The 57,671-nt window shown below is 52.9% G+C and carries 47 protein-coding genes and 3 tRNA genes (1 of these 50 running past the window's edge); 32 read left to right on the top strand and 18 right to left on the bottom strand.

What is annotated here, in order from left to right; all coding sequences use genetic code 11:
• Positions 1–360 carry the 3' end of a hypothetical protein gene (locus BS640_RS11755; RefSeq protein WP_017492020.1) on the top strand. The gene continues 606 nt to the left of window position 1, outside the view, so the window shows 360 of its 966 coding nt (coding positions 607–966); its start codon lies beyond the left edge, outside the window; it ends in the stop codon at positions 358–360.
• Here BS640_RS11755 and BS640_RS11750 read toward each other — a convergent pair.
• Both BS640_RS11750 and BS640_RS11745 read right to left on the bottom strand, forming a co-directional pair.
• Entirely contained in the window at positions 338–1,072 is a 735-nt protein-coding gene (locus tag BS640_RS11750) for a GntR family transcriptional regulator (protein WP_017492021.1), read from the bottom strand. The genes BS640_RS11755 and BS640_RS11750 overlap by 23 nt on opposite strands.
• Positions 1,073–1,277: 205 nt before the next feature.
• A complete protein-coding gene (locus BS640_RS11745; protein ID WP_084912622.1) occupies positions 1,278–3,032 on the bottom strand; it encodes an ABC transporter ATP-binding protein/permease in 1,755 nt (584 codons plus the stop codon).
• Positions 3,033–3,193: 161 nt separating this feature from the next.
• Between BS640_RS11745 and BS640_RS11740 the strand changes: the two genes are divergently transcribed.
• The gene (locus BS640_RS11740; RefSeq protein WP_017492023.1) at positions 3,194–3,910 is read left to right on the top strand and encodes a tetratricopeptide repeat protein; all 717 of its coding nucleotides are present in this window, start codon (positions 3,194–3,196) and stop codon (positions 3,908–3,910) included.
• Between the two features lie 100 nt (positions 3,911–4,010).
• On the opposite strand, the gene BS640_RS11735 is transcribed toward BS640_RS11740, so the two are convergent.
• Positions 4,011–4,892: an MBL fold metallo-hydrolase gene (locus BS640_RS11735; protein ID WP_017492024.1), complete on the bottom strand. Its 882-nt coding sequence runs from the start codon at positions 4,890–4,892 to the stop codon at positions 4,011–4,013.
• Positions 4,893–5,009: 117 nt separating this feature from the next.
• Between BS640_RS11735 and BS640_RS11730 the strand changes: the two genes are divergently transcribed.
• Entirely contained in the window at positions 5,010–5,930 is a 921-nt protein-coding gene (locus BS640_RS11730) for a LysR family transcriptional regulator (RefSeq protein WP_084912621.1), read from the top strand.
• Between the two features lies 1 nt (position 5,931).
• On the opposite strand, the gene BS640_RS11725 is transcribed toward BS640_RS11730, so the two are convergent.
• Positions 5,932–6,873, bottom strand: coding sequence for a LysR family transcriptional regulator (locus BS640_RS11725; protein ID WP_017492026.1), 942 nt, complete (start codon positions 6,871–6,873; stop codon positions 5,932–5,934).
• Positions 6,874–7,038: 165 nt separating this feature from the next.
• Here BS640_RS11725 and lysA point away from each other — a divergent pair, with 165 nt between their 5' ends.
• Positions 7,039–8,310: a diaminopimelate decarboxylase gene (gene lysA, locus BS640_RS11720; protein ID WP_084912620.1), complete on the top strand. Its 1,272-nt coding sequence runs from the start codon at positions 7,039–7,041 to the stop codon at positions 8,308–8,310.
• A 64-nt stretch (positions 8,311–8,374) separates the two neighbouring features.
• On the opposite strand, the gene BS640_RS11715 is transcribed toward lysA, so the two are convergent.
• Positions 8,375–8,710 (bottom strand): PTS lactose/cellobiose transporter subunit IIA, encoded by a 336-nt coding sequence (locus tag BS640_RS11715; RefSeq protein WP_017492028.1) that lies wholly within the window; start codon positions 8,708–8,710, stop codon positions 8,375–8,377.
• Between the two features lie 192 nt (positions 8,711–8,902).
• On the opposite strand from BS640_RS11715, the gene BS640_RS11710 reads away from it, so the two are divergent.
• The 5 genes from BS640_RS11710 to BS640_RS11690 all read left to right on the top strand — a co-directional run bounded on the left by BS640_RS11710 (position 8,903) and on the right by BS640_RS11690 (position 13,363).
• On the top strand, positions 8,903–10,249 hold the full coding sequence (locus BS640_RS11710) for a PTS sugar transporter subunit IIC (protein WP_017492029.1): 1,347 nt from the start codon (positions 8,903–8,905) through the stop codon (positions 10,247–10,249).
• A gap of 20 nt (positions 10,250–10,269) precedes the next feature.
• Positions 10,270–11,706 carry a glycoside hydrolase family 1 protein gene (locus BS640_RS11705; RefSeq protein WP_084912619.1) on the top strand — a complete coding sequence of 479 codons (1,437 nt, stop codon included), beginning with the start codon at positions 10,270–10,272 and terminating at the stop codon, positions 11,704–11,706.
• A 14-nt stretch (positions 11,707–11,720) separates the two neighbouring features.
• The gene (locus tag BS640_RS11700; protein ID WP_084912618.1) at positions 11,721–12,038 is read left to right on the top strand and encodes a PTS sugar transporter subunit IIB; all 318 of its coding nucleotides are present in this window, start codon (positions 11,721–11,723) and stop codon (positions 12,036–12,038) included.
• Positions 12,039–12,121: 83 nt separating this feature from the next.
• Entirely contained in the window at positions 12,122–12,895 is a 774-nt protein-coding gene (locus BS640_RS11695) for an FCD domain-containing protein (RefSeq protein ID WP_017492032.1), read from the top strand.
• Between the two features lie 3 nt (positions 12,896–12,898).
• On the top strand, positions 12,899–13,363 hold the full coding sequence (locus BS640_RS11690; RefSeq protein WP_017492033.1) for a GNAT family N-acetyltransferase: 465 nt from the start codon (positions 12,899–12,901) through the stop codon (positions 13,361–13,363).
• On the opposite strand, the gene galR is transcribed toward BS640_RS11690, so the two are convergent.
• Positions 13,360–14,364, bottom strand: a complete 1,005-nt coding sequence (gene galR, locus BS640_RS11685) for an HTH-type transcriptional regulator GalR (protein WP_017492034.1) — start codon at positions 14,362–14,364, stop codon at positions 13,360–13,362. The two genes, BS640_RS11690 and galR, sit on opposite strands and share 4 nt — an antisense overlap.
• A gap of 338 nt (positions 14,365–14,702) precedes the next feature.
• Between galR and BS640_RS11680 the strand changes: the two genes are divergently transcribed.
• From BS640_RS11680 to lplT, 3 genes are all read left to right on the top strand, one after another.
• Positions 14,703–16,961 carry a molybdopterin guanine dinucleotide-containing S/N-oxide reductase gene (locus BS640_RS11680; protein WP_084912617.1) on the top strand — a complete coding sequence of 753 codons (2,259 nt, stop codon included), beginning with the start codon at positions 14,703–14,705 and terminating at the stop codon, positions 16,959–16,961.
• Between the two features lie 547 nt (positions 16,962–17,508).
• Positions 17,509–19,680, top strand: a complete 2,172-nt coding sequence (gene aas / locus BS640_RS11675; protein ID WP_084912616.1) for a bifunctional acyl-ACP--phospholipid O-acyltransferase/long-chain-fatty-acid--ACP ligase — start codon at positions 17,509–17,511, stop codon at positions 19,678–19,680.
• Positions 19,673–20,878, top strand: coding sequence for a lysophospholipid transporter LplT (gene lplT, locus BS640_RS11670; RefSeq protein WP_017493609.1), 1,206 nt, complete (start codon positions 19,673–19,675; stop codon positions 20,876–20,878). The genes aas and lplT overlap by 8 nt, the downstream gene beginning before the upstream one ends.
• A 45-nt stretch (positions 20,879–20,923) precedes the next feature.
• On the opposite strand, the gene BS640_RS11665 is transcribed toward lplT, so the two are convergent.
• The 3 genes from BS640_RS11665 to mutH form a co-directional block, all read right to left on the bottom strand.
• Positions 20,924–21,964 carry an NADP(H)-dependent aldo-keto reductase gene (locus BS640_RS11665; RefSeq protein ID WP_017493610.1) on the bottom strand — a complete coding sequence of 347 codons (1,041 nt, stop codon included), beginning with the start codon at positions 21,962–21,964 and terminating at the stop codon, positions 20,924–20,926.
• Between the two features lie 379 nt (positions 21,965–22,343).
• The gene (locus tag BS640_RS11660) at positions 22,344–22,562 is read right to left on the bottom strand and encodes a YgdI/YgdR family lipoprotein (protein WP_017493611.1); all 219 of its coding nucleotides are present in this window, start codon (positions 22,560–22,562) and stop codon (positions 22,344–22,346) included.
• A gap of 102 nt (positions 22,563–22,664) precedes the next feature.
• Positions 22,665–23,351, bottom strand: coding sequence for a DNA mismatch repair endonuclease MutH (gene mutH / locus BS640_RS11655; protein ID WP_084912615.1), 687 nt, complete (start codon positions 23,349–23,351; stop codon positions 22,665–22,667).
• Positions 23,352–24,048: 697 nt separating this feature from the next.
• Between mutH and rppH the strand changes: the two genes are divergently transcribed.
• From rppH to recD, 12 genes are all read left to right on the top strand, one after another.
• Positions 24,049–24,576: an RNA pyrophosphohydrolase gene (gene rppH, locus BS640_RS11645; RefSeq protein ID WP_017493613.1), complete on the top strand. Its 528-nt coding sequence runs from the start codon at positions 24,049–24,051 to the stop codon at positions 24,574–24,576.
• A gap of 11 nt (positions 24,577–24,587) precedes the next feature.
• The gene (ptsP, locus tag BS640_RS11640) at positions 24,588–26,834 is read left to right on the top strand and encodes a phosphoenolpyruvate--protein phosphotransferase (protein ID WP_084912614.1); all 2,247 of its coding nucleotides are present in this window, start codon (positions 24,588–24,590) and stop codon (positions 26,832–26,834) included.
• Between the two features lie 339 nt (positions 26,835–27,173).
• Positions 27,174–28,043: a prolipoprotein diacylglyceryl transferase gene (gene lgt / locus BS640_RS11635; protein WP_017493614.1), complete on the top strand. Its 870-nt coding sequence runs from the start codon at positions 27,174–27,176 to the stop codon at positions 28,041–28,043.
• A 6-nt stretch (positions 28,044–28,049) separates the two neighbouring features.
• Positions 28,050–28,844 carry a thymidylate synthase gene (gene thyA, locus BS640_RS11630; RefSeq protein WP_084912613.1) on the top strand — a complete coding sequence of 265 codons (795 nt, stop codon included), beginning with the start codon at positions 28,050–28,052 and terminating at the stop codon, positions 28,842–28,844.
• Positions 28,845–29,032: 188 nt separating this feature from the next.
• Complete coding sequence (locus tag BS640_RS22250; RefSeq protein ID WP_241528224.1) at positions 29,033–29,221, top strand: prepilin-type N-terminal cleavage/methylation domain-containing protein; 189 nt, start codon at positions 29,033–29,035, stop codon at positions 29,219–29,221.
• Between the two features lie 368 nt (positions 29,222–29,589).
• Positions 29,590–30,159, top strand: coding sequence for a prepilin peptidase-dependent protein (locus BS640_RS11620; protein ID WP_084912612.1), 570 nt, complete (start codon positions 29,590–29,592; stop codon positions 30,157–30,159).
• Positions 30,156–30,659, top strand: coding sequence for a YgdB family protein (locus BS640_RS11615; protein ID WP_017493617.1), 504 nt, complete (start codon positions 30,156–30,158; stop codon positions 30,657–30,659). The genes BS640_RS11620 and BS640_RS11615 overlap by 4 nt, the downstream gene beginning before the upstream one ends.
• On the top strand, positions 30,649–31,002 hold the full coding sequence (locus BS640_RS11610) for a prepilin-type N-terminal cleavage/methylation domain-containing protein (protein ID WP_017493618.1): 354 nt from the start codon (positions 30,649–30,651) through the stop codon (positions 31,000–31,002). Before BS640_RS11615 ends, BS640_RS11610 begins: the two co-directional genes overlap by 11 nt.
• A gap of 106 nt (positions 31,003–31,108) precedes the next feature.
• Entirely contained in the window at positions 31,109–34,483 is a 3,375-nt protein-coding gene (gene recC, locus BS640_RS11605) for an exodeoxyribonuclease V subunit gamma (protein WP_084912611.1), read from the top strand.
• 124 nt (positions 34,484–34,607) lie between these two features.
• The gene (gene ptrA / locus BS640_RS11600) at positions 34,608–37,493 is read left to right on the top strand and encodes a pitrilysin (protein ID WP_084912610.1); all 2,886 of its coding nucleotides are present in this window, start codon (positions 34,608–34,610) and stop codon (positions 37,491–37,493) included.
• The gene (recB, locus tag BS640_RS11595) at positions 37,493–41,062 is read left to right on the top strand and encodes an exodeoxyribonuclease V subunit beta (RefSeq protein ID WP_084912609.1); all 3,570 of its coding nucleotides are present in this window, start codon (positions 37,493–37,495) and stop codon (positions 41,060–41,062) included. The genes ptrA and recB overlap by 1 nt, the downstream gene beginning before the upstream one ends.
• Complete coding sequence (recD, locus tag BS640_RS11590; protein WP_084912635.1) at positions 41,062–42,942, top strand: exodeoxyribonuclease V subunit alpha; 1,881 nt, start codon at positions 41,062–41,064, stop codon at positions 42,940–42,942. Before recB ends, recD begins: the two co-directional genes overlap by 1 nt.
• Positions 42,943–43,017: 75 nt before the next feature.
• Here the strand turns inward: recD and argA are convergent, their stop codons facing one another.
• Entirely contained in the window at positions 43,018–44,343 is a 1,326-nt protein-coding gene (argA, locus tag BS640_RS11585; RefSeq protein WP_026110770.1) for an amino-acid N-acetyltransferase, read from the bottom strand.
• A 224-nt stretch (positions 44,344–44,567) separates the two neighbouring features.
• On the opposite strand from argA, the gene amiC reads away from it, so the two are divergent.
• Positions 44,568–45,815, top strand: a complete 1,248-nt coding sequence (amiC, locus tag BS640_RS11580; protein WP_084912608.1) for an N-acetylmuramoyl-L-alanine amidase AmiC — start codon at positions 44,568–44,570, stop codon at positions 45,813–45,815.
• A gap of 101 nt (positions 45,816–45,916) precedes the next feature.
• Here the strand turns inward: amiC and BS640_RS11575 are convergent.
• The 3 genes from BS640_RS11575 to BS640_RS11565 all read right to left on the bottom strand — a co-directional run bounded on the left by BS640_RS11575 (position 45,917) and on the right by BS640_RS11565 (position 46,327).
• Positions 45,917–45,993, bottom strand: a tRNA-Met gene (locus tag BS640_RS11575).
• Between the two features lie 90 nt (positions 45,994–46,083).
• Positions 46,084–46,160 (bottom strand) — tRNA-Met (locus BS640_RS11570).
• 90 nt (positions 46,161–46,250) lie between these two features.
• Positions 46,251–46,327 (bottom strand) — tRNA-Met (locus tag BS640_RS11565).
• Positions 46,328–46,585: 258 nt separating this feature from the next.
• Here BS640_RS11565 and mltA point away from each other — a divergent pair.
• Together mltA and tcdA are read left to right on the top strand one after the other, a co-directional pair.
• Positions 46,586–47,764, top strand: a complete 1,179-nt coding sequence (gene mltA, locus BS640_RS11560; RefSeq protein WP_017492002.1) for a murein transglycosylase A — start codon at positions 46,586–46,588, stop codon at positions 47,762–47,764.
• 30 nt (positions 47,765–47,794) lie between these two features.
• Positions 47,795–48,637, top strand: coding sequence for a tRNA cyclic N6-threonylcarbamoyladenosine(37) synthase TcdA (gene tcdA, locus BS640_RS11555; RefSeq protein WP_084912607.1), 843 nt, complete (start codon positions 47,795–47,797; stop codon positions 48,635–48,637).
• Between the two features lie 7 nt (positions 48,638–48,644).
• Here tcdA and csdE read toward each other — a convergent pair whose 3' ends face one another.
• Both csdE and csdA read right to left on the bottom strand, forming a co-directional pair.
• Entirely contained in the window at positions 48,645–49,082 is a 438-nt protein-coding gene (csdE, locus tag BS640_RS11550) for a cysteine desulfurase sulfur acceptor subunit CsdE (RefSeq protein WP_026110543.1), read from the bottom strand.
• 11 nt (positions 49,083–49,093) lie between these two features.
• Positions 49,094–50,317 (bottom strand): cysteine desulfurase CsdA, encoded by a 1,224-nt coding sequence (csdA, locus tag BS640_RS11545; RefSeq protein WP_084912606.1) that lies wholly within the window; start codon positions 50,315–50,317, stop codon positions 49,094–49,096.
• 197 nt (positions 50,318–50,514) lie between these two features.
• Here csdA and BS640_RS11540 point away from each other — a divergent pair, with 197 nt between their 5' ends.
• The 4 genes from BS640_RS11540 to rlmM all read left to right on the top strand — a co-directional run bounded on the left by BS640_RS11540 (position 50,515) and on the right by rlmM (position 53,571).
• Complete coding sequence (locus BS640_RS11540) at positions 50,515–50,736, top strand: YgdI/YgdR family lipoprotein (protein ID WP_017491998.1); 222 nt, start codon at positions 50,515–50,517, stop codon at positions 50,734–50,736.
• A gap of 333 nt (positions 50,737–51,069) precedes the next feature.
• Positions 51,070–51,996 carry a transcriptional regulator GcvA gene (locus BS640_RS11535; RefSeq protein ID WP_017491997.1) on the top strand — a complete coding sequence of 309 codons (927 nt, stop codon included), beginning with the start codon at positions 51,070–51,072 and terminating at the stop codon, positions 51,994–51,996.
• Between the two features lie 80 nt (positions 51,997–52,076).
• Positions 52,077–52,472 (top strand): DUF423 domain-containing protein, encoded by a 396-nt coding sequence (locus tag BS640_RS11530; protein WP_084912605.1) that lies wholly within the window; start codon positions 52,077–52,079, stop codon positions 52,470–52,472.
• Positions 52,465–53,571: a 23S rRNA (cytidine(2498)-2'-O)-methyltransferase RlmM gene (gene rlmM / locus BS640_RS11525; protein WP_084912604.1), complete on the top strand. Its 1,107-nt coding sequence runs from the start codon at positions 52,465–52,467 to the stop codon at positions 53,569–53,571. The genes BS640_RS11530 and rlmM overlap by 8 nt, the downstream gene beginning before the upstream one ends.
• A gap of 125 nt (positions 53,572–53,696) precedes the next feature.
• Here the strand turns inward: rlmM and xni are convergent, their stop codons facing one another.
• The 3 genes from xni to queF all read right to left on the bottom strand — a co-directional run bounded on the left by xni (position 53,697) and on the right by queF (position 56,943).
• On the bottom strand, positions 53,697–54,452 hold the full coding sequence (gene xni / locus BS640_RS11520) for a flap endonuclease Xni (protein WP_017491994.1): 756 nt from the start codon (positions 54,450–54,452) through the stop codon (positions 53,697–53,699).
• A 153-nt stretch (positions 54,453–54,605) separates the two neighbouring features.
• Positions 54,606–55,970 carry a nucleotide 5'-monophosphate nucleosidase PpnN gene (ppnN, locus tag BS640_RS11515; protein WP_017491993.1) on the bottom strand — a complete coding sequence of 455 codons (1,365 nt, stop codon included), beginning with the start codon at positions 55,968–55,970 and terminating at the stop codon, positions 54,606–54,608.
• 127 nt (positions 55,971–56,097) lie between these two features.
• Positions 56,098–56,943: an NADPH-dependent 7-cyano-7-deazaguanine reductase QueF gene (gene queF, locus BS640_RS11510; protein ID WP_084912603.1), complete on the bottom strand. Its 846-nt coding sequence runs from the start codon at positions 56,941–56,943 to the stop codon at positions 56,098–56,100.
• 92 nt (positions 56,944–57,035) lie between these two features.
• Here queF and syd point away from each other — a divergent pair, with 92 nt between their 5' ends.
• On the top strand, positions 57,036–57,584 hold the full coding sequence (gene syd / locus BS640_RS11505; RefSeq protein WP_017491991.1) for a SecY-interacting protein: 549 nt from the start codon (positions 57,036–57,038) through the stop codon (positions 57,582–57,584).
• Positions 57,585–57,671 lie beyond the last annotated feature (87 nt).

Raw genomic sequence — 57,671 nt, 5'->3', positions numbered from 1 at the left:
CTGGTTAATTTTTATAATTCATTAGATAACGTCGGTAAGTATGACGGCAAGCCACTGTCAGTGGAGGAACCGCTAAAATCGCCAGTCAGCCCGATAGCGTCAGTTATCGCACAACCCTTACCTCGCTGGGCCGAACGAGAAGGGACTAACACGATTATCGTCGACGACAGTTCTGACGACTCGGACTCCGGCGTATCCGATATTTCTGAACTGCACGCCGAGCGCCTCAACGATTATTACAAGTCGAAACAGATCACCACCAAAAGCCAACATTTCAGGGATATCTTTAATCGGGGGATGACAGTTTCATTGCTTAACAGGGGATTCAATTATCCCGTCAGGATTGCGCCCGTATGCTAAAACTATAATAACGTTGATTATAATAAATATCGGCGACCTCAAAAGGGGTCGCATCAGCAAAGTAGGCGACGGAGCGAGCGTGTAAAATGGGCTCGTCGCGCGACAGCTCCAGCGCCTGCCGAATCTCATTGGCCGGTAACTCGGCCGATATCTGTTTGTGGCTGCCGGCGGGCTGAAAGCCTTTGTTACGCAGATAGTCATATTTTGAATGTTTCAGCGCCTCACGCGTCAGACAGGGAAAAGGCTCATACAGCATCCAGCCTTTCTCATAGACGAAAGGTCTGGCATCAAGCAGACGGAGCCGAATGATAAAATAGACCAGCGTTTCAGCACTGATATTGAGCTGTGTGGCAATATCCGCCCCCGCAGGCATTTTACGAAATTCCAGTATCCGGTTCTCGAGGGTCTGATTAAGCTCTTTGGCAATATCGCTGGCAGTAAAGTGACGGTCCAGAGGCAGGACTGTTTTTTGCTTGCTGTCTGGATTGATGACGAAAGTGCCTCGGCCACGAAAGCGCACGACGCGACCTTGCCTGACGAGATAATCGACCGCCTTGCGCGCCGTCATCCTGGAAACGCCATAGATTTCACACAGGGCCGCCTCGGTTGGAATGGGGTCGCCTGGCTTAATCTCGTTAGCGTTGAGTTTTTCAGTAAGATGCTGTTCTATCTGTAGGTAAAACGGTATGAGCGAATTTTTATCAATGTTCATCAGCCCTCCTGAATCGTTCGTTAATTGTATGGTGAGCTATACAATTTGAACAAAACGGGTAACGCATTCTGTGGCCTGGCGCTCAATAAATGCACATCGGCGGTGACCGAAAGGGGAAGCGGCTAGCGGACTAACATCAGGTGGCATTGCGGGGTAAAACGCCCCCGGCGCGGACTACTGCGCGGGGGCTGAGGCTGATACCTGTTTAGGCAGGCAGCGTGTCTTCATGCAGTCTGGAACGCATTAGGCTGCATTGGCCGTCGTCCTGTAGCTGGAAGCGCCAGCACTGCTCGTGGTATTTCGCCACGCTGTTGCGGTGCGCCACGCTAAGCACAGTCGTCTGCGGCAGTTTTTCCAGCAATAGGCTGTACATGCGCTGCTCTGTCTCGTCGTCCAGCGCACTGGTTGCTTCATCCAGATAGAGAATTTCCGGTTTGATAAGCATCGCGCGGGCAAAGGCCAGACGCTGTTGCTCACCCGGCGAGAGGCGCTGGCTCCAGTTGGAATAGTGATCCAGCACCGGCTGCAAATAGCTCAGATTACACCACTCAAGCACCTCGCAGAGTCGCTCGTCAGTATATTCCAGGCTGCTTTCTTCCGGATAGGTGAGGGCTTCACGCAGTGATCCAATCGGAATGTAGCTGCGCTGAGGCAAGAACAGCTGCTTCTTGTTGGCGGCAGTGTTGATTTCTCCCGTACCGTAAGGCCATACGCCGGCAATTGCACGTAGCAGCGTCGATTTACCGCAGCCTGATGGGCCCGCAACCAGCACGCGCGCCCCCGTCGCCAGAGAGGCAGAAACAGAGGAGAACAGCGGATTGCCGTTTGGCAAGGTCACCGTCAGGTTGTTCAACTGCAAATCGTCGTCTTTGGCATCGCCTAGCAGAATATTGCGAGGCTGGGTGTTGACCTGATCGATCGCGGCATTGAAGCCAGCAAGACGGTTAACGCAGGCTTTCCAGCTCGCTAGGTCGTTGAAAGCGTTGATAAACCACGACAGTGAGTCCTGCACCTGCCCAAACGCCGAGGAAATCTGCATCAGCAGGCCCATCTGAATGGCGCCGGAGAAGTAGCGCGGTGCGGCCACCAGAATAGGGAAGATAATGGCAAACTGGCCGTAGAACGAACTGGCGAAGTTGAGGCGTCGGGTGGTGCGCATCGATGACCACCAGTTGGAGCGGATGGCCTCGAAGTTGTCGGCCAGCTGCTTCTTCTCGCTTTTCTCACCGTGGTACAGCGCGATAGCGTCGCTGTTTTCTCGGATGCGAATCAGACCAAAACGGAAGTTTGCTTCGAACCATTCCTGGTTAAAGCTCAGCTTGACCAATGGGCGGCCTATAAAGCCGATAATTACCGATCCCACCAGCGCGTAGAGCAGGGCAAACCACAGCATATAGCCGGGGATGGTAATAGCGTGCGACCCTAGCATAAAGCTGATCGGTCCACTGACCGACCACAGAATGGTGACGAACGAGAACAGGGTCACCAGACTGGAAAGCAGGCCGAGCGAAAGCGAAAGCGTACCCGAGGTAAGAGCGCTCAGGTCCGAGGCAATACGCTGATCGGGGTTATCAACCTGATGTTGATGCTCGGTGTAATAGTAGGCGTGATTGGTTAACCATTTATCCATATACTCGTTGGTCATCCAACGCCGCCAGTTCATCTGCAGGCCCTGCGTCAGATACACCTTGTAGATACTGACCACGATGAAAATCAGCGCCAGCCAGGTAAACTTAAACAGCTGTTGCTTGAAGACCGGAAAATTTTTATTCTGCAGCGCATCGTAAAACACGCGATTCCATTCATTAAACTGCACGCTAAGGTAGACAGACCCCAGCGAAAGAATGATGATTGCGGCCAACATGCTCCAGGCTTTCCACTTCTCTTCGGACCGCCAATAGGGCTTAATCAACTGCCAGACTGCACGCCACCGTGCCGTTTTCCCAGGTTTTTTAGTCATAAATAGCCATATAAAATAGTAATAAGTGGTGGTTCCTAATCATCCCAGAATGAGTGACAGTGTGCGAGAGGGCAATGCCCGACTTGTAAGGATGTTTTTCGTCCACCGCAGTTCTATACCTTTGCCACAGTGAATTTGTCAGCGATACAAAGGGGAGATCGATGAAATTTTGGTTGCCTGCGTGCTTGTTAGCAGGCTGGTTTATTTGCTCCAACGTTTGGGCAAAAATTGATGAACCAGATATTAAGGCCGACTGCCTCAAGACCGGGCTTTATGCGTCTTCAGGCAAAGTCGCTTACCAGCAGGGCGATTACGCCAAGGCGCAAAATCTGTTCCGCGATCAGGTCGCCTGGAGCGAGTTCTGCCACTTACCCGCGAGTTCAACGGCAACGGCCTATAATAATATTGCTTTAACCTACATGCATCAGAAGCAGTATGGCAAGGCCAAAGCCTGGTTAAGTTTGGCACCGCAGGACGCAAAAACGCAGTTTAACCTTGAGAAAATTCAGAGCAACCTTGACGCCAATCCGCCGTCAAACGCCCCGGCAGGGCTGTACTGGCAATATGCCGGAGAGGGAAGTTGGAATACGGTCGAGGTGAAGCCTGAGGAAAGTCAGTACGTGATTCAATTCAGCGGAATGTACATGGGGGCAATGTCGCTCTACTACGGGCCGAACACCGGTAATTTCTCAACGGTCACCGCGATAAAAAACAATCAGGCGGTTTATCACTCTGTAGATGACGCCAGTGCCGCTGGCACCGACTGCACCGTTAATCTGGATTTCGCAGGACAGAACCTGACGTTAAAAAGCGTCGGAGACTGTGGATTTGGCGACAACGTGATGGCGTCGGGGAAATTTATGAAAGTAGAGGATTAGGGGCCACGGCCCCAGACCCGCCAACGAGGGCTTAAGGCCAAGTCCTCTATGAGCAGATTGACCCCGAACTTAAGCCCGGTTTGCAATCAAAAGCTATTGTCTAGTTTGGCCATTTCATCTCGCCTTTCAGCACCTTGGCCGTCAGCTCCAGCGATCCTTCCTCTTTCAGCTGCGGGTAATGTGTTTTCATAGCGGCGATGAGCTGTGCGGAGTCTTTCGCTTTTGGCAGTTCGGCCTCAAGCGTCTGCAAATACTGGCGAGTGAAGTTTACCGACGCAATATTTTGCGGTGCGCCAGGCAGGAAATGCCCCGGTATGACGATTTTCGGGTGCAGCGCAGCAATCTGATCCAGCGAGGTGAGCCATTTCTGACGCAGTTCCTTGGTCTGGCTGTCGGCAACCCAAACGTGCATATTGTTACCGTCCACCAGCACGCCGCCCACCACCGCTTTTAACGACGGGATCCAGACGAAAGTCTTCTCCGGCATCACGCCTTTGATCTCCAGCTCATGCCCTTCGAGTGAAAGCCTGTCGCCCTTCAGTACTTCAGGCACGATGACGCTGCTGGGTGCATTTTCGCCTAATTTTGGCCCCCAAAACGCTAATTTCCCGTCTTTATTGGCCTTTATCTCGTCAACCGTCGCCTGCGTCGCGACGATTTTTGCCTCGGGAAACGCCGCATGCAGGATGCTCAGCCCGAAGTAAAAGTCTGGATCGGATTGGCTGATATAAATGGTGGTCAGCTTCTTGCCGGTTGCCTTGATTTTATCGACCAGCTTTTGTGCGTCATTACGCTGAAACTGTGCATCGATCAGCATAAGGTCATTTTTTCCGCTGATTATTTCAGATGAAACGGCAAACAGGCTGTGTGCTCCCGGGTTGTAAACGTCAAGCGTCAGCGGAGCAGAAGGCTCGGCGGCACGCGCGGTCAAATTGCCGCCAAGCAGGACGGCAGCGGTCAGGGTGAGTGTCAGTAAACGCATGATGTTTCCTCAGAGGTTTATTATGTGTGGCTATCGATAAAGATTATAAGTTGCACGGATCGCGAGAAAAACCGGATACTACGCAACTGTTTGTTGCATAAATCGGACGAATAACACATGGACAGAATCATGGCTGCACAGGTTTTTGTGGCTATCGTCGAGCGCGGATCGATGATCAACGCCGCTGAAGCGTTGAATATGTCGCGTGCGATGGTGACCCGCTATCTTTCGGAGATGGAGAAGTGGTCGGGCGCTCGCCTGCTGCATCGCACCACGCGTAAGCTTAGCCTGACCGACGCCGGTGAGGGCACGCTGTTGCGTTGCCGCAAGCTGTTGCAACTCTCGGTGGAGATGGAAAGTGTGGCCGAGTCGGGTGACGAAGCGCTGCGGGGGTTGCTGCGCCTGAGCTGTTCGCAGTCGTTTGGACAAGGAGCGGTGGTGATCGCGGTCGCCGAGTTTTTACGTCGCCATCCGCAGTTAAATATCGACCTGCAACTTGAAAGCCGGGCGGTGAATCTGGTGGAGGACCGTATCGATTTGGCGCTGCGCATTACCAATGATCTCGATCCGAATCTGATTGCGCGTCCACTGTCGCACTGTGACTCGGTGGTTTGCGCTTCACCGGCCTATTTGGCGACCCACGGCACGCCGCGCAAACCTGACGATCTGGCGTTGCATAACTGCCTGACCTACACCTATTTCGGTAAAAGCCTGTGGAGTTTTGAGCGCGACGGTAAAAAATCCAGCGTACCGGTGAGCGGTAATCTGAGCGCTAACGAATCATTGGTGCTGCTGACCGGCGCGGTAGAAGGCGTTGGGATTGTGATGCAGCCGGTCTATTCCGCGGCGGCACTGATTGCCAGCGGACAGCTGGTTCGCCTTCTACCCGAATGGCAGCCACAGTCGATGGGGATTTTCGCTATCTATTCGACCCGCAGGCAGATGCCGGTCGCGCTGCGGGCGCTGCTTGATTTTCTGGTGGAGTGGTTTGCCGCTAACCCTCGCTGGATAAAGCAGGACGCGCAACTTTTGCGCTGAGTCAGTGGCGGAGCGCGGCGGCGAGACGCTGCGGTAATAACGCAGCCTGCCGGTGGCAGTGCTCGATAAAGGTATCCACCAGCGCCGAGGCCGGGCGATGCAGCGGGCGAATCAGGCTGACGGTGAAGGGGACTTGCTCGCTGAACGGGCGGGCGACGATGCGACCTGCGCCTTGATGCGGCGGTCGGGCATATTCCAGCGCGGTAAGCGGATTAACAATCGACACGCCGATCCCTTGCGCCACCATGCTGCACACCGACGCTGCGCTGTGCGTTTCCATCACCATGCGTCGTTGAACACCTTGTTCCGCGAACAGCGCGTCGAGCAGCTGGCGATAGTTGTCGGTGGCCGACAGGCTGATAAAGTTGAGTCCGCTGAAGTCCTGCGCAGTGATGACCGGCTTGGCCGCCAGCGGATGACTGACCGGCAGCACGCAGACCTCATTAAGCGTCAGCAGCGTTTGGCGCTGTGTGCCGGCCGGCGTGTGGGGGTTCTCGGTAATGCCTAAATCGTGGCGCTGCGCCGACAGCCACTCTTCTAACAGCGGTGACTCCTGCGGCACGATGTTGAAGCTGGCTTCGGGATATTGTTCCAAAAACGGCTGGCATACGGCGGGCAACAGCGACTGGCTAAACACCGGCAAACATACCACCGACAGCTGCGCCTGCTCGAACTGGCGAATGCCAGCCGCAGCGTTAATAATTCTATCGAGGCCGTAATAGGATCGTTGCACCTCTTCAAACAGCCGCAGCCCCTGCGCAGTAGGATAAAGTCGCCCGCGAAGACGTTCAAACAGCTGCAATTTTAATAGCTTTTCACAGCGAGCCAGCTCACGGCTCACTGTTGGCTGAGAGGTCTGCAACAGCGCCGCCGCTTCGGTAAGGTTTCCCGTGGTCATTACTGCATGAAAAATTTCGATATGACGTAATGAGATGGCGGGCATGGTGGGTCACTCCTGGGCTGTATTGTCCCATATCATAAATGAATAGACTGCCGCTAAATAGATATTTTAACCCCGAAAAATAGGACGGCATAATGCCGGATAATTGATAAATCCTCAGACAACGAGCAGGCCGCTATTGCAGCGTTCGGCTTAACGGAGAACCTAATGCCTTTTGCACTGAATAATAATGAAAATGCGCTCAATAGCGCGAATCTGCTAAGCGCCGTCAAAGCGTTTGGAAGCCCAGTGTGGGTCTATGATGCGCAGGTTATTGAGCAGCGTATCAGCCAACTTCGCCTGTTCGACGTTATTCGTTTTGCGCAAAAGGCCAGCTCTAATATCCATATTCTGCGTCTGATGCGCGAGCAGGGCGTAAAAGTGGACTCCGTATCACTCGGTGAAATCGAGCGTGCGCTGGTGGCCGGTTTTAAACCGGGATACCAGCCGGGCGAACACAGTGAAATCGTATTTACCGCTGACGTGCTGGACCCGGCAACGCTTGCGAGAGTGACCGAGCTGTCTATTCCGGTGAATGCCGGTTCTATCGATATGTTGGAGCAGATTGGCCAGCAGAAGCCGGGCCATCCGGTTTGGCTGCGCGTTAACCCGGGCTTCGGTCACGGGCACAGCCAAAAAACCAATACCGGCGGCGAGAACAGCAAGCACGGTATCTGGTTTGGTGACCTGCCGCTGGCGCTGGAGAAAATTCGTGCCTACCAGCTTAAACTGGTGGGTATTCATATGCATATCGGGTCTGGCGTTGATTATCAACACCTTGAGCAGGTTTGCGACACCATGGTTCGTCAGGTGATTGAGTTGGGCCACGACATTGAAGCCATCTCGGCCGGGGGCGGGTTGTCGATTCCTTACCAGTTTGGCGGCGAATCTATCGATACCGACCACTACTACGGTCTGTGGAACCGCGCGCGTGAGCAGATTGCCGCGCATCTGGGACACCCTGTCAGCCTCGAAATCGAACCGGGCCGTTTCCTGGTGGCCGAGTCTGGCGTGCTGGTCGCGCAGATTCGCGCTGTTAAATCGATGGGCAGCCGTCATTACGTGTTGGTGGATGCAGGCTTCAGTGATTTGATGCGCCCGTCGATGTACGGCAGCTATCACCATATCTCCGTGCTGCCAGCCGACGGTCGCGACCTGAGCGAGCAGCCGCAGCGCGAATCTGTTATCGCCGGGCCGCTGTGTGAGTCCGGCGACGTATTCACCCAGCAGGCGGGCGGCGGTGTGGAAACGCGGGTTCTGCCAGAGGCCGATATCAACGATTACCTGGTATTCCACGACACCGGAGCCTACGGCGCGTCGATGTCTTCAAACTACAACAGCCGTCCGCTGATAGCCGAAGTGCTGTTTGAAAACGGCGTGCCGCGTTTGATTCGTCGTCGTCAGACTATTGAAGAGCTGCTGGCGCTCGAGAATATCTGATTGCTTCGCGCGTCACGTTAACGTCAGCCGCGGCATCCAACATGTCGCGGCTTTTTTACACCCATTAATCGCCAACTTTCGCCGTTTGGCCGAACATCTCCTTTCTTAATAGCACAATTTCTTCGGCAAGGTCGCGGCAAAGCATCGCCGTCATCAGATGATCCTGAGCGTGCACCATAATAAGCGTCATGGGGATCTTGCCCGATCCTTCGTCTACTCCAATCAGCTGGGTCTGCACCTTATGCGCCTCGCGCGCCGCCAGCTGTGAGGCTTCAAGCTGTTGTGCCGCCTCCTGCCAGTCCTGCTGACGGGCGCTTTGAATCGCCATCATTGCGCACGAGCGGGCTTCACCCGCATTGATTAACAGCTCCATTACCGTTTGCTCAAGGTCAAAGCTCATAGTGAAATCCATATTGGCATACCAAAATTGGCGTAATTCATCATATTGGAATTCCAATATTCGCTTCTGAGAATGCGATCACAGAAAATAAGCCAGACTAAGGTATTTTTTGGCATACCAAATAGCGATAAAAAACCACTTTCTGTGCCTACAACACTTGCTGTGCTTACAACAATACGCAGAGGTAATGCCATGTCCTACAAAGACCGGTTTATTGATTCCCTCGGGGGCTTCGCGAATACCTTTAATAGCCTGAGATATATTATGGCGATTAAAGCGTCGTTTATCACACTGATGCCGGTCATTATCGTCGGCGCATTTTCAGTGCTTATTTCCAATATGGTGATGGATCCGAAAAACGGCCTCGCGCATTTCGAAAGCTTTGCCTTTCTCGCCACGCTCAAGCCGATCATGACCAGCATTAACTACGCCACGCTGAGCTTTCTGACTATCGGCGCGGTATTTTTGATTGGTATCGAGCTGGGCAAGATTAATGGATCGCGCTCGCTGTTTCCGGGCCTACTGGCCGTGATCTGCTTTATCTCCGTGACGCCAACGACTCTCGACATGATGGTCAACGGCCATATGCAAGAGGTGAAAGACGTTCTGGCGAAACAGTTCTCGGATACCAAAAGTCTGTTCCTCGGAATGTTTATTGCCATTCTTTCCGTCGAGGTTTATTCCAGGCTTGAATCCTTTGACCGGCTGCGAATTAAAATGCCGGAAAGTGTACCGCCTAACGTTTCCGCCTCTTTCTCGGCGCTGATTCCTGCCATTATTACCGTGGTGCTCATCGCTACCTTCGGTTTCGTTTTCCATCGTCTGACCGGGATTTACCTCTACGACGCCGTCTATCAGGTTATTCAGCGCCCGCTGGAGTCGGTGATGCAAAGCCTGCCGGGGATCCTGCTGCTGATGTTTGTGGCGCAGCTGTTCTGGGTTATCGGCATTCACGGCAATCAGATGATCAAGCCTATCCGTGAGCCGCTGCTGCTCGGGGCCATCATGGTCAATATGACGGCGTTTGAGCAGGGCAAAGAAGTACCAAATATTATCACCATGCCTTTCTGGGACGTTTACATGAGCATCGGGGGATCGGGCTGTACCATTGGCCTTCTGCTGGCGGTGCTGATGGCCACGCGCCGCAAAGAAATGAAAGAAATTGGCAAGCTTTCACTGGGCCCAAGCTTCTTCAATATCAATGAGCCAGTTATCTTCGGGATGCCGGTGATGCTCAATCCCATTCTGGCGATTCCTTTCATTATTACCCCGCTTATTACCGGCACCGTGGGGTATTTCGCGACCAGTCTGGGTTTCGCCGGGCGCGCCGTCGTGATGGTGCCTTGGACCACACCACCGGTAATTAACGCCTGGCTTTCAACGGCGGGCTCAATGGGCGCCGTGGTGACGCAGCTGATATGCATCGTGATTGCTACCGCCGTGTACTTCCCGTTTGTAAAAGTGGCCTCGCGCCGCGCCGAGCAGGCCCAGAAAGAGGCTTTGCAAAATCAATCCGCTGCCGTACAGCGACCGGTCTGACTTTAAAATGGAGATAAGTCATGAGTAAAGTTTCGATCAACATTCCTGAAGATTTTATCCTTGGCGCAGCCGCGTCGGCGTGGCAGACGGAGGGCTGGAGTGGCAAAAAAACCGGTCAGGACTCCTACCTTGACCTGTGGTACAAAAACGATCGCCACGTCTGGCACAACGGTTATGGTCCGGCGAAGGCCACCGACTTTTATAATCGATACAAGGAAGACGTGGCGCTGATGAAGGCCAGCGGCCTCACGCATTATCGCACCTCTATCAACTGGGCGCGGTTTTTCACCGACTATGAAAACGGCATCGTCGATGAGGAGTACGCCCGCTATCTCGACAATCTGTTGGATGAGATGAAGCGCGAAGGTATCGAACCGATGCTGTGTCTTGAGCACTACGAGCTACCTGCCTATCTGATTGAAAAATATGATGGATGGAGCTCTAAGAAGGTGGTTGAACTGTTCGTGCTTTATGCCGAAAAAGCCTTCGAACGCTTTGCCGACAAGGTGGCGCGATGGTTCACCTTCAATGAACCGGTGGTGGTGCAAACCCGCGTCTACCTTGACGCGATTCGCTGGCCCTATGAGCAGAACACCAGCAAATGGATGCAGTGGAATCATCACAAGGTGCTGGCAACCGCCAAAGTGGTTTCGCTGTTTCGTAAAAGAGGCTATGACGCTCACGGCACGATTGGCGTCATTCTTAACCCAGAGGTGACGTATCCGCGTTCATCGGCAGCACATGACCGTCAGGCGGCGCACCTTTATGACCTTTTCTACAACCGCGTATTTTTAGACCCGTTAATCAAGGGCGAATACCCCCGCGAACTGCTCGACTTACTGGCCAAACACCAGATTCACTTCGCCTATTCCGAACAGGAGCTGGCGATTATTCGTGACAATACCGTTGATGAGGTCGGTATTAATCTTTATTACCCGCACCGAGTGAAAGCACCCAGTCGGGAATGGAATAAAGAAACGCCTTTCCATCCAGCTTATTACTATGAGCACTTTGAACTGCCCGGAAGGCGCATGAATAAGTCTCGCGGCTGGGAAATTTATCCAAAAATTGTTTATGACATGGCGATGCGGATGAAGACCGAATACGGCAATACGCCGTGGTTTATTTCCGAAAACGGCATGGGGATTGAGGATGAAGGGCGTTTTCGCAGTCAGGAAACCGGCGAGATACAGGACGATTACCGTATCGAGTTTATCGGCGAACATATTTACTGGGCGCTTAAGGCACGTGAAGAGGGCGCAAACTGCCTCGGCTATATGCTTTGGGCGTTTACCGACAATGTCTCGCCGATGAATGCCTTCAAGAATCGCTACGGGCTGATAGAGATTGATTTGGACCATGACCGTCAGCGCCGCCGCAAGAAATCCTCGCACTGGTTCAGCGCACTTGCCGCTGAGCGCAGGCTGTCGTTAACCCTGGATGATGAAGACAAATAACCCGGAGATTACTGATGAAACGTATCGTTTTAGCCTGCTCAGCGGGAATGTCGACCTCGTTAGTGGTCACCAAAATGGAAAAAGAAGCGGCCGCACGCGGGCTTGAATACAAAATCTATGCTATTGCGGAGCAGAATCTGCGTGATGAGCTTGAGGCTTACGCACAGGACGTCACTGCGGTGCTGCTCGGACCGCAGGTGCGCTTTAAACTGGCAGAAAATAAAAAGCTTACCGACCACTACCAGATCCCTATCGCTGTAATTGATTCTGTGGCCTACGGCACCTTAAATGGTGCAAAGGTACTCGATCAGGCGCTGGGTTTGGTAGACTAGGCCACAAAGAGGGCCGTCACTCGGCGAGAGGCGGCCCATCACGGGGCACATTTTGCGGTTTCTGCCGCTGGTAAGGTGAGAAAGTGGATAAGGCCGTGGTTTCGCAGGAAAGAAAGCAATATCAGGAAATAGGTCATGACCTGCGCGAAAAGATTAAACAGGGACATTTTGCCGTTGGCAGCCGGATGCCTCCTGAACGGAATATGGCGGAAACCTATGGCGTGAGCCGCACTATCGTGCGTGAAGCGCTGCTGATGCTTGAGCTTGAAGGCATCGTTGATATTCGTCAGGGGTCGGGCGTTTACGTGGTGCGTATTCCGCGAGAGGAAGAGGGGCAAGACGATTCGCTGTATCAGGGACAGATTGGGCCTTTTGAAATTTTGCAGGCGCGTCAATTGCTTGAAAGTAACATCGCTGCCTTTGCTGCCAAGATGGCGACGAAATCCGACATTGAAAATCTGCGTCGTACGCTGGAGCAGGAGCAAATTGCCATCGTCGCCAACGACGAAAGCGGCGACAACGACAGGTTGTTTCACCTGTTGATAGCCGGGGCAACGCAGAATCAGATGCTGCTCGATTCGGTGAAGAATATCTGGGCGCACCGGGATTCAAGCCCGTTGTGGAAACAGCTGCACAGCCATATTGCCACGCGGGGTTATCGTCTCAAGTGGCTTGCCGATCATCAAAACATTCTTGCCGCACTGCGACGCCGCGACGTCATGGGCTCCTATCAGGCAATGTGGCAGCACATGGAAAACGTTAAAAATACCTTGATGGAGCTGTCGGACGTCGATGCCCCGGAGTTTGACGGCTATCTGTTTGAGTCGGTGCCTATTTTTCAAGGCAAGTTGGTATAGCCGATGGTCACCGTCGTTAATTTGCACCTTTATCCGCAGCATCGCGAGCAGGTCATAGACTGGTTGTGGCAGGCCTTTGATGCTGATAATACGCGGGAATTTTTTGCCAGCGTGGTTGACAGCAGCCTGCGCGGTGCAGATTTGCCGCTGACCTTTATCGCGCTGGATGGCGACCAACTGGTTGGCACGGTGGGGCTGTGGCGCTGCGATTTGATAAGCCGTCAGGATCTCTCGCCGTGGCTGGCGGCCTTGTATGTCGATGAAGGTTGGCGTTCGCGCGGGCTAGGCCAAAAATTGCAGCATTTTGTGGCCGAGTACAGCCGTTCCGCGGGATTTGAACAGCTGTATCTATGGTCAACTTTCTCGGGATACTACGAGCGTTTCGGCTGGGACTATATCGGTAATGCGCTTGATTATCCGAATAAATCCGTGCGCCTCTATCACCAACATATCGCCCCTGCGCGTTAACTGTTAGGCACGCTCACCGAGTGACGGCGCACCAGCGTCGGGCTAAACATATTGGTGGTTTCAGGCAGCGGTAGCCCCTTGGCCAATGCCAGAGCGAGCTGTGCGGCCTGATTCGCCATCGCCACGACCGGATAACGAATGGTGGTCAGCCTCGGGCGCAGGTAGCGCGAAATCAGCACGTCATCAAAGCCAATCAACGAAATCTCGCCTGGGACATCAATCCCGTTATCGCTCAGCACCGAGAGCGCTCCGGCCGCCATCGGATCGTTATAGCATGTCACGGCGGTGAAGTTTTTGCCGTGCCCCAGCAGTTCGGTAATCGCCTGCTCGCCGCCCACTTCGTCCGGTTCAGCCGAGACAATCAGCCGCTCATCGACCGGGATCCCGTGCTCTTCAAGCGCATCGAGATAGCCCTGTAAACGGTCGCGTGCATCGGAAATATCATGGTTGGAGCAGAGGATGGCGATACGCTGATGCCCGGCCTGAATAAGATGGCGGGTTGCCAGCCAGGCGCCATAGCGGTCGTCGAGCGCCACACAGCGGTGTTCAAATTCGGGCAGCGTGCGGTTGATAAGCACCATGCCGGGGATCTGCTTCATCAGCGCCGACAGCTCGTCTTCCGCAAGCATCTTGGCATGTACCACCAGTGCGGCGCAGCGGTGGCGGATCAGTTGCTCGATAGCCTGTCGTTCTTTATCAACGTTATGGTAACCGTTACCAATCAGCAAAAAGTTGCCGGTGGAGTAGGCCACCTGTTCGACGGCTTTAACCATCGCCCCGAAGAAGGGGTCGGATACATCGGACACGATAAGGCCCAATGTTTCAGTAGATTGCTGCGCGAGTGCGCGGGCATTGGCGTTGGGATGATACTGCAAATGCTGCATCGCGCTCATCACGGCATCACGCGAGCTCTCGCTGGCTTTAGGGGAGTGGTTAATCACGCGTGAAACTGTTGCTACAGAAACACCCGCCAGTCGTGCGACATCCTTAATCGTAGCCATTTTGCCTATCCAACGTATTGAGGAGTAAACGTTTACATGGTTCAGTTTTGCGGAAAAACCCGGTCTCTGCAAGGGACGTAGATCGCAACTTCGCAAGCAAGCGCATTGAGACGGCGAATAATACTCGCCGTAAATCGATAAATTAAGCCTTTTAAGTTCCTGCACCCCGCTTTCAGCGATAAATGACTTAATTACACGCTCTTATCTTCAATTGTGCTTTGAGTCCGAGGAGCAGGATTGCTATTTTGTTAGCAATAATACTCGCTCAAGCCCGCGTGTGATGGGCGTTTGAGCGCGACTGCCTTATTTCTTTTGAAAACATCTGCACAGAGAGAATCATGTCTATAAAACGCTATCCTCAGCTTGCCCACTGGGGGGCTTATACGGCTGTGGTTGAAAACGGCCGCCTTATCCGCTGTGAACCTTATTCTGCGGATGCCGACCCCTCACCGATGCTTGATTCCATTCCCGCGCTGCTCTATTCCGACAAACGCATTCGCAAGCCGGCTATACGTCGCTCCTGGCTGCAAAAAAGAGAAAACAGCGACCGAACACTGCGCGGTCGTGAGGACTTCGTGGAGGTTGACTGGGAGCTAGCCTTGGATCTGGTTGCGGAAGAGAACCGCCGCGTGCGCGACCGCTACGGTGCTGCGGGCATTTTCAACGGTTCTTACGGCTGGTCTTCTGCCGGGCGTTTACACCACGCTCGCTCATTGGTGCGCCGCTTCTATTTCACCGGCGGAGGCGGGGTGGATCAGCAGGGGAACTACAGCTGGGGATCCGCGCAGTTCTTCCTGCCTTACGTGATTGGTACCTACACGCCACTGACCGGCCGCGTGACGACGTGGCCCAGCGTGGTGGAACATTGCGATATTCTGCTGGCTTTCGGCGGCCTGGCGCTGAAAAACGCGCAGGTGGCCTCGGGCGGTGCAGTGGAGCATACCTTGAAGCCCGCGCTAGAGCAGCTTGCCAAAAAAGGCACGCCGATCGTCAATATCAGTCCGATGCGTGACGACTGCCCTGAATTCGTCAATGCGGAATGGATCCCGATCCGGCCAAATACCGATGCCGCGCTGATGATGGCCGTGGCCTATGAAATTCAACGTAGAGAAGCACAGGATCACGCGTTTCTTGCCACGCACTGCGTCGGTTATCCGCAGTTGGCAGCCTATCTTAACGGCAGCAAAGATGGCGTAGAGAAAACCCCCGACTGGGCCAGCGCCATCACCGGCGTTCCGGCTGAACGCATTGCACGTCTGGCTACGCAGCTGATCGGCAAGCGCAGCTTTATTACCTGTTCTTACTCGGTACAGCGTGCCCACCGCGGCGAACAGCCTTACTGGATGATGATTGCGCTTTCGGCGATGCTGGGGCAGGTGGGCCTGCCGGGGGGAGGATTCTCGTTTGGGCACGGCTCGATGAACAGCGTCGGTAATCCGCGTTTCGATACGCCGGGCCCGGCGGTGAGTACCGGTCCGAATCCGTCTGGCCTGTCTATTCCTGTGGCACGTATTAGCGATATGTTGCTTAATCCGGGCGAGTCTTACGAGTTTCAGGGCGAAACGCTGACCTATCCTGATATTCATCTGGTGCACTGGGCGGGCGGTAATCCTTTCCACCATCATCAACAGCTTAACCGGCTGGTTGAGGGCTGGCAGAAGCCGGATACGGTGATCGTGCAGGACAACGTCTGGACTTCGGCGGCAAGTATGGCTGACATCGTATTACCTGCCACGACCTCACTTGAACGTAACGACATCGGCGGTTCATCGCGCGATCGCTTTGTGCTGGCGATGCATCAGGCGGTTGCGCCGCAGCATCAGGCCCGTAACGACTACGATATTTTTGCCGATCTGGCCGAGCGTCTGGGGTACCGGGAAGCCTATACCCAGGGGCGTGATGAAGACGCGTGGCTGCGCCAGATTTATAAGCAGTGTGGGCAGGCGCAACAGGGAACTGAGATCGAATGGCCGGATTTCGAGACGTTCTGGGAACGCGGCTTTGTTGAATTACCCAAGCCTGAAAAAGATTATGTGTTCTTTGAGTCGTTCCGTAAGCGTCCCCGTGCTAATCCGCTGGGTACGCAGAGCGGCAAGATTGAGCTGTTCAGCCAGAAAATCGCCGACTACCAATATGAGGACTTTGCGCCCCACCCAGAGTGGCAGCCGCCGGTCGAATGGCTGGGATCTGAGACCGCCAAACGCTGGCCGCTGCACCTGATTTCAATTCAGCCCAAGGACCGCCTGCACAGTCAGCTTGACCAGACGCCGCTTGCGCAAAACAACAAGACCTCCGGCAAAGAAACATTGTTTATGCACCCTGAGGACGCCGCAACGCGCAATCTTAAAGACGGTGACGTTGTAAAAGTCAGCAACGAGCGCGGCAGCTGTCTGGCAGGCGTGTCGCTCAATGACGGCATTACGCGCAGCGTAGTACTGATGGCGACCGGTGCCTGGTTCAATCCGGGATTTGGCAAAAAATGGCACGAAACCGAGCAGGCGGGTAACCCAAACGTACTGACGCTGGACATCGGGACATCACGTCTGACGCAGGGTCCGAACGCCATGAGCTGCCTGGTAGAAGTATCGGCTATTTGATTCTCACCGCTGGTTACACTTTGCGGACTAATGTTGCGATTGCCCGCTGGTGGCCGTAAGGTCCCAGCGGCTACATTAGCAGTCCCAGAGGTATTGATTGGTGAATCATCGACATACATTGTGTGTTGGTACCGATTGAATTTGCACCAACCTACGCGGATGCGTAGGTTTTTTTTCGTCTGTAGTTTAGGATTTAACTTAGTTATCACATCTTAAAAACCTCTGCCTTACATTCGTTGTGTCAATTTTACAGTTGGTTGCAGTTTGCGCAGAACTCTTGCGATTGAAAGGTAGTGCAACGCGCTGATGTTCTCTAATGTTGGTGGTCCCAGAGGTATTGATTGGTGAATCATCCAACATGCTTTGCATGTTGAAACCGATTAAAATTGCACCAACCTACGCAGATGCGTAGGTTTTTTTTTGCCTGAGATTACGCCCTGATTTTTTTCTGAGAGTTCCGTACCTGTCGTCAAGTAAAGCTCCGTTATGATAACCTCGAAAATTACCTGTTCTCATTCGGATAGGTGCAAATTTAGAGGAGAACGGAATGCTCTATCGGTTGTTACATTCATTTTTTCGCGCCCTGTTTAAGGTCATATTTCGCGTTACCGTAACGCCGGATAAAGCTCAGTTGACCTATCCAAGAATGCTACTGACCCCCAATCATGTCTCGTTTATCGACGCGATGCTGCTGGTCCTGTTCCTGCCGATTAAACCGGTCTTTGCCGTTTACTCCACGATTACCGAACGTTGGTATATGCAGTGGCTTAAGGATTACATCGACTTTGTGCCGCTGGATCCCACCAAACCGATGGCAATCAAACGTCTGGTGCGTGAAATCGAGAAGGGACGTCCGGTCGTGGTATTTCCTGAAGGGCGCATTACGGTGACCGGCTCGCTGATGAAAATATACGACGGTGCCGCCTTTGTGGCCGCTAAATCGCAGGCGACAGTTATCCCTATTCGGATCGACGGCGCTGAGTTCTCGATTTTTAGTCGCCTGTTCGGCAGCTTCAAACTGCGCTGGTTCCCGAAAATATCCATCAACATTCTACCGCCGCAGAACGTCTTGATGCCTGATGCACCGCGTGCGCGAGAAAGACGCCTGCTGGCCGGGCAACGGCTGCATGCCATCATGATGGAAGCGCGTATGGCGACGCGTCCGCCGGAAACGCTCTACCAGGCGCTGCTCTCGGCGCAGACCCGCTATGGTCGCCGCAAGCCGTGCATCGCCGACATTTCGTTCAACGAAGACACCTATCAGGGGTTGCTGAAGAAATCGCTCGGCGTCAGCCGTATTCTGCAACGCTTCACCCGTGAGGGGGAGCACGTCGGTATGCTGCTGCCCAATGCCACCATCACGGCGGCCGCCATTTTTGGTGCATCGATGCGAAATCGTATCCCCGCGCTGCTCAACTACACCTCTGGCGCTAAGGGAATCAAAAGTGCCGTCAAGGCGGCACAGATTGAGACCATCGTGACCTCAAGGCAGTTTTTGGAAAAGGGCAAGCTGACCCATCTGCCTGAGCAAGTGACCGAGGTGAAATGGGTATACCTTGAAGACCTCAAGGATACGGTCACCAAAGAAGACAAACTGTGGATCCTGTTCCATTTGATTTTCCCGCAGCGCGCGATGCTCTATCAACAACCCGACGATGCGGCGCTGGTGCTTTTTACTTCAGGTTCTGAAGGCAATCCCAAGGGCGTGGTACATTCGCATGCCAGCCTGATAGCCAACGTAGAGCAAATCCGTACCGTAGCCGACTTCACTCCACGTGACCGCTTTATGTCGGCGCTGCCGCTGTTTCACGCCTTTGGTCTCACCGTCGGGCTGTTTACGCCGCTGATGACCGGCGCGCGCGTGTTTCTCTATCCAAGCCCGTTGCATTACCGAATTGTGCCCGAGCTGGTGTATGACCAAAACTGCACCGTGTTGTTTGGTACGTCGACCTTCTTGGGTAACTACGCCCGCTTTGCGCATCCCTATGATTTCGCTCGTGTGCGCTATGTGGTTGCCGGTGCTGAAAAGCTTTCCGAGGGCACCAAAGAGGTGTGGCAGAACAAATTTGGCCTGCGCATTCTTGAAGGCTACGGCGTGACCGAGTGCGCACCGGTGGTGGCCATTAACGTACCGATGGCGGCACGGGTCAATACCGTGGGCAAGATTCTGCCCAGCATTGAATCTCGCCTGCTGGCGGTTCCGGGGATCGACAAGGGCGGACGCCTTCAGCTGCGCGGGCCTAATATCATGAAAGGGTATTTACGCGTCGAGAATCCGGGCGTACTCGAACTGCCTGCGGCAGAGAATGCGCAGGGTGAGATTGAGGCGGGCTGGTACGACACCGGCGATATCGTCACGCTGGACGCCGAGGGCTATTGCGCGATTCGTGGTCGAGTCAAACGCTTTGCCAAGCTGGCCGGCGAAATGGTGTCGCTAGAGAGCGTCGAGCAGATTGCGATTCAGGCCTCTCCCGACGCCCAGCACGCTGCCACGTCGCGCACAGACAGCGCCAAAGGTGAGGCGTTAGTGCTGTTTACCACCGACGAAACGCTATCGCGCGACAGGCTATCTAAAAGCGCCCGCGAGCTGGGGATCCCCGAGATTGCTGTGCCGCGTGACATTCGCGTGGTGAAAGCGCTGCCGCTGTTGGGCAGCGGAAAACCTGATTTTGTGACCCTGCGCGAGATGGCAGAACAACCGGAGAGCAAAAATGAGTAAGCCCCTGGGGAGCCGATTTCCCCTGATGTCACGCGGGATGACGGCCGTGATTGTTGCGCAGTTCTTATCGGCCTTTGGCGATAATGCGCTGCTGTTTGCCACGCTGGCATTGATTAAACAGGAGCTCTATCCCGAATGGAGCCAGCCAGTGCTGCAAATGGCGTTTGTGGCGGCCTATATTATTCTGGCGCCCTTCGTCGGGCAGTTTGCCGACAGCTTTGCCAAAGGTCGTGTGATGATGTTTGCCAACGGCCTTAAACTGCTGGGTGCGCTGGTTATCTGCTTCGGGTTCAACCCGTTCCTGGGCTACGGGCTGGTGGGGGTTGGCGCAGCGGCCTATTCACCGGCCAAGTACGGCATCCTTGGCGAAATTACCTCCGGTGACAAGCTGGTGAAAGCCAATGGCCTGATGGAGTCTTCAACCATCGCGGCTATCCTGTTGGGTTCTGTCGCCGGTGGAGCCTTAGCCGACTGGCACATCACCGCCGCCTTGATGATTTGCGGACTTGCCTATGCGGCGGCCGTTGCGGCCAACGTCTTCATTCCGAAAATGACGGCGGCAAGGCCGGGCCAGTCGTGGAACCCTCGTCGCATGTCTTCGACATTTTTCCATGCCTGCCGTATTTTGTGGGGCAATGCGGATACGCGTTTCTCGCTGGTGGGTACCAGCCTGTTTTGGGGCGCGGGCGTGACGCTGCGTTTCCTGCTGGTTCTCTGGGTGCCGGTGGCATTGGGTATCAGCGACAACACCACGCCGACGCTGCTTAACGCGATGGTTGCGGTGGGCATCGTGCTCGGTGCTGGTGCCGCGGCGAAGCTCATTACGTTGAAAACGGTTAAACGTTGCCTGCCTGCGGGGATCGGGATCGGTGTCGTGGTCGTGCTGTTCACGCTGCAACACAGCATGTTGAACGCTTATCTTCTTCTGGCGCTTATCGGCGTTCTGGGCGGCTTCTTTGTCGTGCCGTTGAATGCGTTGTTGCAGCATCTTGGCAAAGAAACGGTTGGCACAGGTAACGCGATTGCGGTGCAGAATTTGGGTGAAAACACCGCCATGCTGCTGATGTTGGGGCTCTATTCGCTGGTAGTGATGCTCGGTGCGCCAGTATTGGCAATAGGCGTTGGCTTCGGGGTGGTGTTTGCGCTGGCGATTGCCGGACTCTGGCTGTGGCAGATTAAGCAAAAACGCAAAATCTAGAGTTAAAAAAGGGCGCCAGGCGCCCTTTTTTGCAACCAAACGCGTCTATGGAGCGGGAATAGTGAAGCGCTTATGAATCTCTTCCAGCGCATTAATCACTTCCTCGTCCAGGGTCAGGTCCTGACTGTCGATATTAATCTTCAACTGTTCCAGCGTCGTTGCGCCCAGCAGGGTGCTGGCCACAAACGGCTGTTGACGAACAAACGCCAGCGCCATCTGTGAAGGATCCAGATTCAGTTTTTTCGCCAGACCCACGTACTCTGCCACCGCCGCCTCTGACTGAGCAGAGGAGTAGCGCGTAAAGCGGCTGAACAGCGTATTACGCGCTCCCGCTGGTTTTGCTCCATTCAAATATTTACCGCTTAGCGTACCAAACGCCAGGCTCGAGTAAGCCAGAAGCTCAACGCCTTCATGCTGACTTATCTCGGCTAATCCCACCTCAAAGCTGCGGTTCAGCAGGCTGTAAGGGTTTTGAATAGAGACGATGCGTGGCAGGTCGTGTTTTTCAGCCAGCTGCAGATAGCGCATCACGCCCCAAGGGGTCTCATTCGATACGCCGATGTAGCGAATCTTACCGGCACGAACCTGTTCGTTTAGCGCTTCCAGCGTTTCGAGCAGCGTGACCGGTGAGTTATCCGGACTGTAGGTATAACCCAGTTTGCCGAAGAAATTGGTCGGGCGCTGCGGCCAGTGAAGTTGATACAGGTCGAGGTAGTCGGTATTAAGACGCTTCAAACTGGCGTCGAGTGCTGCGCGGATGTTCTTGCGATCCAGCACTTGTCCTGGGCGAATCGACGCATCGTTACCGCGTGATGGACCGGCAACCTTACTCGCCAGAATAATCTTCTCACGGTTGCCGCGGGCTTTTATCCAGCTGCCGATATAGCTTTCGGTCAGACCCTGGGTTTCTGGACGTGGAGGCACAGGGTACATCTCGGCGGTATCAATCAGGTTGATCCCGGCCGCGAGGGCATAATCAAGCTGCTGGTGAGCCTCGGCTTCACTGTTTTGTTCACCAAAGGTCATGGTGCCCAATCCCAGTACGCTCACTTCTAAAGAACTATGGGGTATACGGTGATATTGCATTGCCTGTCTTCCTTAGTGTCAGATAATGTCTGGCTGGCGCTTGAATGTTTTGGAGTCGGGCAGCACCCATACGGACGATGCCTTTTTATAGCCAAAAAAGCGCTTAGCGAAGCAGCCACGTAAGATTGACTATATACAAGCGACGCCGGAGGGGGAAGAGCAAAGGGGGAAAGCGCTCGTTTTGCTACCTGCAGTAGAGGGTTCATAAAGCTTAGGCTGGGGAATGTTATTTACTGTCTCACAAATGGGCCATAAATTTGCGCACAATGTGGTGAAAGTTCAATGTGGTGAAAGTTGATGATTAACGCTCAAGGAAAATACCGGCAATTGGAATAGCCGGTATTAATATTTTGATGCGGCAAACTCAAACGCGTTGATATCAGCGTTTCATGACCTCTGTCACCTGATCATTATTGATTTGCCTTTCATTACCTTGCGCGTCTTCATAGCTCAGCAATCCTGTACTCTTATCAAGTTCAGGCTTGCTGCTGGTCAATATCATGCTTCCGTCTTTTGTTGCCATTACGTAGTCGCTAGAACAACCCGCCAAGGCAAACGCCAGAGCAAATGCGCTGACGAGCTTAAATGAAGTTTTCATTGATAAACCCTTTGATTTGGTCTGAAAAGACCTTCCTATTAAGATTAGCAAATAATAAGCGCTAGCCAACTGTAATAGCCATTTTGGCAACCAGGAATAACCCTATAATAGGAAATGTCTGGCGAGTAGCTGCCGCGTAAAGCTTTTCTTTAAATAGAAACCGCGAGGCAATGTCATGATAGGTTGACCGTTTTCTCCGATTGCCTCGGTCCTTGCCTTATTGTTGGCCGCCTTTGGCCTGAGCTGTAATACCTCGCCGTGGCGGGCGGTAATGCTCTCGACTTTTCCCAGAACGATAAGATCCATTAATTCTTCCCAATCCTGACGTAGCTGTTCGTCCTCCTCATCGGATGGACTCCACAGCAGCGGGCTACCGATACGGCGTACTGAAAGCGGAATTTGGCGCTCTCCTTCAACGGGTATCCACAGAACTCGGGCAAGCTTGTGTCGCACATGGCTGCTCTCCCAGGTGACGCCGCTGTTGCCTGTCAGGGGCGCAACACACACAAAGGTGGTTTCTAAAGGTTTGCCCATTGCGTCGATAGGGATTGTTTTAAGTTCTATGCCGATTTCGGGAAAATCCTGCTCCGGTTTACTCCCGGCGCTGGCACCAAGATAAACCTCAAGCAGCATGCCAACCCAGCCTTTCTCGCGTTTCAAATCGGGTGGAATAGCAAGATTTGCCCGTTCTGCCAGTTCGCCCAGCGTGTACCCGGCCAGTGACTCGGCACGCGCTAACAGCGCTTGTTCATCCTCAGGCGGTGTCAGGGCGGGCAAAGGGATCGACATAAAAAAGTCTCGCTCTCGTCTGATTAAAAAATGTACTCACGTTTGCGCGCAGAAAAAATTAAATCTGCGAGCTGTGATTAACCTGAATAATAGCATGATTTGACGTGGGTTTTTTCTGCCACTTGCCCGATTATTATCCCCAACTTAACGAGTTGATCACCTGTTGACGGGCACAATGAACAGGATCTTCCACCTGGTTATCCACAGATTTGTGGGATAACCCACAGTTATGAGTAGCACTGTTTCGATTTACAGGCTTGACGAGGGGGGTTTTATAAGGTTTTGTCCCATATATAACCTGAAACTGACAAAACTCTGTGGATAAAATCAACATTGTGCGATCTTTCGCCACTTTAGGATCTCTGCTCATTTATGCTGGGGGTAAGCGTAGGTGAAACCCAGTGGATATCACAATATTGTCATGTTTTATATGAACTTTATTTTAAATTTTATCAGCCAAATACTGAGGTCAAAATTAGTTTTACCCGTCTTACTCTTATGTTCTTCACATATCTATCCACAGAAAAAGTGAATAAAATTGCTGAAAAATGACAAAGGCTGTTTATAACTTCGATATTTTGGGTAAGTTATCCCGTCAACCCCCTTTTGAACAGAGTTATAACCAGTGGTTTACCGCCTGTTGGTAGTATGAAACAATCAGAGTATCTATGCATTTTAAGCTTATTGAGGTAGTCCGGTGATCGATGATGATGGCTACCGCCCGAATGTTGGTATCGTAATCTGTGACAAGCAGGGGCAAGTATTATGGGCCCGTCGTTATGGGCAGCACTCCTGGCAGTTTCCACAAGGGGGAATCAACCCCGGAGAAACGGCTGAGCAGGCCATGTATCGTGAACTGTTTGAAGAAGTGGGACTAAGTAGAAAAGACGTCCGTATTCTGGCTTCGACTCGCAACTGGTTACGCTATAAATTGCCAAAACGTTTGGTGCGTTGGGACACAAAGCCGGTCTGTATCGGCCAAAAGCAAAAATGGTTCCTGTTACAACTCATGTGTAATGATGCAGACATCAATATGCAACGCAGCAGTACGCCTGAATTTGATGGGTGGCGCTGGGTGAGTTTTTGGTATCCGGTTCGTCAGGTTGTTTCATTTAAACGTGACGTTTATCGTCGGGTAATGAAAGAGTTTTCCACAACTGTGATGCCAATGCAGGAAGTACCCGTTAACCGTACAACCCCTGCTTATCGTCGGAAAAGAGGCTAAGTCACGAATAAATGCTCACGCGGTTGCGAGAAATAGTTGAAAAGGTAGCGATGGCGTCCAGCCTGAATGATGCGCTGGATGTTTTGGTTAATGAAACCTGTCTGGCGATGGACACCGAAGTGTGTTCAATTTATCTCGCTGATAACGATCGCCGTTGTTACTACCTTATGGCGACGCGAGGCTTGAAAAAGCCTCGCGGGCGCACTATTGCTCTTGCTTTTGATGAGGGTGTCGTCGGGCTGGTAGGCCGCCTGGCAGAACCCATCAACCTTGCCGATGCGCAGAGCCATCCGAGTTTTAAATATATTCCTCAGGTTAAAGAGGACTTATTCCGTTCTTTCCTGGGTGTACCGGTTATCCACCGACGCCAACTGCTGGGCGTGCTGGTTATTCAGCAGCGTGAGCACCGCCAGTTTGATGAAAGTGAAGAGTCTTTCATGGTCACCCTGGCCACGCAAATGGCCGCAATTCTTTCTCAGGCGCAGCTTAACGTTCTCTACGGGCGATTTCGACAGACTCGCGTTAAGGCGCTGCCAGCCTCGCCGGGCGTGGCGATTGGTACCGGTTGGCAGGACAGTAATCAGCCGTCACTCGATAACGTTTATATGGCTTCAACGCTCGATCCTGTTCGCGAGCGTGAGCGTCTCACCCGAGCTCTGGAAGACGCGGGGGCCGAGTTCCGACGTTTCAGTAAACGCTTCACCGCCAGTGCACAGAAAGAAAGTGCGGCGATTTTCGATCTCTATTCGCACCTGTTAAACGACGCAAGGCTCAAGCGCGAGCTCTTCGCCGAAATTGACCAAGGTGCCGTGGCTGAGTGGGCCGTCAAAAAGGTGGTCGAGAAGTTTGCTGCCCAGTTTGCCAGCCTACAGGATACCTATCTTCGCGAGCGCGGCAGCGATCTGCGAGCGCTCGGACAGCGTCTGGTCTTCCATCTCGACGATACCGCACAGGGCGACACACAGTGGCCCGAAAACTTTATTCTTGTCGCCGATGAGCTGACGGCAACCTTGTTGGCGGAAGTCCCACAGGAACGTCTGAAGGGTGTTGTTGTGCGAGACGGTGCCGCCAACTCGCATGCGGCCATTCTTGTGCGTGCCATGGGCGTGCCGACGGTTATGGGCGCCGATATTCAGCCTTCCCTTTTAAATCAGCGACAGCTCATCGTTGACGGTTATCGCGGCGAACTGCTTATCGACCCTGAGCCGGTTCTCGTAACCGAATACCGCCGCCTTATCAGCGAAGAAATGGAGCTGAGCGAAAAGGCTGAAAGCGAAGTTGAGCAGCCAGCCAAAATGCAAAGCGGCGAGCAGGTCTTAGTCATGCTCAACGCGGGCCTTAGCGCTGACCACGAAAAACTGTTTGGTGGCCGGGTTGACGGCATCGGCCTGTATCGCACTGAAATTCCCTTTATGCTGCAAAGCGGCTTCCCTTCTGAAGAAGAGCAGGTTGCGCAATATCAGGGCATGCTACAGCTTTTCCCGGCTAAGCCTGTGACGCTGCGTACGCTGGACATTGGTTCAGATAAGCAGCTGCCTTATATGCCTATCAGCGAGGAGAACCCTTGCCTGGGTTGGCGCGGTATCCGCATCACCCTAGATCAGCCTGAGATTTTCCTGATACAGGTCAGGGCCATGCTGCGTGCAAACGCTGCTACGGGCAATCTGGGTATCTTGCTGCCGATGATAACCAGCCTCGAAGAGATTGATGAGGCGCGTCGCCTTATTGACCGTGCAGGCCGTGAGGTAGAGGAAGCGCTAGGCTATGCACAGCCTAAGCCGCGTATCGGCATCATGATCGAAGTTCCTTCGATGATCTTCATGTTGCCTCTGCTCGCTGGACGCGTTGATTTTATCTCTGTCGGCACTAATGACCTGACGCAGTACCTGTTGGCCGTCGACCGCAATAACACCCGCGTTGCTGGTCTTTATGACAGCCTTCATCCAGCCATGCTGCGCGTGCTCAGCCAGATAGCACGAGACGCTGCCAGTGCAGGCATTGAACTCAGCCTGTGCGGTGAGATGGCCGGTGACCCGATGGGGGCTTTGCTGCTTGTCGGTATGGGCTATCGTAACATCAGCATGAACGGGCGCAGCGTCGCCCGCGTAAAATACCTGCTACGCAAAATTGATATCTCCGATGCACAAGAGTTGGCGGAGCGTGTTATGCAGGCACAGTTCACCAGCGAGGTTCGCCATATGACATCGGCGTTTATGGAACGTCGAGGGCTTGGCGGTCTTATCCGCGGCGGTAAATAACGGTTAAATAGACGCTTTTCGCCGCAAAAAAGTCTCGTTTTTTTATTAAGTTGCAGCATGACGAGACTTTTTTTTACAGATCTTTTCCCCCGGCGTTGAACCAGACTTCCCCTCTCTTATGCTATGATTTGCCCCTCTGGCCTTAAGTCGTTCATCTTGATACCAATCGTACTTGAAGCTGCAGCTGTGTTGGCTATGCATGTTTACCTCGGTCATTTGCCCGAGTGAGCTTTCGGGAATCGCTTCTCTGCTGCCTTGCTGTAACCTCAACTGCTTTAGCTATCGCATTGATTGAACTCACTTTCAGGCCCACAACAACTTTTCAATTTGTGGTGATAGATGAGTAACAGCTATCTGGCGTTTCCCAAGTTTGATCCGGTCATTTTCTCTCTCGGACCGATTTCACTTCACTGGTACGGCTTGATGTATCTGGTAGGTTTTGTCTTTGCCATGTGGCTTGCCGTTCGTCGCGCAAACAAACCTGGCAGCGGATGGAAAAAAGAAGAAGTCGAAAACTTGCTGTATGCAGGCTTTCTAGGCGTCTTTGTCGGCGGCCGCGTAGGCTACGTCCTGTTCTATAACTTGCCTTTGTTCCTCGATAACCCACTGTATCTCTTCAAAGTCTGGGACGGCGGTATGTCATTCCACGGCGGTCTGATCGGGGTTATTATCGTCATGCTGTGGTTTGCACGTCGCACCAAGCGCACGTTCTTCCAGGTTTCCGACTTCATTGCTCCGCTGATTCCGTTTGGTCTGGGTGCAGGACGTCTGGGCAACTTTATCAACGGTGAACTCTGGGGTCGTGTCACTACCGATGTGCCTTGGGCAATGCTTTTCCCTGGCTCACACGATGAAGACGTTGCGATTGCCGCCGCCGATCCAAAATGGCAGCCGCTGCTGAACCAATACGGTGTTCTGCCTCGTCATCCTTCACAAATCTATGAACTGTTGCTTGAAGGCGTGGTGCTGTTTATCATCCTCAACCTATTTATTCGCAAACCGCGCCCAATGGGCAGTGTCTCGGGCCTGTTCCTGATTTTCTACGGTGCATTCCGTATCATCGTTGAACACTTCCGCCAGCCGGACGCTCAGCTCGGTTTGTTCGACGGTTTCATCAGCATGGGGCAAATTCTCTCCATACCTATGATCGTATTTGGTATCATTATGGTCGTCTGGGCCTACCGTCGCCCGCAGAAACAATTGTCTTGAGGTAATATGAAACAGTATCTGGAATTAATGCAGCGAGTGCTTGATGAAGGCACGCCTAAAGGCGACCGTACCGGCACGGGTACATTGTCGATTTTTGGTCATCAGATGCGTTTCAATTTGCAAGAAGGTTTTCCGCTGGTCACCACCAAGCGCTGCCATTTGCGTTCTATCATTCACGAACTGCTGTGGTTCCTGAAAGGTGATACCAATATTGCCTATCTGCGTGACAACAATGTCACCATCTGGGACGAGTGGGCCGATGAAGACGGTTCACTGGGTCCGGTTTACGGCAAACAATGGCGTGCATGGGGTACACCGGACGGCAAGCAGATCGACCAGCTTGCCAACGTGGTTAACCAGCTCAAGCAGGACCCTAATTCCAGACGCATTATTGTTTCGGCCTGGAACGTTGGTGAGCTCGACCAGATGGCGTTGGCACCTTGCCACGCTTTCTTCCAGTTCTATGTGGCAGACGGCAAGCTCTCTTGCCAACTGTATCAACGTTCATGCGACGTGTTCCTCGGCTTGCCGTTTAACATCGCTAGCTACGCTTTGTTGGTACATATGATGGCGCAGCAGTGCGATCTTGAAGTCGGCGATTTTGTCTGGACCGGGGGGGATACCCACCTGTACAGCAACCACATGGAACAGACTCATCTGCAGCTGAGCCGTGAACCTCGTGCACTGCCTAAATTAATCATCAAACGTAAGCCAGCCTCTCTGTTTGACTATAATTTTGAAGACTTTGAAATCGAAGGTTATGATCCGCATCCTGCTATTAAAGCGCCGGTTGCTGTCTAAACCTTCTGTTTAGTCCCTAAGTGCATAAAGCGCTCGGCTGTTAGTCGGGCGTTTTTTTATCCTGCCTTCAGCTTTTCCTCTCTGCTTTTTTACTCTCTTTATTGCGTTTACCAACGCTTTTATCTGCCCGAATGTGTTTGGTGGAACCGCTATTCCAATGCGTTTGCAACCTTGTGCAAAAAAGAACTTTGTTTGGAATAGACGCCGATGGTAATGGCAATGCGCCTTTTCTGCTGCCGATATTTCCTTACACTCGCCGCATGAAAATACGACTCGCGGAAGGAGAGCAGGGAATGACCCTGATTGAAGTCATGATAGTTCTGGCACTGGTTGCCTCGATGAGCCTCTGGTCTTTGCACGGCTGGCGCGAGTATTAGCAGCAGCTACAGCTCGAGCAGCAGGCGCAAAGACTGCGGCTTTATCTTACGGGACTTCAGTCGATTGCCTATTCCCATAATCAGACCCAATTGCTGTGGGTCATTGATGGCCTTTCAGGATGTGTGGGAGCGGGTAAACGGCCCGCCAGCTGTCTGGTGGCTGAGGACCGTTATTTTCAAACAACGGCGCCGAACATTAGTGTGCGTGCCTATTCAGAGAAAATAATGGGTTTCTATGGGCTACGTAATATGGCTCAGGGCGGGCACATCAATGTGAGTAATGCTGCGGGTACCCTGAGGGTCGTTTTATCTGCTCGGGGGCGCCTCAGATTGTGCAGCTTTGGGAAACCCATGTCTGGCTTTCCGAAATGTTAAACGAAAAGGGTTTCACACTGCCTGAGGTGATGTTGGCAATAGGTATCGGCAGCATGCTCATTATGGGGGCGATGCAGTTTTTGCCGATGCTGAGGCAACGCACACAGCAGCTAAGCCAACATTACCAGCTCGATCAACTTCTGCGGCAGACTGCCCGAACTTTGCAAAAGGACTTTAGGCGTAGCGGTTTTTGCGCCGGAACCTGTAACGGTAAGTCGATAGTTATAGGTCAAGCCAGCGGGGAGGCTAAAAACTCCTGCATTGTCGTCGCCTATGATCTCAATCGCAACGGTCGATGGGAGCCGGTGGGACATGCTGAGTCAGAGTATTTTGGTTTTCGGCTACGCAGCGGCATGCTGGAAAGTCAGCGTGGCGTTAATGGCTGCAACGCGATTGGATGGGAGCGCATGCTTGACCCATCAGAGGTGAGTTTTAGTCAGTTTCAGGTTGCAACTACGCTTGGTGAAGGAGGGGACCCGCTCATTATTTTGAATATGGCGGCAAACTGGAAAAAGAATCCGGCGATTAGTACCCGCCTTGATACGTGGGTAAAAGTGCAATGAACAAGCCTGAGCCTGAAGCACACCACTCGCAGCAAGGCAGCGCACTGATACTGGCTATCATGATGATGATGGCATTTGGCCTAATGGGGTTAAATATGGTGAATCAGCATCTTAATGCTGCACTGGCACTCACTCGCAGCGAAAAAAGTTTTCTTCAGTCTTGGGAGCTTGCCGTCTCCTCATTAAATTGGGGGCTTAACAGGCGCTGGGTCTTACAACCTGTCGAAGGGTGGCAGTGTGCGCAATCAGTGACCGAAAACGTCAGTCTTCCTGGAGAGATAAGCGCCACTCTGCGTAGCTGCATAAGAAATGCTGAACGTGATGAGCTGTATTTACTGCGGGGTGAAGGAAAAATTCAGCCTGACTCTGTGCCGGTCTTGCTTTACCAACTGGTGACCCTCAAGACAGTTGATGCCACTGAAAGCCGGGTTATACCGATACAAAACGGCTGGCTGGACTTTTGCCCTTTAAAGGATGAGAGGAAATGTGATGACCCATAATCAAAGGCTCCACCCACAGGCAGGTCTCAGTCTGCCTGAAACGATGCTCGCAACCTTGCTGCTGTCGGTTTCTGTCCTGGGATTACTGAATTATTATCAATCCCTTACTCAAGGATTCTCAAGACAGTGGCAAGTAAGACAGGCCTGGACAGAGGCCCATGAACAGCTTGAAAGCTTCGCGGTGCTAAACGTGGGTAAAGCACTGGATAAACCGGGATGGAGTGCGCAAATTACCCGCATTCAAACCTCTACAGATTGCCAATGGGTTACGGCACGTGTAGAAACCCCGTTGCACTATACCAGTCGGTTAAGTCGCATGATTTGCAGACCCATTGTTGATTAGCCGCTCGAAATTAACAGATGTTTCCCTGCTTGCTTTGCATTAGGGGAGTCGCTCGGTAAAGTATGAATTAATGCAGTTGTCGTCCGTGGACCTCAAGGAAACCGATATGTTCACCGTCTACCATTCCAATCAGTTGGATCTTTTAAAAATACTGACAACCCGACTGATTGAGGGGCGTCCTTTGGACAATCCTTTTGAGCAGGAAGTCATACTGGTCCAAAGCCCAGGAATGGCACAGTGGCTGCAAATGGAACTCGCTCAGTCTTTTGGTATTGCGGCCAATATTGCTTTCCCACTGCCGGCGACTTTTATTTGGGACATGTTTACCCAGGTTCTACCCGGAATCCCCAAGGAAAGTGCGTTCAGCAAAGATGCGATGACCTGGAAACTGATGTGGCTATTACCAGGCAAACTCTCTGAGCCGGAATTTGCACCGCTGCAAAATTATTTGACCGACGATCGCGATAAAAGAAAAATTCATCAGTTGGCCGCGCGGGTCGCAGACCTTTTTGACCAGTATCTAGTTTATCGCCCTGAATGGCTGAAAACCTGGCAACAAGGCCGTTTAGTTGATGAAGAACTTGACCCCTCGCAGCTGTGGCAGGCTCATCTGTGGCGGGCTCTTTGCGAGTACACCGAAGAGCTAGAGCAACCCGAATGGCATAGGGCCAATCTTTATGAGCGTTTTATTGCGGCCTTGAACAAGGCGGATGTTTGCCCACCTGGCTTGCCAAAAAGGGTTTTCATTTGCGGAATTTCGGCGCTGCCCCCGGTCTATTTACAGGCGCTGCAGGCGCTGGGTAGACATATCGATATCCATCTAATGTTTACCAACCCTTGCCGTTACTATTGGGGAGATATTCAAAATTATGCCTTCCTCGCTCGTTTACAGAGCCGTCGGCGTCGACATTATCTTGAGTCCGGTGAAACATCACTCTTCAGAGATCCCTCGCAGGCCCAACAGTTGTTTAATGAAGAGGGTGAGCAAAACCTCAGTAATCCACTGCTGGCTTCATGGGGCAAGCTGGGCCGCGACCATATGTATTTGCTGTCACAGGTCGATGAGATTCAGGAAGTACATGCCTTTGTCGACGTAGGGGACGAAACGCTGTTGCATGCTATTCAGCAAGATATGTTAGACCTCGAAGACCGCGCCGTTATCGGCATGACGCCCGAAACGCTGAACAGTAGCGAAAGCAAAAGACGGCTGCAGGAGGGGGACGACTCGCTGAGTGTGCATATCTGCCACAGTCCTCAGCGCGAAGTTGAGGTGTTACATGACAATCTGCTGGCAATGATGGAGGCCGACAAACATCTTACACCTAGAGATATTATCGTCATGGTCGCCGACATAGACAGCTACGCACCCTATATTCAAGCCGTGTTCGGCAATGCACCGAGAGAACGCTATTTGCCATTCGCTATCTCAGACCGCAAGGCAAGCCAGTCACACCCAGCCTTGCAGGCCTTTGTTTCCTTACTCGATTTGCCGCAAAGCCGTTTTACCTCAGAGCAGGTTCTGGCATTGCTCGAGGTCCCTGCGCTGGCGACGCGTTTCTCTATTGATGAAGAAGGATTGAGGCTGCTGCGCCAATGGGTGGGCGAATCGGGTATTCGTTGGGGGCTTGACGACGATAACGTTCGCGAGTTGGCGCTTCCGGCCACAGGCCAACACACTTGGCATTTCGGCTTAACACGTATGCTGCTTGGCTATGCGATGGACAGTCGAGCCGGTGACTGGCAGGGCGTATTGCCCTATGACGAATCGACCGGGCTTGCCGCAGAGTTGGCAGGGCATCTGGCTGAGTTACTGATGCAACTCAGCCAATGGCGTATTCGTCTTGCCCAGTCTCGTACGCTGGAGGACTGGTTACCGATATGTCATGAACTTCTGAGCACCTTTTTCTCCCCGGAAGGGGAGACGGAGATTGCTCTGGCGCTTATCGAGCAGCAGTGGCAAAAGGTCCTCAATCAGGGACTGGCGGCGCGTTATCCCGATGATGTTCCGCTCTCTATCTTGCGCGACGAACTGGCATCGCGTTTGGATCAAGAGAGGATCAGCCAACGCTTTCTGGCCGGACCTATCAACTTCTGTACCCTGATGCCTATGCGTTCAATTCCGTTTAAAGTGGTTTGTCTGCTGGGAATGAATGACGGCATCTATCCTCGAACGTTGCCGCCGCTAGGGTTTGACCTGATGGCAAAGCAGATGAAAAGGGGGGACCGTAGCCGTCGAGACGATGACCGCTACCTGTTCCTTGAGGCACTGCTTTCGGCACAGGACAAGCTGTACATAAGTTATATCGGTCGTTCAATTCAGGACAACAGTGAAAGATATCCGTCGGTGTTGGTTAGCGAGCTGCTTGAATACATTGGGCAAAGCTACTGCCTGGAGCAAGATCTTAGTCTTAACGCTGACGAAAGCGAAAAGCGGGTGCGTCAGTATCTCGAACACTGGCATTCACGTACGCCCTTTGACGCCAGCAACTTTGATAGCACCAGTGAAGCAAGGAGCTATGCAGCAGAATGGTTGCCGGCAGCGGGAGGTCAGGGGAAGCCGCTGACGGACTTTACCCAGCCTCTAAGCGACCTGCCACTACACGAGATAACGCTTGATAACCTGCTGCGCTTTTATCGCCACCCGATCAAGGCCTTTTTCCAAATGCGGCTCAACGTCAGCTTTGTCGTGGAGGAGACCGAGTTATCAGACGAAGAGCCCTTTATTCTGGATAATCTCAACCGCTATCAGCTGAATACTCAGCTGCTGAATGCGCTTATTGAAGAACAGGATGCTAGCGTGTTGTTCAATCGCATTAAAGCCTCGGGGGGGCTGCCTTACGGTGCTTTTGGCGAGATTTTCTGGAACAGGCAGTGTGAGGACATGACCGAACTTGCCGAACAGGTCAGGGAAGCACGAACAGAAAGCGGCAGCCTGGAGCTTTCGCTTCCGATTGGCGATATCCAGTTAACGGGCTGGATGCATCAGGTACAAAGTGACGGCCTTCTTCGCTGGCGTCCAGCCGCATTGCTTGCACGCGACGGTCTTCTACTGTGGATTGAGCACGTCGTTTACTGCGCCAATGGAGGTACGGGCGAAAGCCGGATGTTTGGCCGCAGCGGCACGGCTTTCCATTACGCCAACCTGAACCGCGAGGAGGCGATGATGCAGCTACAAACCTTGATAGAGGGTTATAAACAGGGGCTGAACTCGCCGTTAAAACTCCTTGGAAAAAGCGGCTGGGCATGGCTGGACGTCTGCTTTGACAAGCAAAGTGGAACAATAAGCGATGATCCCGAAAAGCAGAGCAAAGGGCTCACTAAACTTGCACAAGCCTGGCAAGGCGATGGGCGCGTGCCCGGTGAGGGGCAAGACCCTTATGTACAAAGAGTCATGCGTCAGCTTGATCCAGAAAACGTCGAAGCCATCATTGCTGAGGCAGAGCGCTTTCTTTTACCTGTGGTTCAACATAATCTGGCCTAGGTGCCGAGATAAAAAACTATCTGTTGCCTGTGAGGTCTGAGTTATTTAGCACGCTTTTGGTTAGAGGTTCGGTCATTTTCGACTCTATAGCCTGAGTTATCTTTTCTATCAAGGGAGACAGGTAATGTTAAAACAGCTTACCCGTGTAAGCGGGTTACTGTTGTTGTTGACGTTTTGGGCCCCCGTAGTCTGGTCCGCGACAGACTGGCAACCCATTGCAGAAACAATACATAAGAGTCAAAACGATCCTCGCCAGTATCAGGCCATTAAATTGTCCAATGGTATGACGGTACTACTTGTTTCCGACGCCAATGCCAGCAAGTCACTGGCTGCGCTGGCCGTGTCGGTTGGGTCCTTACAGGATCCCGATGGGCAACTGGGGTTGGCGCATTTTACTGAACATATGCTGCTGATGGGTTCAAAAAAATATCCTAAACCTGAAAGCCTCTCCGAGTTTCTCAAGATGCACGGTGGCAGCCACAACGGCAGTACCGCCTCTTACCGCACCGCTTTTTATCTTGAGGTTGAAAATGATGCTCTGAAAGAGGCGGTCGATCGCCTCGCTGATGCCGTTGGTGAACCTTTACTTGACGCAAGCTATGCCGACAAAGAACGTAATGCGGTCAATGCCGAGCTTACGATGGCGCGTTCGCGTGACGGCATGCGTATGGGACAGGTTCGTGCTGAAACGCTGAATCCGGCGCATCCTGGGTCGCGCTATGCAGGTGGGAACCTTGATACCTTAAAAGATAAACCGGGCAACAGTTTGCATGATGCGCTGGTCAATTTTTACCACCGTTATTATTCCGCGAATCTGATGGTCGGCGTGATTTACAGCAATAAGTCCTTACCCGAGCTGGCGCAAATCGCCTCCGATACGTTCGGAAAGATTGCCAACCACAATGCTGTTGTCCCGCCAATAACCGTGCCAAGCGTCACTCCGGCTCAGCAGGGCATTATCATTCATTACGTGCCTGCGGAGCCGCGCAAGCAACTGCGCATCGAATTTGCTATCGATAATAACAGTGCTGCATTTCGCAGTAAGACGGACACCTATATCAGTTACCTGATTGGTAACCGTAGCAAGAATACGCTGTCAGACTGGCTGCAGAAAGAAGGGCTTGCAGACGGAATCAACGCCGGTGCCGACCCGATGGTACAGCGTAATCAAGGGATCTTCGCCATTTCGGTGTCTCTCACTGACAAGGGGCTGGCGGAGAAGGATAGGGTGATTGCAGCCATTTTTAACTATCTGTCGCTGATTCGCTCACAGGGCGTTAAAAAAGAGTATTTCGATGAAATTGCACACGTGCTGGCGTTGGATTTCCGTTATCCAGCGGTGACACGTGATATGGATTACGTCGAATGGCTGGTAGATACAATGGTGCGAGTGCCCGTCGATCATGTTCTGGATTCACCTTATCTTGCCGACCAGTTTGATCCTCAGGCCATTGATAGTCGACTGGACTCCCTTACTCCAGAGAAAGCCCGTTTCTGGATTATCAGCCCGAATGAACCCCATAATAAAATGGCCTATTTTGTTGATGCACCTTACGAGGTGGATAAGGTCCCCGCCGCAGAATTTACCCAGTGGCAGCAGTTGGAGGGCCAGGTCAGTTTGTCCTTGCCGATGCTAAACCCCTATATTCCTGAAAATCTCGATCTGGTCAACAAAAGCAATGCGCCTGTCAAGCCTGCTCTTATCGTTAATAAGAAGGGGCTACACGTTCTTTATATGCCAAGCCACGACTTCTCCGGTGAGCCAAAGGCCGACATCACGCTGGCATTTCGTAGCGAACAGTCACTGAACACGGCAAAAAAACAAGTGCTCTATGGCCTGAATGATTATCTGACCGGCGTGGCCTTCGACCAGCTGAGCTATCAGGCTTCGATTGGGGGTATCGGTTTTGCGACCTCCCCGGACAATGGTCTGGAGCTCAATGCGAATGGCTTTACCAATCATCTCCCTGATTTATTAAGCGAGCTGGTAGAGGAGTATCCTAAGGTCGTGCCCACACCGGAGCAGCTTGAGCAGGCCAAGTCCTGGTATCTCGAACGGCTCGCTTCCGCAGACAAGGGTAAGGCGTTTGAATTGGCCCTACAGCCTATTCAGTTGATTTCACGCCTGCCGTACAGCGAACGTGAGGTACGTGAAAAGCTGGTGAAAAGTATCACGTTAAAAGAGGTAGTCGACTACCGTAAAAGCCTGCTGGATGATGCGGCGCTCGAAGTGTTGGTGGTGGGGAATATGACGGCTCCTCAGGTTGAAAAAATGGTCAACAATATTGAGGCCAAGGTTAAGCCTCGTGGTACGCAGTTCTGGCGCGGAAGCCGGATTATTATCGATCGTCCCAAGAAGGTTAATATGCAGCGCGTTGGTACCTCGACGGACTCTGCTTTAGCTGCGGTTTATGTCCCCGTAGGCTACGACGAGGTTCGCAGTATGGGATATAGCGCGCTGCTGGGGCAGATAATTCAGCCTTGGTTCTACAGCCAGCTTCGCACGCAGGAACAGCTCGGTTATGCGGTGTTCGCCTTCCCAATGCCGGTCGGCAAGCAGTGGGGGATAAGCTTCCTGCTGCAGAGCAACAGCAAGCAACCCAAATATCTCTATGAGCGTTATCTTGCCTTCTACCCTCAGGTTGAAAAACGTCTGCGCGATATGAAAGACGCCGAATTTAATCAGTATAAGCAGGGGCTGCTGAACGAGATGTTGCAGAACCCACAGACCATGACTGAAGAGGTCGGGCGTTTTAGCGAAGACTTTAGCCGCGGTAACGACAAGTTTACGACCCGAGCCAAGGTTATTGCGGTGATTCAGGGGCTGACGCAGAAACAGCTGGCAGATTTCTATCATCAGGCTGTCATCAGCCAAACCGGGTTTACTATGCTTTCTCAGGTTTCGGGCAATGACAGCAAGGTTCATGAGTATGCTGCACCGTCAGGTTGGAAAACTTACTCGACGACCTCAAGTTTGCAGAAAACCTTTCCACATCAGGTTAATAAATAATGACAGAAACAATCCCGCACAAACTCAACCCTCTCACTCTGCCGCTGTCGGGCGAGCGTTTGATTGAGGCTTCTGCGGGCACCGGAAAAACTTTTACACTGGCGCTTCTTTACCTGCGCCTGCTGCTTGGCCTTGGCAAGGAGGCCGCATTTTCCCGCAGGCTGACGGTAGAAGAGATTCTGGTGGTCACTTTTACCGAGGCGGCCACGGAGGAACTGCGTGGTCGTATTCGCAGCAATATCCACGAGCTGCGGCTGGCCTGTATCAGAGGTAATAGCGCTAACCCGATGCTTACGGCGCTAATGACTGAAATTGTTGACCTGTCGGAGGCGGCCTCGACGCTGTTGGCCGCTGAGCGTCAAATGGACGAAGCGGCCATCTATACCATTCACGGCTTTTGCCAGCGCATGCTGATGCACAACGCGTTTGAGTCGGGCATTCTTTTTGAGCAAACGTTAATTCAGGACGAACTGCCGCTGCGCCGTCAGGCCTGTGCCGACTTTTGGCGGCGATATTGCTACCCGTTGCCGCTCGATATTGCCCGTGTGGTTTCGCAAGAGTGGAGTGGGCCTGAAGCCTTGCTTGGAGACTTGTCCTCTTATCTTCACGGCGAAGCGCCGCAGCTGCGTTTCCCGCCCGACCAGCAGGAAACGCTCGAAGACCGACATCAACGTATTGTTTCGCGTATCGACGACATCAAGCTGCAGTGGCTTGCCGCTGCGGCAGATTTTGAAAGTCTGATAACTCAGTCGGGTATCGATAAACGGAGCTACAGCAGCCGCTATCTTCCCAACTGGCTTGCTGCCATTGGCGACTGGTCTTCTCAGCCAACGGAAAGCTACAGCCTACCGAAGGAGCTTGAACGTTTCCGCCAGTCGGTGCTGCTTGAGAAAACCAAGAAAGGTGAGCCACCCGAACATAGGGTGTTTAGTGCCATCGATCGGCTGTATGAAGAACCATTAAGTATTCGAGATCTGGTGATTGCTCGCGCATTGACGGCAATCCGCCAGTCGATTGCCGAAGAAAAACGTCAGCGTGCCGAGTTGGGGTTTGATGACCTGCTTAGCCGGCTTGATAATGCGCTGCGCCAACCTGGTGGAGAGGCGCTGGCCCAGGCTATCCGCCAGCGCTATCCGTTGGCCATGATCGATGAGTTTCAGGATACCGACCCACAGCAGTATCGTATTTTTCATCGTCTTTATGGTAAACAACCGGCCTGTGGCCTGTTGCTAATCGGCGACCCTAAACAGGCGATTTATGCTTTTCGTGGTGCCGATATTTTCACCTATATGCGTGCGCGTTCCGAAGTGAGTGCTCATTACACCATGGACACCAATTGGCGTTCGTCGGTGCCGATGGTCAACGGCGTGAACAAGATTTTCTCACGGCTGCCGACGCCGTTTCTGTTTGCGCAAATACCCTTTATTTCGGTGCAGCCTGCGCCTAAAAATAACGAGCTGAGCTTTGAGCTGCACGGCGTTAAACAGCCGGGATTGCAGTGCTGGCTTCAGCCCGGGGAAGGCGTTGGCGTGAGTGACTACCAGCAGTTTATGGCACATTACTGTGCCTCACAGATTCGTGACTGGCTAACCGCTGGCCAGGAACAGCAGGCATGGCTGGTTTCGGGTCAAACGCGCCGGGCAGTTCAGGCATCGGACATTACGATTTTAATCCGTAGCCGTCGTGAGGCCGCACTAATCCGTGACGCGTTGAGTGCACTGAATATTCCCTCGGTTTATCTTTCGAATCGCGACAGTGTCTTTGATACCCCAGAAGCGATGGACGTGCTTTGGTTGTTGCAGGCAGTGTTGACGCCGGAACATGAAAGAACGCTGCGAAGCGCAATGGCAACCGGCCTGATGGGGCTTGATGCCCTGACGCTCGACGCACTCAGCCAGGACGAACTGGCGTGGGACAAACTGGTGGACGAGTTTGACGGCTATCGTCAACGTTGGATGCAGCGTGGCGTATTGCCGATGCTTAAAAATCTTATCTCCCACCGACACCTGGCTGAGGATCTGCTGGCAAACCCTGGGGGAGAACGGCGAGTCACCGACTTGCTGCATCTTGGCGAGCTTCTTCAGGAGGCCGCGGCACAGCTCGACAGTGAGCATGCGTTGGTTCGCTGGCTTGCACAACAGATTGCCCAGCCAGACACTCAGTCCCAGAGTCAGCAGCTAAGGCTTGAGAGCGACAGGCATCTGGTCAAAGTTGTGACTATCCACAAGTCGAAAGGACTTGAGTATCCGCTGGTTTGGCTACCGTTTATCAGTAATTTTCGCCTTCAGCAGCAGGGGCTTTATCACGACCGTGAGAGCTTCGCGGCGCTGCTCGATCTCAGTGAGGACGAGAAAAGCCTTGAACTGGCCGAGGAAGAACGCTTGGCCGAGGACCTACGCCTCCTCTACGTTGCGCTCACGCGTTCTGTTTATCACTGTAGTCTCGGTATTGCGCCGCTCATTCAGGGGACGCGTAAAAAACAGGGCGATACCGATCTGCACCTCGGCGCTCTTGGGTACCTGGTTCAGGGCGGACAGGCTGGTGATGCGAGTTATCTTGCCGAGTCTCTACAGGCTCTGGCCGATGAAAACGTGGCTGTTGCACAGGCTGCTACAGTGGAGCAAACCCTGTGGGTCGCGCCTGAAGTGGCGACTCCTGAGCTTTCGGCAGCACAGATAAGCCGTAGCCTTGCCGACTTTTGGCGTGTGACTAGCTATTCCGGTTTGCAGCAGCATGGCTCATCACTTGCTCAGGACTTGCTGCCAAAACTTGACGTTGACGCAGCCGGTGAGCAACCCGAGGATATTGCGCCGCAGATGACACCGCACAGCTTCCCACGCGGTGCTGCACCGGGGACGTTCCTCCATAGCCTGTTCGAGGAGATAGACTTTAGCCAGCCGGTAGACCCACAGTGGCTGCTGGAGCAGCTCGAAGCTCAAGGTTATGCTGGCGAATGGCTGCCGGTGCTTGAAGAGTGGGTAAATAATGTGCTGACCGCGCCATTAGACGAGAGCGGCATGGCGCTTGCCGAGCTGGAACCTTCTCAGCAGCAGTCTGAATTACAATTTTATCTGCCGATCGACGGATTGCTCAAGTCTGAGCAGCTTGATGCTCTGGTTCGTCACTACGATCCCTTGTCTGCGCAGTGCCCTCCTTTAAATTTTCAGCAAGTTCGTGGCATGTTAAAAGGCTTTATAGATTTGGTTTATTGCTGGCAGGGACGCTATTACCTGCTCGACTACAAGTCCAACTGGCTTGGAGAGGACAGCAGTGCCTACACCCGTTCTGCGATGGAAAACGCTATGGCGCAGCATCGTTATGACCTGCAATATCAACTCTATACGCTCGCTCTTCATCGTTATCTGGGACATCGATTAGCGGGATACAGCTATGAAAAACACTTCGGGGGCGTCATCTATCTGTTTTTACGCGGAGTTGATTCGGCTCATCCCGACAACGGTATTTACCGTCAACGCCCAGACGAGGCGTTTATTAAGGCGATGGACAGTCTGTTTAAGGGTGATGAGGTGCCAATGTTGACCTCGTTGTTGTTGCAGGAGAATTCATGATGTTGGCCCTTTACGAACAGGCGATGGCACTCGGTGCGTTGCGTGCACTCGACGTACAGTTTGCACGAACGATAGCGGGAGATAATCCGGCCATGATGCTGGCTGCAGCCTGCCTGAGCGCCGAAGCTGGAAAAGGGCACGTATGCCTTCGCCTCGAAGAGCTACGGCCTGACCGGTTGTTTGAGGGCCGTTTCCCCGCGTTGGCGAGCAGTCTTTGGCTCAGCGCGGGCGAGCCTGATGAAGCACAGTGGTTGTCTTTATTACAGCAGCATCCTGCGGTCAGCGACGGGAGCGGAGCGACACCTTTGGTTTTGCAGCAGCAACGGCTTTATCTCCAGCGTATGTGGCAGGACGAAGGGCAGGTTGCCGCGTTCTTTATTGACGAAGGCGTTCTGTCGTCGCTCAACCTGATGGAGCAAAACGGTGAAATTGCGGTTGACGAGGCTCGCCTGCGTGAGGTTCTCGACCAGTTGTTTGGGCCAGCGACCCCAGGCGAAATTGACTGGCAAAAGGTTGCCGCCGCCGTTGCAGCAACCCGTCGTATAGCGATTATCTCCGGGGGACCGGGGACGGGTAAAACCACGACGGTGGCCAAACTCCTTGCAGCGCTGGTACAGCTCAATAGCGAGGGGCGGCTGCGTATTCAACTGGCTGCTCCGACGGGCAAAGCGGCTGCAAGGCTTACCGAATCGTTGGGACAGGCGAGCCGCAGGCTGAATCTCACCGACGAGCAGCGCGTTCAGTTCCCCGATGAAGCCTCGACGCTGCATCGTCTGCTGGGGGCTCAGCCGAACAGCCAGAGGATGCGCTACCATCAGGGCAACCCACTGCACCTCGACGTGCTGGTGGTCGACGAAGCGTCTATGGTCGACTTGCCTATGATGGCTCGTCTGATTGCCGCATTGCCTGCCGAGGCGAGGGTCATCTTCCTAGGGGATCGTGACCAGCTCGCTTCGGTTGAAGCGGGTGCGGTACTCGGTGATATTTGCCGTTTTGCCGAGGAGGGATACAGCCCGGCACGCGCCGCAGAGCTAGAACGGCTCACCGGCTGCGCGATAACCGGCGAAGAAGGGGAACATGCGGCCAGCGTCCGCGATACGCTTTGCCTGCTGCGTAAAAGTTATCGATTTGACTCGGGTTCCGGCATTGGCATTCTGGCAAAGGCGGTTAACGCCGGGGATGCTCAGCTCGCAGGTCGCATTCTGTCGCGGGATTTGCCGGACGTCGGCAGCTTTGCTCTCAACGAGACAGAAGATTTTAAAATGCTGCTCGATGCCTGTGTGGCGGGTTATCGCCCTTATTTACAAGCCGTGGCCGCAGGTGAGGATCCGGCCGAAATCCTCAAAGCATTCGGCACCTTTCAGGTACTTTGTGCGCTGCGCGAAGGACCATTTGGTTTGACAGGGCTTAATGAACGCATTGAACAGGTTTTACAGCGTGAAAGACTTATCCGCAGACCGACCGCGTCGGGTGGGCGTTGGTACGCCGGAAGGCCGGTGATGATAAGCCGCAATGACAGTGCGCTCGGGCTGTTTAACGGCGACATCGGCATCACGCTGCGTAACGAATTGGGCGAGCTTAGGGTATATTTCCAGCTCCCCGACGGACAAATCAAATCGGTACAGCCGAGCCGACTGCCGGTGCATGATACCGCTTATGCGATGACGGTGCACAAGTCGCAGGGGTCTGAGTTTGAACATACGCTGCTGGTCTTGCCAAATCACTTCTTGCCGGTGTTGACCCGTGAACTGGTGTATACGGCTATCACGCGTGCCAAGCGTCGGCTGTCGCTTTACGCCAGTGAGAAGGTTTTAGGGTTGGCAATACGCACGCCGACGCTGAGGCGAAGCGGGCTTGTCGAGCGGTTAACCACAGGTTAAGGCATCGATAAAACAAAAAGGCAGACTGAGTGACCTCATTCTGCCTTTTTTATTTTTACGCCGCTACGTGGCTAATTACAGGTCGGCGATCAGGATCTTGGAGCGGCGCTGGTAGTTGTACATTTCCTGCTTTTGAATCGGCAAAACGTCGACGTCAGCCGGTTTGAATCCGCGCTCCTGGAACCAGTGGATGCTGCGGGTCGTCAGCACGAACAGGCGATTAAGCCCCATCTGTCTTGCGTGGCTGGCAACGCGTTTTAGCAGCATCTCGCCGCGCGACGAGCTTCGATAATCAGGATGCACGGCGACGCAGGCCATCTCACCTATCTTCTCGTCGAGGAATGGATACAGTGCAGCACAGGCGATGGTCAGGTTATCGCGCTCGATGATGGTAAATTTATCAATTTCCATCTCAAGCTGTTCGCGAGAACGGCGGACCAGAATACCCTGTTGCTCAAGAGGACGAATAAGCTCAAGGATTCCACCGATGTCGTTGATAGTTGCACGACGCACCTGCTCGGCGCTTTCCATCACGACCTGCGTACCGATTCCGTCACGAGAGAACAACTCCTGGACCAGTGCGCCGTCTTCCTGATAGCTGATCAGGTGACTGCGACGCACGCCGCTGCGGCACGCTTTGACAGCACCGCGCAGGAAGCGCACAGTTTCTGACTGGTATTCGCCTTTATCTTCAATTTTCTCGATGAAGTCCTGCGCCTCATTAGGGAAGAGCTCGGAGATAATGTTGCCTTCTTCGTCACTTACACCCTGTTCGGCGCTGAAACCGATCATCTTCTCGGCCTTTAGTTTGATCGCCAACTGAGTCGCGACCTCTTCAGACACCAGATTGAAGCTCTCACCGGTAACGGAAACCGCAACCGGCCCCAGCAACACGATGGCGTTGCTGTCGAGCTGGCGGTGAATCGCCTCTTCATCGATACGGCGGATACGACCGCTGTGGCAATAATCCACGCCGTCGTCCACACCCAAAGGCTGCGCAATAATGAAGTTACCGCTGACCACATTGATATGCGCACCCTGTAACGGCGTGTTATTCAGGCTCATCGACAGACGTGCAGTAATATCGAGCTGCAAAAGACCCGCAGCCTGCTTAACCAACTCTAATGCTCGGGCGTCGGTCACGCGGGTGTTCTTGTGATAGATCGGCTGATAGTCATGCTCGGACAAGTTGCTGTCGATTTGTGGTCGTGCGCCATAAACCACAACCAGCCGAATACCCAGGCTATGCAACAGCCCGATATCGTTGACTATATTTGTGAAATTCTCATGTTCAATGGCCTCACCACTGAGCATGATAACGAAAGTCTTACCCCGGTGAGCATTGATGTAGGGAACTGAGTGGCGAAAACCTTGGACCAATTCAGTGCTTCGTTCCTTCACGGCAAAACCTCTTTTGCATTTTTATTCGTAATTTTCGTATTTTTATTCTTTTGTGGCTGTGTGGCAAGTAAGAAATCTCTGTTTTTGAAATTCAATTATTTCTAAGGCACAAAAAACTGAAAAATCCTGACAATCCTGAAGGTGACAGCAGCGGATCGATTCGTTAAAGTTTGTTCTATTGCGTTTTGTTACTTTTATTTATTATTTGATATCTTTGAGACTGCATGCCTGACGAACAACATAATTCTCGCCGTCGCCTCCTGTTACAAAGCGCAGCAGCATCATGGTTGTTAAGCGTTAGCCGGATTGGTTTTGCCGCCAGTCCGCACGTTGTTGCCGTTCGCGTCTGGCCCTCGACCACCTATACCCGCATTACGCTGGAATCCAGCCAGTCGCTTAAATATAAACAGTTTAGGTTACAGAATCCGTCGCGTGTCGTGATTGATATTGAAGACGTGCAGCTTAATTCTGTGCTTAAGGGGATAGGTGAAAAAATACGCGCGCAGGACCCTTATATCTCTCAGCTGCGCGTCGGGCAATTTAATAAAACCACTGTACGACTGGTGATTGAGCTAAAGCAAACTATCTCTCCACACCTGTTCACGCTGCCGCCTGTGGCGGGGTTTCGTCATCGGCTGGTTATTGACCTCTATCCTGAGCAGGGCGGCGGCGAGCAGGACGATCCCCTGTTAGCATTGCTCGAAGACTACAATCGTGGCGATGTTGCGCGAAGTTTGCCGCCAGAAAAAAAGAAGGACGGCAAGGCAGGACACGAACGCCCAATTGTGATTATGCTCGACCCTGGTCACGGTGGTGAAGACTCCGGTGCCATCGGCAAATACAAGACGCGAGAAAAAGACGTGGTGTTGCAGATTGCCCGTCGACTGCAAAAGCTCATCAGGCAACAGCCGAACATGACCGTTTACATGACCCGCAACGAAGATATCTTTATTCCCTTAAAAGTGCGTGTCGCCAAGGCAAGAAAGCAGCGCGCAGACTTGTTTATCTCCATTCATGCTGATGCCTTTACCAGCCGAGCGGCACGAGGCTCATCTGTGTTTGCGCTCTCAACCGAAGGCGCGACCAGCGCTGCCGCGCGCTTTCTGGCCCACTCCCAGAATGAATCGGACAAAATTGGTGGCGTCAGTAAAAGCGGTGACCGCTATCTCGACCATACTTTATTTGATCTGGTGCAGACTGCCACCGTCAATGACAGTCTGAAATTTGGCAGAGAGGTGCTGACGCGAATGGGTAAGGTCAACCATCTGCATAAGCACAAGGTCGATCAGGCGGGGTTTGCGGTATTGAAAGCGCCTGACATTCCATCGATTCTGGTTGAGACCGCCTTCATTAGTAACATCAGCGAGGAGCGAAAACTACGTACCAGCCATTTTCAGCAGCAGGTTGCGGAATCTATTCTGGCCGGGATTACGGCCTATTTTGCAAACGGCGGCATGTTGGCCCGTCGATAAACAAGGAGGTTTAGGGGGGGGAGGGGGTAAATCGCGGGCAAAAAAAAACACCCGTAGGGTGCTTGTTTTTAACAGATTCACATTTAATGTGACAGTAAGATTGGTTGCGGAGGCCGGATTTGAACCGACGACCTTCGGGTTATGAGCCCGACGAGCTACCAGGCTGCTCCACCCCGCGTCCGTATACTAACTTACTTTTTACTTCTTACGCAATTAAATCACGTAGTTATCGAACTTACATCCAATTTCGTATTGAGCAATGCGAAATTGGTTGCGGAGGCCGGATTTGAACCGACGACCTTCGGGTTATGAGCCCGACGAGCTACCAGGCTGCTCCACCCCGCGTCCGTATACTAACTTACTTTTTACTTCTTACGCAATTAAATCACGTAGTTATCGAACTTACATCCAATTTCGTATTGAGCAATGCGAAATTGGTTGCGGAGGCCGGATTTGAACCGACGACCTTCGGGTTATGAGCCCGACGAGCTACCAGGCTGCTCCACCCCGCGTCCGATGGAGGCGAACTATACTCCCCGTGAGAAATGATGCAACCTCTTTTTGTATTTGATTGAGATAAATCGCTTTATCGCTTTCTTTTTGTTCATAATGCCGGTTATTTCTGCTGTTTTCCGTTAAAGCATTTTTTTCTGCGGCGTAATTCCTTTCCTATTCCCCCTTTGTTATCTTTCCTCCCAGAAATCCGGCGCCATAAAAGCGACAGTCGCGCTGGATTAAGAATTTTGATCCCTGAGCAAGAGAGCGCATTAATGAAAGGACGTTGGACTAAATATTTGCTGAGTGGGCTAGTGCTTGCCGTGCTGGCTGGCTGTTCATCCCGACCGACCGATCGCGGCCAGCAGTACAAAGACGGGCGTCTCGACAATGCGCTTGAGTATGTCAACGAGCCAAACGCCAGCGGTAAGCCAGTGAATGCGCGCGATTACGCGAATCAGGTGCTGGAGGTGCAGGCTGCATCGTCCTCTCTTTATAACCGCCATACCAATACCTATAGCGCCATCGAACGTTGGGTACGTTCTGGAGCGGACACCCGCACGCTGAGCCAATACGGTATTAGCGCCTATCAGATGGAAGGCGCAGACAATTTCGGTAACGTGCAGTTTACTGGCTACTATACGCCGGTAGTCCAGGCGCGTTACACGCCGCAGGGTGAGTTCCAGTATCCTTTATACCGTATGCCGCCAAAACCACGCGGCGGTCGCCTGCCGGATCGCTCGGCAATTTACGCCGGTGCCATCAGCAGTCGCTATGCCGTGGCTTACACCAATTCCCTGATGGATAACTTCATGATGGAAGTGCAGGGCAGTGGCTACGTGGACTACGGTGACGGTCGTCCTCTGACCTTCTTCGGCTACGGCGGCAAGAATGGTCATGCGTATCGCAGTATCGGCAAAATCCTTATCGATCGCGGCGAAGTAGCGCGTCAGGACATGTCGATGCAGGCCATTCGCCACTGGGCGGACACACACAGCCAGGCTGAGGTGCTCGAGCTACTGGAACAGAATCCTTCCTATGTGTTCTTCAGGCCTGAACCTTTCACGCCAGTGCGCGGTGCGGCGGGCGTTCCTTTGGTTGCCAAGGCATCGGTGGCCTCTGACCGTTCCCTCATCCCTTCTGGTACTACGCTGCTTGCCGAGGTGCCAGAGCTGAACAACAACGGCAAATTTACCGGTAAATATCATCTTCGCCTGATGGTTGCTCTGGACGTAGGCGGTGCAATCAAGGGACAACATTTCGATATGTATCAAGGGATTGGTCCAAACGCGGCGATTGCGGCAGGATTTTATAATCACTATGGGCGCGTATGGGTGTTAAAATCCTCGCAAAGCGCTCAGCCAATGTTGACCTCGTATCAGGAAGGGCAACTCGGCGGCGGGTCTCAGCTTGTTCCGGCAGCTGACGCCAAGAATCCTTTTGCAGACAATTAATTAGCACTTAGATTTGAGAGGTCACACAACATGGCAGCGGAATACTCTGAGGCTTATCAACAGCGCTTCGGCGGCACGGCGCGTTTATACGGTCACCAGGCTCTGGCGCTGTTTTCTGCTGCACATGTCTGTGTGATTGGCATTGGCGGCGTGGGATCCTGGGCCGCTGAGGCACTGGCGCGTACCGGTATTGGCGCAATTACGCTGATTGATATGGACGACGTTTGCGTCACCAACACTAATCGGCAGATCCATGCGCTGCGTGAAAACGTAGGTCAGTCAAAGATTGAAGTGATGGCACAGCGCATTCTGGCGATTAATCCTGAGTGTAAGGTGACCTGCATTGACGATTTTATTACGCCCGACAACGTTGCCGAGATGCTCAATCGAAATTTTAGCTATGTGATTGATGCCATCGACAGCGTACGTCCGAAGGCTGCGCTGTTGTCATACTGCCGCCGCTATAAAATTCCGGTCGTCACTATCGGCGGTGCGGGGGGGCAAATTGACCCGACGCGTATCGAAGTAGCTGATCTGGCTAAAACTATTCAGGATCCGCTGGCGGCCAAGCTGCGTGAGCGCCTCAAGAATGATTTTAACGTCACCAAAAACAACAAGGGTAAGCTGGGGATTGATTGCGTGTTTTCCAGCGAACCGCTGATGTATCCGCAGGCAGACGGTTCTGTCTGTGCATCCCGCGCCACGGCCGAAGGGCCGAAACGGATGGACTGTGAGTCTGGATTTGGTGCGGCAACGATGGTCACCGCAACCTTTGGTTTTGTTGCAGTATCTCACGTGTTGAAGAAGATGATGGCCAAGGCAGAAAGAATGGCAGCCGCTGAGGCTGTTAAAAGTCCTGCAGCGGCTGTTTAAGACATTTTTAAAGACAGGTGCGGGCGATGTTCTGTACGCCCTGTGAGAGCGCAGCCAGCCCGCTGGCACGGCTGCTGCTCAACTGTTCACGCAGCTGTAGCGTCTCAAAAAGTGCAAGCGGATCTCGGTTCAAGATTTCTTGCGGCGTTTTTCCCTCGACGGCGGTGAGGAGAACTGCAAGTAAGCCTTTTACTATTCTGCCTTCGCTGTCGCCATAAAAATGAATCCCACCGTTTTCGAGTCGTTCGTAGCCTAGCCAAACGCGATTCTCACAGCCCGAAAGCTCAATCGATGGCGTTTTCAACGCTGCGTCGAGCGGCGGCAGGGCTTTAGCCAGCATCACCAACTGACGATAGCGGTCTTCCCACAGGCGGAAGCCGGAAAACGTTTCAATCAACGATGACTCGGTAATCTCGTATCCAAAAGGGTGCGGGGCTAACATAATTTCTCTCTAATTCAGTCTGCCAATAGCTCGAGGGCGAATCGAACGCCGTCGACCAGCCGTTCAACGTCCTGCTGGGTATTATAGGGCGCAAAGGAGGCGCGCAAGGAGCCACTGACGCCAAGCGCCTCGGTTAAAGGTTGGGCGCAGTGTTGGCCGGCGCGCAGTGCCACGCCTTTCTCGGCCAGCAAGGCAATGATATCACTGTGGTGTACCCCTGCGATATCAAACGCCAGCAGCGATGAACCGCTGCGACGGAAGCTGCGAAAACCGGGGACGGCGCTGAGCGCTTTTTCTGCGTTGTCTGCCAACTGCGCGCTATAGCGCTCAGCGGCGATACGGTCTAGGGTGCTCAACCATTGAACGGCCGACCCCAAACCCAGCACGCCCGCGATGTTAGGCGTACCGGCTTCGAAGCGATGCGGTGCCTGTTGCGGAGTAAAGCGCTGCATGTCGGTATGGGTCAGCATTTTTCCGCCGCCGTGCCATGGCTGCATCGATTCCAGTCGCTCACTTTTGCCATAAAGCACGCCAATCCCCGTTGGGCCATACAGTTTGTGCCCTGAGAAAGCGTAAAAATCTGCGTCGAGTGCCTGTACGTCTGTTTCGCCATGCACCACACCCTGCGCACCGTCGACCATAACGGGCGTGCCGTTGGCGTGACAGAGGGCAATTGCGGTCGCGAGGTCGGGCTGTCCACCGGTTACATTAGACATCTGGCCGATAGCCAACAGGCGAGTGCGTGAATTAAGCAATGCGGGCAGGGCAGAGATGTCGGGCAGAAAGTCGGCGTTCAGCGGGAGTGTCACCACCTTTGCCTGACACTGTGCTGCCAGCATGAGCCAAGGGACGAGGTTGGCATGATGTTCGGCCTGACTGACAATAATCTCGTCGCCCGGCTGTAAACGCGGGCGTAGATAGCTTTGCGCAACCAGGTTTATTGACTCGGTGGTGCCGCGTGTCCAGACGATATCCTCTACGCGGGGAGCATGAATAAAATCGGCGACCTGCTGGCGTGCCTGCTCATAGGCCAGTGTTAAAGATTGTGCCGCTTTATGCTGGCTGCGGTGCACCGTGGCCCCTGCGTTTTGATAATAATTCACCGTCGCGTCAATCACCGTCTGCGGCGTGAGCGCAGTCGCGGCACTGTCTAAATAGCACAGTGTCTGAGCCGCGTCTTGGTTTAACGCGGGGAAATGGCGGCGAAATTCGGTGAAATCAAAAGGCGTATTGGTCATCAAAAATCCTGGTCATACCGGCGAATACGTTAATCGGTTAAAGGCCTGCATATAATGAAACAAGCGTCTTATATCACCTTTAGGAATGCTTACCTGGAAATATACCAGAAGCTTGTTATGCTGAAATGGAGTGTCTATCGAATTTTAGCGATATCTTTATCCTGAAATTCAAGCATTTTAATCTACAGGAGTTAATTATGAAGAAGATCTTCGCCGTAGTTTCAGCTGTTTTACTTGCCGGTACCCTTGCTGCTTGTTCAAGCAATTATGTGATGCATACTAACGATGGACGCACTATCGTTGCAAACGGTAAACCAAGCACAGACAGTGACACCGGTATGATCAGCTACACGGATGCCTATGGTAACAAACAGCAGATCAATAAGTCAGAAGTAAAAGAGATGGTCGAAGGTAACTAATCCTTCAGGCAAAAAAAAGCACCGCAAAATGCGGTGCTAAAAAATCACTTTGGACAGACAGGGTAATGTACAGGAAGTGAAAATTTGTAGCACTTAAGCTACTGGTCTGGATTGCCAGACAATACAAACACAACATCACAACCACTAGCCAAAAGCATCACGGCATCCTCATACCACTCAACTTTTCGTTCCGGCTACAGGAAGTGGCGCAACTATAGGTTTTTGCCTGTACATCCTCAATGGACAATTTATAATGTCTCGGATTAAAAAAACTAATAACTAAAATTGTGCACGGGTCTTTGGCCCGCGGCCTGAATGAGAAGTATCCACTTCATGTCTAAACGTTTACCCCCACTTAACTCATTGCGTGTGTTTGACGCAGCGGCGCGGCACCTGAGTTTTACCAAGGCGGCCGAGGAGCTTTTCGTCACACAGGCCGCAGTAAGCCACCAGATCAAGTCACTTGAGGACTTTTTGGGCTTAAAACTGTTTCGCCGACGCAATCGATCACTTTTGTTGACCGAAGAAGGGCAGAGTTATTATCTCGATATTAAAGAAATTTTCTCGTCGCTGAATGAGGCAACCCGCAAGCTTCAGGCGCGCAGTGCGAAAGGCGCGCTGACCGTCAGTTTGCCGCCGAGCTTTGCCATCCAGTGGCTGGTTCCGCGTCTCTCTGGCTTTAACTCAGCTTATCCGGGGATCGACGTTCGTATTCAGGCCGTTGATAGAGAAGAAGATAAATTATCGGATGACGTAGACGTGGCAATCTTCCACGGTCGAGGTAACTGGCCGGGACTGCGCACCGAGCGTTTATACGCCGAATATCTCCTGCCGGTTTGCGCGCCTTCGCTATTAATGGGCGATAATGCGTTGAAGACGCCGGAAGACTTATCCAAACACACGCTACTGCACGACGCCTCGCGCCGTGACTGGCTTGCGTATACCAAGCAGCTGGGTTTGCAGCATATTAACGTGCAGCAGGGACCGATATTCAGCCACAGTGCAATGGTGGTTCAGGCGGCGGTGCATGGTCAGGGTGTGGCGCTGGCGAATAATGTGATGGCGCAGACTGAGATTGAGGCGGGCCGCCTGGTGTGCCCGTTTAATGAAGTTTTAATCAGTAAAAACGCTTTTTATCTGGTTTGTCATGACAGTCAGGCAGAACTGGGTAAAATAGCCGCCTTTCGTCAGTGGATCCTCGCGCGCGCTGCCAGCGAACAAGAAAGGCTGCGCTTCCGCTACGATCAACCGCAGATATAGAAGACTTCTATAAAAGAAAAAATTTCGATATCCAGAGTATCAACGCTTCTGGAATTTGAAACTAAAGGATAACACTAGCTATGAGCAGTCGTGCAATGTTGATTTTTGCCGCCATCAGCGGCTTTTTCTATGTCGCCTTTGGCGCATTCGGCGCACATGTATTAAGCCAATCGCTGGGCTCTGCCGAGATGGCGTGGATTCAAACCGGATTAAATTACCAGAGTGTTCACACGCTGGCGATATTGGCTCTGGGCGTTGCCATGCAGCGTCGCAGCAGCCTCTGGTTTTATTGGAGCGGCGCCTGTCTGGCTCTGGGAACCGTATTATTCAGCGGCAGTCTTTACTGCCTGGCGCTGTCAGGACTCAAATTCTGGGTCTTCGTTACACCGATCGGTGGAACCTTCTTCCTGATCGGTTGGATATTGATGTTAGTCGGCGCGCTGCGTCTGGGACAAAAGGCACAACGCCATGAATAATAAACTCGCACTCTACTGCCGTTCTGGCTTCGAAAAAGAATGCGCGGCGGAAATCACCGCCAAAGCGGCCGAGAAAGAGATCTTCGGTTTCGCCCGCGTTAAAGAAGACAGCGGCTATGTGCTGTTTGAGTGCTACCAGCTGGAAGACGCCGATCGGCTGGCGAAGGAAATTCCTTTCCGTGAGCTTATCTTTGCCCGCCAGATGCTGGTTGTTGGCGAGCTGCTTAAAGACCTGCCGCCTGAAGACCGTGTAACACCTATTGTGGGTATGTTGCAGGGCGTTATCACTAACGGCGGCGAGCTTCGCGTTGAGGTCCCTGACACCAACGAAAGCAAAGAACTGACCAAATTCTGCCGCAAACTGACTGTGCCGCTGCGTTCGGCAATGCGTGAAGCGCGCGTATTAGGTAAAAAAGAGAATGCGCAGCGTCCTGTGGTGCACGTATTCTTTATCGCACCGGGCTGCTGCTATGTGGGTTACTCCTACAGTAACAACAATTCTCCGTTCTACATGGGGATCCCGCGTCTCAAGTTCCCATCCGACGCGCCAAGTCGCTCTACGCTGAAACTGGAAGAGGCGTTCCACGTCTTTATTCCGGCCGACGAATGGGAAGAGCGACTGGCCAGCGGAATGTATGCGGTCGATTTGGGTGCATGTCCGGGGGGGTGGACCTATCAGCTGGTTCAGCGCAGCATGATGGTAGACGCTATCGATAACGGCCCGATGGCACCGAGTTTGATGATGACCGGTCAGGTGACACATCACCGCGAAGACGGCTTCAAATATAAGCCAACGCGCAGCAACATTTACTGGCTGGTGTGCGATATGGTCGAAGTGCCGGCCAAGGTTTCGGCGCTGATGGGCGACTGGCTGGTTAACGGCTGGTGTCGTGAGGCTATTTTCAACCTCAAGCTGCCGATGAAAAAGCGCTACGAAGAAGTTTCGCAGATCCTTGCACACATGAAGAGCCGTTTGGCCGAAAACGACATCAACGTTGAAATCTTTGCCAAGCAGCTGTATCACGACCGCGAAGAGGTAACGGTTCACGTCCGCAGGTTCTGGGCAGCGGTTCCTGGCCGTCGCGACGAGCGCTATTAAATCCTCGTCGTTCTTGTTGCTGTAGCAGCGTTGCCTGCCTTAGCTCTCCCCGAACACTGACTTATGTCAGTGTTCGGGGAGGCGACTTTATGGGTGCCTTGCCACGTCATAACTCAATTTACGGTTCAATTTTTGAGCCGTAAATCTTGCAGATTCCCGTTTAAAACCACATTTTTTTGCAGCGTAGAGACGCGGCGGCAGGCAAAGGCCAGCTCCTGATATTCACGCAACTTCTCCCGCCATTTCTCCGGTACGTCTTGCAGATTCTCATAGAGTGCTTCGAGCGTAGGATACTGCGCGAGCAGCGTTACTGCTGTTTTGGGCCCGATGCCCGGCACGCCAGGGATCTTGCTGCTGCTGATACCTGCGAGTCCCCAGTAGTCGGTAAGCTGAGTCGGTAATACCCCGAAGCTGGATTGGACAAAAGGCATGTCGAGCCAGCGTTTCTGGAAATAATCGCGTATCTGCACCTGCGGCGCTAGGAGTTGGCAGTAGCCTTTATCGGTCGAGACAATGGTCACCTGATGGCCAGCGCCGGCCACCTTGGCGGTCAGGGTAGCGGCAAGATCATCGGCTTCTTGTCCTGCCGAATGCCAGCAGGCAATGCCCTGGCTCTCAAAGCCGGCCTTCAGTGCGGGCATCTCGGCAAACAGGTTTTCTGGCATCGGAGAACGACCCGCTTTGTAGTCGGGCAGACACTGGTGGCGCCAGCTGTCATGACGATCGTCTTCGTCAAACACGGCGACGGCGTGGGAAGGTAGCGTATGTTGAATCAACTGGTTAACGGCGCTCTGGCAGGCGATGACGCAGGGAGAACCCTGTACAGCATGAATGCGCCTGATTAAATTCAGTGCGTCAATGATTAGTAAGTGAATTTTCATTTCAAGAGGGTATCAGTAAATCGGGGAGATGGCACCGCAGACGTGAGCTTGCGGTGCTTTGCAGTTATAAATTGCGAGGATTCGCCCAGTAAAACACTTTCCCCACTTCTTCAGCGGGGAAAGGCTAGGTGACGAGACCCCTGAGCGCTAAACTCAGGAACAGATTTCATAGCAAGGTACGTAGGCCGTACCCGGCAGTTTCATACGATGCTGAGCAACAAAACCTTGCAGCAGACTGTCCATTTTTTTCATCAGTTGCGGGTCGCCATGCAGCTTGAAACGGCCGTGCTTCTCGATAGCACGGATCCCAACCTCTTTAACGTTACCGGCAACAATACCGGAAAACGCCCTGCGAAGTGCAGCGGCAAGCTGTTCCGGCGGCTGATTGGGGTGCAGATTGAGATTCGCCATGTTTTCGTGGCTTGGCTCAAACGGCAGCTGCAGATCGGGTGCTATACGAATCGACCAGTTAAAGCTGTAGGCATCTCCGCTATTGCGGCGATTCTCTTTAACTAATGGCATCGCACGTTTCAGCTGACGGGCAACTTCAATCGGATCGTCGATGATAATGGTGTAGTGTTTCTGCGCTTCATCACCCAGCGTTTCGCGAATAAACGCATCCAGCACGGTAAAGTAGTTGGCGCTCTCTTTAGGCCCGGTCAGGATCAACGGTAGAACCTGATCGCTGTTGGCCGGATCCATCAGAATACCCAGCAGATAAAGCAGCTCTTCGGCGGTACCTACGCCGCCCGGGAAGATGATGATCCCGTGTGCAATACGCACAAAGGCCTCAAGGCGTTTCTCGATATCCGGCATGATAACCAACTCGTTAACCAGCGGATTTGGCGGCTCTGCGGCAATGATCGACGGTTCGGTCATGCCAATAAAGCGGCTATTTTTGTAACGCTGTTTCGCATGACCGACGGCGGCACCTTTCATCGGCGCTTCCATCGCACCCGGCCCACAGCCGGTACAGATATTGAGTTCACGCAGACCTAACTGGTTACCGACGTTGTGCGCATACTGGTACTCAATTTCATTAATCGAGTGGCCGCCCCAGCACACCACCATGTTCGGATCTTCGTCCAGGTGTAGCGTTCGGGCGTTGCGCAGGATAGAGAACACCAGATTGGTGAGGTACACCGAGCTGCCTGTGTCGAGGTCCTGATATCGGCCCGCGGTGCTGAGCTGCGCATTGACGAACAGGATATCGCGCAGCACGGCAAACAGGTTGGCCTGCAGCGAGCGAATAATACGACCGTCGACAAACGCCTCTTCGGGCGGGTTTACTAATTCAAGTTTTACGCCGCGTTCGCGACGCAACACGTTGATGTCAAAGCTTTCAAAGCGGTCAAGCAGCTCTTTACTGCTGTCGGTCTGGCTCCCGCTGTTCAAGACTGCCAAAGAACAATTACGGAAGAGGCGATATAAGTCGCTGCTCGCAGTACGTTTGAGCATGTCCACTTCCAACTGAGACAACAAATCCATTGAGCCAAGTGGGCTGATATGTGTAATCAAAGTTGCTCCTTATTAACGCCGCGTTAATGATGTCTTGCGTGCTTGTTATGCTTTAACAGTAAACCTGTCCATAGGCTTTTACCATTGGTCGTCGCTCGACAGCTCAGTTCTTGAGCAAAGTCGGGCCTTATTGGCGAACAAGGCGTGCGGTTGTCGGCTCAAACAGGAAATTGGCACGCCACGGGTTAATGTCGAGACCACCGCGGCGGGTATAGCGGGCATAGACCGCAAGACGCGTCGGTTGGCAGAAACGCAGCAGATCGTTAAAAATGCGCTCGACGCACTGCTCGTGGAATTCGTTGTGATTGCGGAATGAGACCAAATAGCGCAACAGAGCTTCGCGGTCGATGGCTGGCCCACGATACTGAATCTGCACTGAACCCCAGTCAGGCTGATGGGTAATCAGGCAGTTTGATTTAAGCAGGTGACTGACCAGCGTTTCATCGACTATTTTGTCGCTGGTGGCGTCCTGGAGATAATCGGTACTGAAGCCGTAATCGGTGATTTCAATATCTTGAGCATCGATACAAATACCGGCGAAGCGGCCGATTGGGCTGCCTTCAATCTCGTGCAGGGCGCGGAGACTGACGGTCACGCTGCCTTGAGCGCAGGCGCTCAGGTCTTTTTCGAGCGTCATCTTAACGGCGTCCCAGTCCTGGAATTTGGTCTGGTTGAAGCTGTTGAGGTACAGTTTGAAGCTCTTTGACTCGATGAGATTGACGCTATCGGCTTGCAGGCTGATTTCACCGACGGCGACCTGCGGCAGACCCTTGGCATTTAGCCAGGAGAGTTCGTACATCGTCCAGATGTCTGCGCCGTGGAACGGCAGAGAGTCCGGAAATAGCCCAAGGGGTTCGCGATTCATGCTGCGAGGCACGGCTTGCAGCAGAGTGGCGTCGTATTGGTCGCGATAAGGCGTCGCTTTGCCTAGTGTCAGTTGAGAAAGAGCGGGGTTATCCTGATAGGAGGACATGCTGTCACCTTGATAAGAGATTGGTACAATACAAAACGAATTGCGTATTCTCCTAGTTTAACGCACTGCTGACCCTGAAGATGAGAAAAAATATGGACCTTGATGTTTCCGACGCCCTGCGCGGGTTTACCCAACGTTATGTTGAGCTGTGGCAGCAGCAAACCGGTCATGAACCCGCCAGTGAAGAGTTGTTCGGTGTGGCGTCACCCTGTGCCGTAAGAAGCAGCGACAATGAAGTGTTTTGGCTTCCTCAGCCTTTTACGCCACCTTCCGCGCTTAACAACGTTGAACGTGCGCTCGATATTCAACTGCGTCCCGAGGCCCATGCGTATTTCACCACGCAGTTTTCCGGGGATATGAGTGCAAGCTATCTCGAGCACTCATTCAATTTGGTGCAGGTGTGGAGTGAAGACGATTTTATTCGCCTGCAGGAGAATCTGATTGGGCATCTGCTGACGCAAAAGCGTCTCAAGCTTTCTCCGACCCTTTTTCTGGGGACTACCGATTCGGAATTAATGCTCATCTCGCTCTGTAACCTCAGTGGCGAGGTATTGCTCGAGCAATTTGGCAGTAAAAAAAGAACGATTCTCTCGTCTTCGTTATCCGAATTCCTTACAATGCTGCTCCCTCGAAATCCCTGACTGAGCGCATGGGAAATTTGGCTTACGGACGTGTGAGAGATCTCTCACAAACGCTGTAAGAGATCTCTTATATTTACTGCTAATAAT

The organism is Rouxiella badensis (assembly GCF_002093665.1).
In the GTDB taxonomy this organism is placed as follows: Bacteria; Pseudomonadota; Gammaproteobacteria; order Enterobacterales; family Enterobacteriaceae; genus Rouxiella; species Rouxiella badensis.
The sequence above is the reverse complement of the archived record's forward strand: the minus strand, read 5'-3'. Positions and strand labels throughout refer to the sequence as shown.

Excerpts from the sequence above, each read along its gene's own strand:
- BS640_RS11750 (WP_017492021.1), bottom strand. The coding sequence starts at position 1,072 with ATGAACATTGATAAAAATTCGCTCATACCGTTTTACCTACAGATAGAA.
- BS640_RS11745 (WP_084912622.1), bottom strand. The coding sequence starts at position 3,032 with ATGACTAAAAAACCTGGGAAAACGGCACGGTGGCGTGCAGTCTGGCAG.
- BS640_RS11740 (WP_017492023.1), top strand. The coding sequence starts at position 3,194 with ATGAAATTTTGGTTGCCTGCGTGCTTGTTAGCAGGCTGGTTTATTTGC.
- BS640_RS11735 (WP_017492024.1), bottom strand. The coding sequence starts at position 4,892 with ATGCGTTTACTGACACTCACCCTGACCGCTGCCGTCCTGCTTGGCGGC.
- BS640_RS11730 (WP_084912621.1), top strand. The coding sequence starts at position 5,010 with ATGGACAGAATCATGGCTGCACAGGTTTTTGTGGCTATCGTCGAGCGC.
- BS640_RS11725 (WP_017492026.1), bottom strand. The coding sequence starts at position 6,873 with ATGCCCGCCATCTCATTACGTCATATCGAAATTTTTCATGCAGTAATG.
- lysA (WP_084912620.1), top strand. The coding sequence starts at position 7,039 with ATGCCTTTTGCACTGAATAATAATGAAAATGCGCTCAATAGCGCGAAT.
- BS640_RS11715 (WP_017492028.1), bottom strand. The coding sequence starts at position 8,710 with ATGAGCTTTGACCTTGAGCAAACGGTAATGGAGCTGTTAATCAATGCG.
- BS640_RS11710 (WP_017492029.1), top strand. The coding sequence starts at position 8,903 with ATGTCCTACAAAGACCGGTTTATTGATTCCCTCGGGGGCTTCGCGAAT.
- BS640_RS11705 (WP_084912619.1), top strand. The coding sequence starts at position 10,270 with ATGAGTAAAGTTTCGATCAACATTCCTGAAGATTTTATCCTTGGCGCA.
- BS640_RS11700 (WP_084912618.1), top strand. The coding sequence starts at position 11,721 with ATGAAACGTATCGTTTTAGCCTGCTCAGCGGGAATGTCGACCTCGTTA.
- BS640_RS11690 (WP_017492033.1), top strand. The coding sequence starts at position 12,899 with ATGGTCACCGTCGTTAATTTGCACCTTTATCCGCAGCATCGCGAGCAG.
- galR (WP_017492034.1), bottom strand. The coding sequence starts at position 14,364 with ATGGCTACGATTAAGGATGTCGCACGACTGGCGGGTGTTTCTGTAGCA.
- BS640_RS11680 (WP_084912617.1), top strand. The coding sequence starts at position 14,703 with ATGTCTATAAAACGCTATCCTCAGCTTGCCCACTGGGGGGCTTATACG.
- aas (WP_084912616.1), top strand. The coding sequence starts at position 17,509 with ATGCTCTATCGGTTGTTACATTCATTTTTTCGCGCCCTGTTTAAGGTC.
- lplT (WP_017493609.1), top strand. The coding sequence starts at position 19,673 with ATGAGTAAGCCCCTGGGGAGCCGATTTCCCCTGATGTCACGCGGGATG.
- BS640_RS11665 (WP_017493610.1), bottom strand. The coding sequence starts at position 21,964 with ATGCAATATCACCGTATACCCCATAGTTCTTTAGAAGTGAGCGTACTG.
- BS640_RS11660 (WP_017493611.1), bottom strand. The coding sequence starts at position 22,562 with ATGAAAACTTCATTTAAGCTCGTCAGCGCATTTGCTCTGGCGTTTGCC.
- mutH (WP_084912615.1), bottom strand. The coding sequence starts at position 23,351 with ATGTCGATCCCTTTGCCCGCCCTGACACCGCCTGAGGATGAACAAGCG.
- ptsP (WP_084912614.1), top strand. The coding sequence starts at position 24,588 with ATGCTCACGCGGTTGCGAGAAATAGTTGAAAAGGTAGCGATGGCGTCC.
- lgt (WP_017493614.1), top strand. The coding sequence starts at position 27,174 with ATGAGTAACAGCTATCTGGCGTTTCCCAAGTTTGATCCGGTCATTTTC.
- thyA (WP_084912613.1), top strand. The coding sequence starts at position 28,050 with ATGAAACAGTATCTGGAATTAATGCAGCGAGTGCTTGATGAAGGCACG.
- BS640_RS11620 (WP_084912612.1), top strand. The coding sequence starts at position 29,590 with ATGTTAAACGAAAAGGGTTTCACACTGCCTGAGGTGATGTTGGCAATA.
- BS640_RS11615 (WP_017493617.1), top strand. The coding sequence starts at position 30,156 with ATGAACAAGCCTGAGCCTGAAGCACACCACTCGCAGCAAGGCAGCGCA.
- BS640_RS11610 (WP_017493618.1), top strand. The coding sequence starts at position 30,649 with ATGACCCATAATCAAAGGCTCCACCCACAGGCAGGTCTCAGTCTGCCT.
- recC (WP_084912611.1), top strand. The coding sequence starts at position 31,109 with ATGTTCACCGTCTACCATTCCAATCAGTTGGATCTTTTAAAAATACTG.
- ptrA (WP_084912610.1), top strand. The coding sequence starts at position 34,608 with ATGTTAAAACAGCTTACCCGTGTAAGCGGGTTACTGTTGTTGTTGACG.
- recB (WP_084912609.1), top strand. The coding sequence starts at position 37,493 with ATGACAGAAACAATCCCGCACAAACTCAACCCTCTCACTCTGCCGCTG.
- recD (WP_084912635.1), top strand. The coding sequence starts at position 41,062 with ATGTTGGCCCTTTACGAACAGGCGATGGCACTCGGTGCGTTGCGTGCA.
- amiC (WP_084912608.1), top strand. The coding sequence starts at position 44,568 with ATGCCTGACGAACAACATAATTCTCGCCGTCGCCTCCTGTTACAAAGC.
- mltA (WP_017492002.1), top strand. The coding sequence starts at position 46,586 with ATGAAAGGACGTTGGACTAAATATTTGCTGAGTGGGCTAGTGCTTGCC.
- tcdA (WP_084912607.1), top strand. The coding sequence starts at position 47,795 with ATGGCAGCGGAATACTCTGAGGCTTATCAACAGCGCTTCGGCGGCACG.
- csdA (WP_084912606.1), bottom strand. The coding sequence starts at position 50,317 with ATGACCAATACGCCTTTTGATTTCACCGAATTTCGCCGCCATTTCCCC.
- BS640_RS11540 (WP_017491998.1), top strand. The coding sequence starts at position 50,515 with ATGAAGAAGATCTTCGCCGTAGTTTCAGCTGTTTTACTTGCCGGTACC.
- BS640_RS11535 (WP_017491997.1), top strand. The coding sequence starts at position 51,070 with ATGTCTAAACGTTTACCCCCACTTAACTCATTGCGTGTGTTTGACGCA.
- BS640_RS11530 (WP_084912605.1), top strand. The coding sequence starts at position 52,077 with ATGAGCAGTCGTGCAATGTTGATTTTTGCCGCCATCAGCGGCTTTTTC.
- rlmM (WP_084912604.1), top strand. The coding sequence starts at position 52,465 with ATGAATAATAAACTCGCACTCTACTGCCGTTCTGGCTTCGAAAAAGAA.
- xni (WP_017491994.1), bottom strand. The coding sequence starts at position 54,452 with ATGAAAATTCACTTACTAATCATTGACGCACTGAATTTAATCAGGCGC.
- queF (WP_084912603.1), bottom strand. The coding sequence starts at position 56,943 with ATGTCCTCCTATCAGGATAACCCCGCTCTTTCTCAACTGACACTAGGC.
- syd (WP_017491991.1), top strand. The coding sequence starts at position 57,036 with ATGGACCTTGATGTTTCCGACGCCCTGCGCGGGTTTACCCAACGTTAT.